The organism is Streptomyces sp. NPDC058619, from assembly GCF_042717785.1.
In the GTDB taxonomy this organism is placed as follows: Bacteria; Actinomycetota; Actinomycetes; order Streptomycetales; family Streptomycetaceae; genus Streptomyces.
This window is the reverse complement of the sequence record NZ_JBHXQN010000004.1, coordinates 1-57,442: the sequence shown is the minus strand read 5'-3', so window position 1 is coordinate 57,442 and position 57,442 is coordinate 1. Positions and strand designations below refer to the sequence as shown.

At 73.5% G+C, this 57,442-nt stretch carries 44 protein-coding genes, 1 rRNA gene and 1 other RNA gene; 21 read left to right on the top strand and 25 right to left on the bottom strand.

The window, feature by feature from the left end:
* Positions 1 to 12: 12 nt before the first annotated feature.
* From ACFWTC_RS06005 to ACFWTC_RS05985, 5 genes are all read right to left on the bottom strand, one after another.
* Positions 13 to 630, bottom strand: a complete 618-nt coding sequence (locus ACFWTC_RS06005) for a CGNR zinc finger domain-containing protein (RefSeq protein WP_383927647.1) — start codon at positions 628 to 630, stop codon at positions 13 to 15.
* A 115-nt stretch (positions 631 to 745) separates the two neighbouring features.
* Positions 746 to 1,279, bottom strand: a complete 534-nt coding sequence (locus ACFWTC_RS06000) for a GNAT family N-acetyltransferase (protein ID WP_384028317.1) — start codon at positions 1,277 to 1,279, stop codon at positions 746 to 748.
* A 151-nt stretch (positions 1,280 to 1,430) separates the two neighbouring features.
* Entirely contained in the window at positions 1,431 to 2,591 is a 1,161-nt protein-coding gene (locus ACFWTC_RS05995; RefSeq protein ID WP_383927644.1) for a uroporphyrinogen-III synthase, read from the bottom strand.
* Between the two features lie 135 nt (positions 2,592 to 2,726).
* Positions 2,727 to 4,097 carry a nitrate/nitrite transporter gene (locus ACFWTC_RS05990; RefSeq protein ID WP_383927641.1) on the bottom strand — a complete coding sequence of 457 codons (1,371 nt, stop codon included), beginning with the start codon at positions 4,095 to 4,097 and terminating at the stop codon, positions 2,727 to 2,729.
* Between the two features lie 54 nt (positions 4,098 to 4,151).
* A complete protein-coding gene (locus ACFWTC_RS05985) occupies positions 4,152 to 5,165 on the bottom strand; it encodes a LysR family transcriptional regulator (protein ID WP_384028294.1) in 1,014 nt (337 codons plus the stop codon).
* An 87-nt stretch (positions 5,166 to 5,252) separates the two neighbouring features.
* Between ACFWTC_RS05985 and ACFWTC_RS05980 the strand changes: the two genes are divergently transcribed.
* From ACFWTC_RS05980 to ACFWTC_RS05965, 4 genes are all read left to right on the top strand, one after another.
* On the top strand, positions 5,253 to 6,728 hold the full coding sequence (locus ACFWTC_RS05980) for an MFS transporter (RefSeq protein ID WP_384028296.1): 1,476 nt from the start codon (positions 5,253 to 5,255) through the stop codon (positions 6,726 to 6,728).
* 28 nt (positions 6,729 to 6,756) lie between these two features.
* Positions 6,757 to 7,356: a hypothetical protein gene (locus tag ACFWTC_RS05975; protein WP_383927632.1), complete on the top strand. Its 600-nt coding sequence runs from the start codon at positions 6,757 to 6,759 to the stop codon at positions 7,354 to 7,356.
* Between the two features lie 45 nt (positions 7,357 to 7,401).
* Positions 7,402 to 7,617, top strand: coding sequence for an SH3 domain-containing protein (locus tag ACFWTC_RS05970; protein WP_384074087.1), 216 nt, complete (start codon positions 7,402 to 7,404; stop codon positions 7,615 to 7,617).
* 145 nt (positions 7,618 to 7,762) lie between these two features.
* Entirely contained in the window at positions 7,763 to 8,011 is a 249-nt protein-coding gene (locus tag ACFWTC_RS05965; RefSeq protein ID WP_383927629.1) for a type II toxin-antitoxin system Phd/YefM family antitoxin, read from the top strand.
* Positions 8,012 to 8,108: 97 nt separating this feature from the next.
* Here ACFWTC_RS05965 and ssrA read toward each other — a convergent pair.
* The 5 genes from ssrA to ftsE all read right to left on the bottom strand — a co-directional run bounded on the left by ssrA (position 8,109) and on the right by ftsE (position 12,010).
* Positions 8,109 to 8,497: a transfer-messenger RNA gene (gene ssrA / locus ACFWTC_RS05960) on the bottom strand.
* Between the two features lie 83 nt (positions 8,498 to 8,580).
* Positions 8,581 to 9,066, bottom strand: coding sequence for an SsrA-binding protein SmpB (gene smpB, locus ACFWTC_RS05955; RefSeq protein ID WP_383927626.1), 486 nt, complete (start codon positions 9,064 to 9,066; stop codon positions 8,581 to 8,583).
* 18 nt (positions 9,067 to 9,084) lie between these two features.
* Positions 9,085 to 10,275 (bottom strand): S41 family peptidase, encoded by a 1,191-nt coding sequence (locus ACFWTC_RS05950; RefSeq protein WP_384028298.1) that lies wholly within the window; start codon positions 10,273 to 10,275, stop codon positions 9,085 to 9,087.
* A gap of 67 nt (positions 10,276 to 10,342) precedes the next feature.
* Positions 10,343 to 11,311 (bottom strand): permease-like cell division protein FtsX, encoded by a 969-nt coding sequence (gene ftsX, locus ACFWTC_RS05945; RefSeq protein WP_383927619.1) that lies wholly within the window; start codon positions 11,309 to 11,311, stop codon positions 10,343 to 10,345.
* Positions 11,312 to 11,320: 9 nt separating this feature from the next.
* Entirely contained in the window at positions 11,321 to 12,010 is a 690-nt protein-coding gene (ftsE, locus tag ACFWTC_RS05940) for a cell division ATP-binding protein FtsE (RefSeq protein ID WP_267726349.1), read from the bottom strand.
* 232 nt (positions 12,011 to 12,242) lie between these two features.
* Between ftsE and ACFWTC_RS05935 the strand changes: the two genes are divergently transcribed.
* Entirely contained in the window at positions 12,243 to 12,440 is a 198-nt protein-coding gene (locus tag ACFWTC_RS05935; protein ID WP_383927616.1) for a hypothetical protein, read from the top strand.
* Positions 12,441 to 12,573: 133 nt separating this feature from the next.
* On the opposite strand, the gene prfB is transcribed toward ACFWTC_RS05935, so the two are convergent.
* Positions 12,574 to 13,683 (bottom strand): peptide chain release factor 2, encoded by a 1,110-nt coding sequence (gene prfB / locus ACFWTC_RS05930; protein WP_383927613.1) that lies wholly within the window; start codon positions 13,681 to 13,683, stop codon positions 12,574 to 12,576.
* A 326-nt stretch (positions 13,684 to 14,009) separates the two neighbouring features.
* Here prfB and ACFWTC_RS05925 point away from each other — a divergent pair, with 326 nt between their 5' ends.
* The gene (locus ACFWTC_RS05925) at positions 14,010 to 15,011 is read left to right on the top strand and encodes an isopenicillin N synthase family dioxygenase (protein WP_383927610.1); all 1,002 of its coding nucleotides are present in this window, start codon (positions 14,010 to 14,012) and stop codon (positions 15,009 to 15,011) included.
* A gap of 44 nt (positions 15,012 to 15,055) precedes the next feature.
* On the opposite strand, the gene ACFWTC_RS05920 is transcribed toward ACFWTC_RS05925, so the two are convergent.
* Positions 15,056 to 16,306 (bottom strand): serine/threonine-protein kinase, encoded by a 1,251-nt coding sequence (locus ACFWTC_RS05920; RefSeq protein WP_383927607.1) that lies wholly within the window; start codon positions 16,304 to 16,306, stop codon positions 15,056 to 15,058.
* 160 nt (positions 16,307 to 16,466) lie between these two features.
* Positions 16,467 to 18,251 carry a protein kinase gene (locus ACFWTC_RS05915; protein ID WP_384028300.1) on the bottom strand — a complete coding sequence of 595 codons (1,785 nt, stop codon included), beginning with the start codon at positions 18,249 to 18,251 and terminating at the stop codon, positions 16,467 to 16,469.
* A 437-nt stretch (positions 18,252 to 18,688) separates the two neighbouring features.
* On the opposite strand from ACFWTC_RS05915, the gene ACFWTC_RS05910 reads away from it, so the two are divergent.
* The 5 genes from ACFWTC_RS05910 (at position 18,689) to ACFWTC_RS05890 (ending at position 28,195) form a co-directional block, all read left to right on the top strand.
* Positions 18,689 to 21,922 carry an FHA domain-containing protein gene (locus tag ACFWTC_RS05910; RefSeq protein WP_384028302.1) on the top strand — a complete coding sequence of 1,078 codons (3,234 nt, stop codon included), beginning with the start codon at positions 18,689 to 18,691 and terminating at the stop codon, positions 21,920 to 21,922.
* Between the two features lie 97 nt (positions 21,923 to 22,019).
* Complete coding sequence (locus ACFWTC_RS05905; RefSeq protein ID WP_383927598.1) at positions 22,020 to 23,381, top strand: ABC transporter substrate-binding protein; 1,362 nt, start codon at positions 22,020 to 22,022, stop codon at positions 23,379 to 23,381.
* A 4-nt stretch (positions 23,382 to 23,385) separates the two neighbouring features.
* The gene (locus ACFWTC_RS05900; protein WP_383927595.1) at positions 23,386 to 24,720 is read left to right on the top strand and encodes a carbohydrate ABC transporter permease; all 1,335 of its coding nucleotides are present in this window, start codon (positions 23,386 to 23,388) and stop codon (positions 24,718 to 24,720) included.
* Positions 24,717 to 25,748: a carbohydrate ABC transporter permease gene (locus tag ACFWTC_RS05895; RefSeq protein WP_384028304.1), complete on the top strand. Its 1,032-nt coding sequence runs from the start codon at positions 24,717 to 24,719 to the stop codon at positions 25,746 to 25,748. The genes ACFWTC_RS05900 and ACFWTC_RS05895 overlap by 4 nt, the downstream gene beginning before the upstream one ends.
* 173 nt (positions 25,749 to 25,921) lie before the next feature.
* Positions 25,922 to 28,195 (top strand): CDP-glycerol glycerophosphotransferase family protein, encoded by a 2,274-nt coding sequence (locus tag ACFWTC_RS05890; RefSeq protein WP_384028306.1) that lies wholly within the window; start codon positions 25,922 to 25,924, stop codon positions 28,193 to 28,195.
* A 73-nt stretch (positions 28,196 to 28,268) separates the two neighbouring features.
* Here ACFWTC_RS05890 and ACFWTC_RS05885 read toward each other — a convergent pair whose 3' ends face one another.
* Positions 28,269 to 28,883, bottom strand: coding sequence for a TetR/AcrR family transcriptional regulator (locus ACFWTC_RS05885; RefSeq protein ID WP_384028308.1), 615 nt, complete (start codon positions 28,881 to 28,883; stop codon positions 28,269 to 28,271).
* A 135-nt stretch (positions 28,884 to 29,018) separates the two neighbouring features.
* On the opposite strand from ACFWTC_RS05885, the gene ACFWTC_RS05880 reads away from it, so the two are divergent.
* Together ACFWTC_RS05880 and ACFWTC_RS05875 are read left to right on the top strand one after the other, a co-directional pair.
* The gene (locus tag ACFWTC_RS05880; RefSeq protein WP_384028310.1) at positions 29,019 to 29,942 is read left to right on the top strand and encodes an ABC transporter permease; all 924 of its coding nucleotides are present in this window, start codon (positions 29,019 to 29,021) and stop codon (positions 29,940 to 29,942) included.
* 61 nt (positions 29,943 to 30,003) lie between these two features.
* Positions 30,004 to 30,756 (top strand): ABC transporter ATP-binding protein, encoded by a 753-nt coding sequence (locus ACFWTC_RS05875; RefSeq protein ID WP_384028321.1) that lies wholly within the window; start codon positions 30,004 to 30,006, stop codon positions 30,754 to 30,756.
* A 336-nt stretch (positions 30,757 to 31,092) separates the two neighbouring features.
* On the opposite strand, the gene ACFWTC_RS05870 is transcribed toward ACFWTC_RS05875, so the two are convergent.
* The 3 genes from ACFWTC_RS05870 to ACFWTC_RS05860 form a co-directional block, all read right to left on the bottom strand.
* Complete coding sequence (locus ACFWTC_RS05870) at positions 31,093 to 36,075, bottom strand: NAD-glutamate dehydrogenase (protein WP_383927581.1); 4,983 nt, start codon at positions 36,073 to 36,075, stop codon at positions 31,093 to 31,095.
* A 364-nt stretch (positions 36,076 to 36,439) separates the two neighbouring features.
* Entirely contained in the window at positions 36,440 to 37,117 is a 678-nt protein-coding gene (locus ACFWTC_RS05865) for an HAD family hydrolase (protein WP_384028311.1), read from the bottom strand.
* On the bottom strand, positions 37,114 to 37,614 hold the full coding sequence (locus ACFWTC_RS05860) for a DUF6912 family protein (RefSeq protein ID WP_383927576.1): 501 nt from the start codon (positions 37,612 to 37,614) through the stop codon (positions 37,114 to 37,116). Before ACFWTC_RS05860 ends, ACFWTC_RS05865 begins: the two co-directional genes overlap by 4 nt.
* A 392-nt stretch (positions 37,615 to 38,006) precedes the next feature.
* On the opposite strand from ACFWTC_RS05860, the gene ACFWTC_RS05855 reads away from it, so the two are divergent.
* Entirely contained in the window at positions 38,007 to 38,450 is a 444-nt protein-coding gene (locus tag ACFWTC_RS05855; protein ID WP_384028323.1) for an Rv3235 family protein, read from the top strand.
* A gap of 253 nt (positions 38,451 to 38,703) precedes the next feature.
* Here ACFWTC_RS05855 and secA read toward each other — a convergent pair whose 3' ends face one another.
* Positions 38,704 to 41,499, bottom strand: a complete 2,796-nt coding sequence (secA, locus tag ACFWTC_RS05850; RefSeq protein WP_383931806.1) for a preprotein translocase subunit SecA — start codon at positions 41,497 to 41,499, stop codon at positions 38,704 to 38,706.
* A gap of 228 nt (positions 41,500 to 41,727) precedes the next feature.
* Here secA and ACFWTC_RS05845 point away from each other — a divergent pair, with 228 nt between their 5' ends.
* On the top strand, positions 41,728 to 42,312 hold the full coding sequence (locus ACFWTC_RS05845) for a GNAT family N-acetyltransferase (protein ID WP_384028313.1): 585 nt from the start codon (positions 41,728 to 41,730) through the stop codon (positions 42,310 to 42,312).
* 111 nt (positions 42,313 to 42,423) lie between these two features.
* Positions 42,424 to 43,602: a winged helix-turn-helix domain-containing protein gene (locus ACFWTC_RS05840; RefSeq protein ID WP_384030347.1), complete on the top strand. Its 1,179-nt coding sequence runs from the start codon at positions 42,424 to 42,426 to the stop codon at positions 43,600 to 43,602.
* Positions 43,603 to 43,644: 42 nt separating this feature from the next.
* On the opposite strand, the gene ACFWTC_RS05835 is transcribed toward ACFWTC_RS05840, so the two are convergent.
* From ACFWTC_RS05835 to mtrA, 6 genes are all read right to left on the bottom strand, one after another.
* Entirely contained in the window at positions 43,645 to 44,382 is a 738-nt protein-coding gene (locus ACFWTC_RS05835) for a response regulator (RefSeq protein ID WP_383931812.1), read from the bottom strand.
* A 190-nt stretch (positions 44,383 to 44,572) separates the two neighbouring features.
* On the bottom strand, positions 44,573 to 45,268 hold the full coding sequence (hpf, locus tag ACFWTC_RS05830; protein WP_384074085.1) for a ribosome hibernation-promoting factor, HPF/YfiA family: 696 nt from the start codon (positions 45,266 to 45,268) through the stop codon (positions 44,573 to 44,575).
* Positions 45,269 to 45,613: 345 nt separating this feature from the next.
* On the bottom strand, positions 45,614 to 46,411 hold the full coding sequence (locus ACFWTC_RS05825; RefSeq protein WP_383931814.1) for a ComF family protein: 798 nt from the start codon (positions 46,409 to 46,411) through the stop codon (positions 45,614 to 45,616).
* 99 nt (positions 46,412 to 46,510) lie between these two features.
* Complete coding sequence (locus tag ACFWTC_RS05820; protein WP_383931816.1) at positions 46,511 to 48,385, bottom strand: LpqB family beta-propeller domain-containing protein; 1,875 nt, start codon at positions 48,383 to 48,385, stop codon at positions 46,511 to 46,513.
* Positions 48,375 to 50,315: an MtrAB system histidine kinase MtrB gene (mtrB, locus tag ACFWTC_RS05815; protein ID WP_383931818.1), complete on the bottom strand. Its 1,941-nt coding sequence runs from the start codon at positions 50,313 to 50,315 to the stop codon at positions 48,375 to 48,377. The genes ACFWTC_RS05820 and mtrB overlap by 11 nt, the downstream gene beginning before the upstream one ends.
* 1 nt (position 50,316) lies before the next feature.
* Positions 50,317 to 51,006: a two-component system response regulator MtrA gene (gene mtrA, locus ACFWTC_RS05810; RefSeq protein WP_274552971.1), complete on the bottom strand. Its 690-nt coding sequence runs from the start codon at positions 51,004 to 51,006 to the stop codon at positions 50,317 to 50,319.
* Positions 51,007 to 51,240: 234 nt separating this feature from the next.
* Between mtrA and ACFWTC_RS05805 the strand changes: the two genes are divergently transcribed.
* The 5 genes from ACFWTC_RS05805 (at position 51,241) to ACFWTC_RS05785 (ending at position 57,070) form a co-directional block, all read left to right on the top strand.
* The gene (locus tag ACFWTC_RS05805) at positions 51,241 to 52,473 is read left to right on the top strand and encodes a glycerophosphoryl diester phosphodiesterase membrane domain-containing protein (RefSeq protein WP_383931821.1); all 1,233 of its coding nucleotides are present in this window, start codon (positions 51,241 to 51,243) and stop codon (positions 52,471 to 52,473) included.
* Positions 52,474 to 52,480: 7 nt separating this feature from the next.
* Positions 52,481 to 53,170 (top strand): DUF4129 domain-containing protein, encoded by a 690-nt coding sequence (locus tag ACFWTC_RS05800; RefSeq protein WP_383931823.1) that lies wholly within the window; start codon positions 52,481 to 52,483, stop codon positions 53,168 to 53,170.
* Between the two features lie 437 nt (positions 53,171 to 53,607).
* The gene (locus ACFWTC_RS05795) at positions 53,608 to 54,777 is read left to right on the top strand and encodes a DUF4350 domain-containing protein (RefSeq protein WP_383931831.1); all 1,170 of its coding nucleotides are present in this window, start codon (positions 53,608 to 53,610) and stop codon (positions 54,775 to 54,777) included.
* On the top strand, positions 54,774 to 55,760 hold the full coding sequence (locus ACFWTC_RS05790) for an AAA family ATPase (RefSeq protein ID WP_383931825.1): 987 nt from the start codon (positions 54,774 to 54,776) through the stop codon (positions 55,758 to 55,760). Before ACFWTC_RS05795 ends, ACFWTC_RS05790 begins: the two co-directional genes overlap by 4 nt.
* Positions 55,760 to 57,070 (top strand): DUF58 domain-containing protein, encoded by a 1,311-nt coding sequence (locus ACFWTC_RS05785; RefSeq protein WP_384030345.1) that lies wholly within the window; start codon positions 55,760 to 55,762, stop codon positions 57,068 to 57,070. The genes ACFWTC_RS05790 and ACFWTC_RS05785 overlap by 1 nt, the downstream gene beginning before the upstream one ends.
* Positions 57,071 to 57,184: 114 nt before the next feature.
* Here the strand turns inward: ACFWTC_RS05785 and rrf are convergent.
* Positions 57,185 to 57,301 (bottom strand): 5S ribosomal RNA (gene rrf, locus ACFWTC_RS05780).
* Positions 57,302 to 57,442 lie beyond the last annotated feature (141 nt).

Sequence of the window (57,442 nt, the reverse complement as noted above, 5' to 3'; positions counted from 1 at the left end):
CTGGTACGCCGCCTACCGGGGCCCGGCCGCCAGGACCCGCCGGCGGTGCCGGGCGACGCGCTCGCGGTTGCCGCACAGCTCGCTGGAGCACCAGCGGCGCCGGTGTCCCCGGGAGGTGTCCAGGTAGACCCGGGTGCAGCCCTCTCCCTCGCAGGTCCGCAGGAGCGCCAGGTCGCCGGGGTCGGTCAGCAGCTCGACGGCGTCCCGGGCGACGGCGGCGAGCAGCGCGCCGCATCCGACGCCCCCGCACAACTCCCGTACGAGGTGCCCCTCCTGGTCCCGTACCGCGCACAGGCCCGGGGGTGGTCCGGCGGCCAGCGCGTTGACCCGGGCGAGGGCCTGCGCCGTGCCGGCGGGCGGGGCGGGGGTGTGCGGGGCGGGCGGGTGCGGGGTGCCGGCGGGCGGGGCGGCCGCCGGACGCGGCTCCGCCCGTACGAGGACCTCCACGTCGCCGCGCAGGTCCCGGAAGGCGGCGACCCAGTCGGGCCCCGGCCGGGCCAGCGGCGTCCGGTCGGGAACCAGCCCAACCCCGACGAGCCACAGCCGCAGGTCGTCGCCCTCGGCGAGCCCCTCGTGGGGCGCGCACGTGGCCACCAGGTCGAGGCAGAGCCTCCCGGAGTCGAACCACATGCCCGTCACCGCCTCGCCCGCCGGAGCCCGGCCGCCGTCGCTCCTCCCAGAGTGCCCGCAGGCCGGGCACGGCGGAAGCCCCCGTGCGGACCGGGACGTGCCGCTTCGGCGCCCGTCAGCCGCCGGCGGGCGGCGGGTCCCCGTGCAGGAGCCGCTGGAACAGGCAGTGGTCGCGCCAGGCGCCGTTGATGTGGAGGTAGCGCGGGGCGAGCCCGTACTGCTCGAAGCCCGCCTTCGCCAGGACCCGCTGCGAGGCCAAGTTGTCGACGAGGGTCCCGGCCTCGACCCGGTGCAGGCCCACCTCGTCGCGGGCGGCCCGGCAGACCTCCTCGACTCCGGCGGTGGCCAGCCCGCGGCCGTTCCAGGCCCGGTCCACCCAGTAGCCGACGCCGCCGCTGCGCAGCGGCCCCAGCACGATGTTGCCGAGGTTGATCGAGCCGACGGGCGCGCCGGTCGCCGTCTCGACGAACACGTACGGGAGGATGCGGCCGGCGTCCCGTTCGGCGAGCACGCCCTCGATGCGGGCCCGCTGTCCGGCCTCCGTGTAGAAGGCCTCGGGCCGGGGGGGCTCGAAGGGGGCCATGTACGCCCGGTTGCGGGCCAGCACGTCGGCGAGCCCGGCCGCGTCCCCGGGCTCCAGCCCCCTCATCTCCACTCCGTCGACGATCACCCCGGCACGCTAGCCGACGACCGCGGACCCTGCCCAGACCCGGCGGCGGCCGAAGACCCGACCCTGCGCGGACCCGGCGGCGCCCGACCCGGCCCCGGTCCGAGCCCGGCCCCCGGAGCGCCGTCGGGCGTCATCCCCGGGGCGCCTCCGTGTACTTGAGGTCCCCGCCCGCGTCCAGCGACAGCCGGTACCCCCGCTTGACCACGGTCTGGATCAGCTTCGGCGACCCCAGGGCCACCCTGAGGCGGGCCATCGCCGTCTCCACGGCGTGCTCGTCGCGGCCGGCCCCCGGCAGCGCCCGCAACAGGTCCGCCCGCGACACCACCCAGCCGGGCCGCCGCGCCAGCGCCCGCAGCAGCGCCATCCCGGCCGGCTGTACGGGCCGCAGCTCCGCGTCCAGCAGCACCGCGTGCCCGCGCACCTCCAGCCGGTGCCCGGCCACCGGCAGGACCCGGGCCCGGCCCGGCAGTTCCTGGCAGAGCAGCTGCACCAGGGGGCCCAGCCGGAAGCGTTCCGGATGCACCGTGTCCACCCCGTGCGCCTGGAGCGGCAGCGCGGTGACCGGCCCCACGCACGCGGAGAGCACCGGCCCCCGCAGCGCCGCGAGCACGGGTTCCCGTACGCCGCGCTCCGCGGCCCGGGACAGCAGGGAGGCCGCCGCGGGCGCCGAGGTGAAGCTGACCGCGTCCACCGTGCCGCCGGCCACCGCGTCGAGCAGCCGGTCCAGTGGCGCGAGGTCCTCCGGCTCCATCCACCGGTACACGGGGACGACGACCACCTCGGCGCCGCCCGCCCGCAGCGCCTCCACGAAGCCGGGCAGCGGCTCGCCGTGCAGCTGGAGCGCGATCCGCCGCCCGGTCACGCCCGCCGCCAGCAGCCGCTCCAGCACCTCGGCCAGTGACTCCGACTCCGGCGACCAGGTCTCCACGAGCCCGGCGGCCCGGATGGCGCCCTTCACCTTCGGCCCGCGCGCGAGCAGTTCGGTCCGGCGCAGCCGCTCCAGCAGCTCCTCGCCGATCCCCCACCCGTCGGCGGCCTCGATCCAGCCGCGGAACCCGATGGCGGTGGTGGCGACCACCACGTCGGGGGCGGCGGCGATCAGCTCCTTGGTGGCGGCGAGCAGCTCGCTGTCGTCGGCCAGCGGCACGATCCGCAGCGCGGGCGCGTGCAGGACGGCGGCCCCGCGGCGGCGCAGCAGGGCGATCAACTCGTCGGCGCGCCGGGCGGCGGTCACCCCGACGGTGAAGCCGGAGAGGGGGCCGGGACCGGTGTGCTGCCTGTGCTCGTACATGTGACCTGCCTTGCCCAGTGGGTCGGTGTCGCGCCGCGGGAGGCGGGGGGTGAACGGACGCGGGCGCGGGAACCGAGCCTGCCCGCACGGCGTGTCAGGCTCGGTTCCACCGTATTTCGCGGCCGTTAACCGCCGTTACACCGAGGTGAGCTGCGGCTTCGCCGTCGCACCCGGCTCCGCGACGATCACCGGGGCCGGCCGGCGAAGGTATACCGCCCAGGTCACGGCGCAGCACACCGCGTAGAAGCCGAGGAAGGTCACGAAGGCGGCCGTCCCGGACCCGGAGGCGGTGAACGCCTGCCGGAACACCAGGTTGATGCCGAGCCCGCCGAGCGCCCCCACGGCGCCGATCAGTCCCATGGAGGCCCCCGACAGACGTCGCCCGTACGCCGCCGCGCCCTCACCGTCCATGCCCCTGGCCAGGGCCTTGGCCTGGAAGATCGCCGGGATCATCTTGTACGTCGAGCCGTTGCCGAGCCCGCTGAGGACGAACAGCGCGACGAACCCGACCAGGAACACCGCCAGCGACTCCCGCACCGAGGCGAGGACGACGACCCCGGTCGCCGCCGCCATGGCCACGAAGGTGCCCAGCGTGATCCGCGCCCCGCCGAAGCGGTCGGCGAGCGCCCCGCCCACCGGCCGGATCAGCGAACCGAGCAGCGGCCCGACGAAGGTCAGCGAGGCGGCCTGGAGCGGGGTCCGGCCGAACTGCGTCTGCAGGACCAGCCCGAAGGCGAAGCTGTAGCCGATGAAGGACCCGAAGGTGCCGACGTACAGGAACGCCATGATCCAGGTGTGGGGCTCGCGCACGGCCTCCCGCACCGCGCCGGTGTCGTTCCGCACGGGCGCCAGGTTGTCCATCCGGACCAGGGCCAGCACGGCCGCCGCCACGATCAGCGGGAGGTAGGCGGCGAGCAGCAGCCTCGGGTGCCCGGCCCCGGCGGTGGCGATCACCAGCAGCGCCGCGAGCTGCACCACGGGGACGCCGATGTTGCCGCCGCCCGCGTTCAGCCCGAGCGCCCAGCCCTTCTTGTGCAGCGGGAAGAAGGCGTTGATGTTGGTCATCGACGAGGCGAAGTTCCCGCCGCCCACCCCCGTCAGGGCGGCCACCAGCAGGAACGTGCCGTACGAGGTCCCCGGCTCCATGACGACCAGCGCGGCCGCGGTCGGCGCGAGCAGCAGCAGGGCGCTGACGACGGTCCAGTTCCGGCCGCCGAACCGGGCGACGGCGAAGGTGTACGGCACCCGCACCAGGGCCCCGACGAAGGTGGCGGTCGCGATGAGGAAGAACTTCCCGGCGGGGTCGATCCCGTATCCGGGGCCCATGAAGAGCACCATCACGGACCACAGGGACCAGATGGAGAAGCCGATGTGCTCGGACAACACCGAGTACAGGAGGTTGCGGCGGGCGGTCCGCTCCCCCGACTCCTGCCAGAAGACCTCGTCCTCGGGGTCCCACCGCTCGATCCAGCGGCCCCCCTTGCGCGGTGCGCTCGTACCGGTCATCACACGCCTCCACAGCTGTCGCGTCCGTGGTGACGACGGTAGGAACGGCGCGTTTCAGCCCCGGTCCCCGCCCGATGACCGCCGGGATACCTTGCTCTCACCCGCCCCGGGGGCCGGGTGTGAGCCGACCGGGGTCCAGCTGCCGGGAGGCGGTACGAGCCACCCCCGCTCGGCGGCCAGCCCGGCGGCCGCGGTGCGCAGGGCGTCGAGCCCGGGGTGGCGGAAGCCCTTGCGCCACACCATCGACAGCGGCGACAGCGGCACCGGCCCGGTCAGCGGCCGCTTCACGCAGCCGGGCATGTCGGGGAAGTCCACTGCGACCAGCACCGGATTGCCGGTCTTGGCCATGACCCGCCCGAACTCCTCCTTGCCCATGGCGACCGGCGCGGGCGGCGCCACCTCGATGCCCCGGCCGGCGAACAGCTCGCGTGCCAGCGCCGTCCACTCCAGGGTCCGCGGGTTCCCGGCGCCGGCGTACACGGACTCCCCGGCCAGCCCGTCCAGCGGTACGGCCTCCCGCCCGGCCAGGGCGTGGCGCTCGGGCAGCAGCACGGCGAGCGGTTCGAACCGTACGGGGCACCGTTCGAGGCGGGCCCGCAGCGCCGGGCCGAGCCCGTCGGCGTACCCGAACGAGACGTCGAGCCGCCCGGCCGCGATCTCGGCGGCGGCATGGGTCAGCCCGCTCTCGAAGCGGGCCATCAGCTCGCAGTCCGGGGCGAGTTCGCGGGCCCGCTCCAGGACGGTGCGGCCGGTGCCGGGCCCGTCGGTGTTCACGTCGACCAGGAGCGCGCGGGGCCCGCCGTCCCCGCCGAAGGCCGCGGCCAGCTCCTCGTGCGCGCGCAGCACGCGGCGGGCCAGGGGCAGCAGGCGCTCCCCGTCGGGCGTCAGCTCCACCTGCCGGGTGGTCCGTACGAACAGGGCGGCGCCCAGGTCCTGTTCGAGCCGCCGGACGTCCCGGCTCAGGGCCTGCTGGGCGACGTACAGGCGGGCGGCGGCGCGGGTGAAGTGCAGCTCCTCCGCGCAGGCGACGAAGCCGCGCAGCAGCCGGGGTTCCACATCGCGGGGCATCACCCCCCGAGACTAACAACGCAGGGGCGTGAATGGGTCCTGAACAGGTGTTGGACCCGGGCCGGGACCGGGCCCGAGGCTGTGACCATGCCCACCGCGCCCGCCCGCACCGCCTCCGTCCGCCCCGCGCCGGCCCCGGCCGCCTCCCCGGGCCGTTCCGAGCCCGCCCGTTCCGCTCCCGCCCGTTTCGCGGCCCCCGCCTTCTCCGCGTCCGCCCGGGCCGGGGTCGGCGCCGGGGGCGGCGCCCGTGCGCCCCGGATGACCGTCACCGGCTCCACACTCGTCATCGCCGCCCCAGCCGCTCCGGCCCGGGCCGCCTGCCGGGCCCCGGTCCGCGTCCGGCGAGCCCGCGCCCACGGCCCGTACCGCCGGCTGTTCGACCTCCCCGGGACCCGCGCCTTCACCGCCGGGAACCTGCTCGCCCGGCTCCCGATGGGCATGTTCGGGGTCAGCGCGGTCATGATGATCGCCGGCCAGCGCGGCTCGTACGCCCTCGCCGGGGCGGTCACCGCCACCGGCCTGGCCGCCACGGCCCTGGTCGCCCCCTGGACGGCCCGGCTGGTCGACCGGCACGGCCAGGCCCGGGTCGCGCTCCCCGCGGCCCTGATCGCCGTCCTGGGCTCCCTCTCCCTGGTCGCCTGCGTCCGCTTCGACGCCCCCGCCTGGACCCTCTTCGCCTCGTACGCCGCGACCGCCACCACCCCGAACATCGGCGGCATGTCCCGCGCCCGCTGGACCCACCTGCTGCGCGGCTCCCCGGCCGCGCACCACACGGCGATGTCCTTCGAACAGGCCGCCGACGAGCTGTGCTTCATGCTCGGCCCTGTCCTCGCGGCCGTGCTGTGCACCTCCGTCTTCCCCGAGGCGGGCACCCTCACGGCCGCGGCGCTGCTCCTGGCCGGGATGCTGGTCTTCACCTCCCGGCGGGCCACGGAACCCCCGGTGTCGACGGCGCCGCGGGGCGGCGCGTCCCCGCTGCGCGCCCTCGGCCCGCTCCTGCCGGTCTTCCTGGCCACGGGCGTGGTCTTCGGCTCGATGGAGGTCGCCTCGATCGCCCACCTCGCCGCGCACGGGCTGGGCGCCGCCTCCGGGCCGGTACTGGCCCTCCAGGCGGCGGGCTCCTGTGCGGCCGGCCTGGTCTACGGCACCCTGCGCCCCCGCGGCCTGCCGTTCTGCCTGGCCGCGATGGCCGCCTTGATGGCCCTCCCCTGGGCCGCGGCCGCCGCCGGCTCCCTGCCCGCCCTGGCGGCCGCGCTCCTGCTGGCCGGGATGGCCACGGCCCCGACGATGGTCACCGCGATGTCCGAGGTCCACGCCCGTACCCCCGGGGGCCGCCTCAACGAGGGCATGACCCTCGCGGTCACCGCCATCCTCACGGGCATCGCCGCGGGCTCCGCCTCGGCCGGCCTGCTCGTGGACCACTTCGGCACCACCACGGCCTACCTGCTGCCCGCGGCGGCGGCCGCGCTCACCCTCCCGGCGGCCGCGTCGGGCGGATTCATGCGGCGGGCGAGTGATCGTTCCCGCGTGGTACGCACCGCTTCCGGCCGGGATCGGACATGACTGGGGTGTCTCCCCAGCGCCCTTCCCTTTGCGGAGGAACTTCCCCGCCCCCTCTTCCCGTTCCGTACCCGCTGCCCTGATCGTCGCGGCCGTCACCGCGACCTGTCTGGTACCCGCCGTCCCGGCCCTGGCCGACTCGGCCGGCCTCCGCTTCTCCCAGCCGTACCTGCCCTCGATCGCCCCGGGCCGTACGGGCCGCGTCGTCATCGCCGCCGTCAGCGGTGCGGAGCCGGTCACCAGCGGCACGTTCCGCATCACCGCGCCGGACCGTACGACCTTCCCGGAGGCCCGCTTCCACTGGAACGGGCAGCGCGCGGCGGCCCCGTGCACCCGCTCGTCCGACGCCCGGCTGCTGACCTGCGAGGCCCGGACCCGCGCCGGCTTCGCCTTCCCCCGCGACGCACGGACGCAGCTGGGGGTCGCGCTGCGGGTGGACGTGGACGCCCCCGAGGGCACGACGCTGGACGGCGGCGAGTGGGCCACCGGCACCGGCGAGCCGGCCCTGTTCGGCGTCGCGACCCCCGTGACCGGCCCGAAGGGCGACGACGGCCCGGCCGGACCGCAGGGACCGCACGGGCCCCAGGGTCCGAAGGGCGACACAGGCCGGCCCGGCAAGCCCGGCACCTGAGCGAAGTGCGGCGACCACCACGAGACCCCGAAGCCGAAGGCCCGCATCGTCTCCCCCGGCAAGGGCCTCGGCATCCACTCCGGCCCGGGCACCGGGTACGCGAAGAAGGGCAAGGCCCTGACCGGTGACGTCGTCGCCGTCCAGTGCAAGGTCAACGGCCAGACCGTCGACGGGAACGCGATCTGGTACAAGCTCGCCGACGGCCGCGGCTGGATCGCCGCCCGCTACGCGAAGAACCTCAACAAGGTGCCGGTCTGCTGACAGGCATCCGCCGCGCACCCGGACGAAGGCCCCGCAGCCCCGAGACTGCGGGGCCTTCGTCCGTGCCGCGGGGGCAAGAATTTCAGGGATTCCCCCTACCGGTTCCGCAGGGTAGGCCCGTACGACTGGGATTAGGGTGGATGCCATGTCCGTAAGCGCCGGCGAAGCCCGCGCCACGCTCCTCTCGCTGATCGAGCGCGTCACCACCGACCACGACCCGGTGCGCATCACCTCCGAGAGGGGCGACGCCGTTCTCATGTCCGCCGCCGACTACGACGCGTGGCAGGAGACGGTCTACCTGCTTCGCTCCCCCGCCAACGCCCGGCGACTCATGGAAGCCGTCGCCCGCGACCGCGAGGGCGACGCACGTACCGAGCGGATGCCAAAGAAGTGAAGATCCTCAAGGCGCGTTACCACTACTGACCCGCAGCACGAGAAAACCCCCTGACCTGGCGAAGTTCTCGCAGGTCAGGGGGTCTTTTCACATGGGGTGGTGGAGATGGCGGGAATCGAACCCGCGTCCAACGGTGCAGAAGCAGGGCTTCTCCGAGCGCAGTCCGCTGCGCTTTTCTCAGCCCCGGAGATCACACGGACAAGTCTCCGACGGGCTCAGTCACTGTTTGATTTCCCTCCAACCCCCGTGACCGGGGCTAGAGGTTTAGATCCCTAATTGACGCCAGGATCCGGACCGGGACCACTTCCGGGCTGACGCTCCTCACAGAGGCTTCAGCTCACTGTTATTAGGCAGCGAGGGTGAAGCGGGAGTTATCGCTCTTGGTGTTGGCGATTATTGTTTGCGACATGTGGTTAGCGAGATCATTGCCGCTTCCTCGGCTCGCTTCCCCTGCATCGACATCCGCTGTCGAAACCGATCATCCCCATGTTTTTTTATCAACGTGCCCCACCGCGAGCGGGAGGCGCTGACGCCATCCTACGCGAAGTGGACCACCGCGTGCCAGGTGATTAAACCGTGCCCCGCTGCTTGCGCCGCACGGCCGAGATCGCCCGGTTCGTCTCGCGCGTGTCCTGCTTCTCGCGGAGCGTCTGCCGCTTGTCGTACTCCTTCTTGCCCTTCGCCAGCGCGATCTCGATCTTCGCCCGGCCGTCCTTGAAGTAGAGGGCGAGCGGCACGATCGTGTGCCCCGACTCCTGCGCCTTCCGCTCCAGCTTGTCGATCTCCTCGCGGTGCATGAGGAGCTTGCGCTTGCGCCGGGCGCTGTGGTTGGTCCAGGTGCCCTGGCTGTACTCCGGCACGTGGACGTTGTAGAGCCACGCCTCGTTGCTCTCCATCGTCACGAAGCCGTCGACCAGCGAGGCCCGGCCCTGGCGCAGGGACTTGACCTCGGTGCCCGTGAGCACGAGACCGCACTCGTAGGTGTCGATGATCGTGTAGTCGTGGTGCGCCTTCTTGTTCTGGGCGATCAGCTTGCGCCCTTTTTCCTTAGCCATAGTGCGGTCATTTTCGCACTACGGACCCACCCCGAGGCCACCCAATACCGTCGCGGCCCGTTCCTCGGCCCCGTCGCCCGCCGCCAGGTCCGGGGTGATGCCGCCGCCGTCGAGGCTGCGGCCCGCCGGAGTGCGGTACGTGCCCACCGTCAGCTCCGCCACCGAACCGTCCGGGAGCGCGGTCGGCATCTGCACCGACCCCTTGCCGAAGGTCCGGCTGCCGACGGCCACCGCCCGGCCGCGGTCCTGGAGGGCGCCCGTCAGCAGTTCGGCCGCGCTCATCGTGCCGCCGTCGACCAGGGCCACCAGCGGCCGGGCCGTGTCGCCGCCGGGGGCCGCGTACAGGGCGCGCTCCTCGCCCCGTACGTCGTACGTGGCCACCAGCCCGCCGTCGAGGAAGGCGGAGGCCGCCGTCACCGCCTCGGCGACCAGCCCGCCCGGGTTGCCGCGCAGGTCGAGCATGACCCCGGCGCCCGCCGGGACCTCGCGGACGGCGGCCCGCACCCGCTCGCCGGAACCGCGGGTGAAGGAGGCGACCTTGATGACGGTGATCCCGCCGGGCAGCCGGCGTACGGTCACCGGCTCGGTGCGCAGTTGTTCGCGGCGGACGGTCTCGGTGAGGTCGGAGCCGCCGCGGCTCAGGTTCAGGACGACGGGGGTGCCCTCCTCGCCGCGCAGCAGGGCGATCACGTCGGTCACGGCGAGGCCGGTGACGGCGTGCCCGTCGACGCTCAGCAGCCGGTCGCCGGCGCGCAGGCCGGCGCGGGCGGCGGGGCTGTCGGGCTGGACCTTGTCGACCTCGATCAGGCCGCCCGGGCCGCGTTCCGCCCAGAGCCCGACGCCGGTCCAGCGGCCGTCGAGGTCCTCGGCGAAGGCGGCGTACTCGCCCTGGTCGTAGACGGTGCCCCAGCGGTCGCCGCTGCGGCTGACGACCTCCTGGGCGGCCTTCTTGCCGGACTTGCCCTCGGCGACGGCCTCGGCCGCGGCCCGGGCGACGGCCTCCCGGTCGGCGGTGCCGTTCGCGCGGGGTGTCGCGGCGGGCTCCGGGGCGCGGGCGCCGGGTGCGAGGACGGCCTGGGCGGCGGGTTCCCCGCGGTCCCAGCAGCCGGTGCTCGCGGCGGTGGTGACGGCCGCGAGGAAGGCCAACGTCAGGACGGCCCCGCGACGCAGGCCGCGGGGCCGGAGACGGAGGGCGGGCAGAGCCGGCATGGCGCCGAGTCTAGGACAAGCCCCGCGCCGGTAAGGATGGTTGACCGGACAGCTCGCGGGGCGCTTGTCACACCTTCAGGTACTTGCGCAATGCGAGGAAGGCGGCCATCGAGGGCATCAGGAGGCCGATGAACAGCACGTACGGGAGCTTGCCGATCACCGAGCTCCAGCCCATGAAGTCGATGATCTGGATCTTGGTCCGCAGTGCGAAGCCGTGGTCGATGACGAAGTACTGCCCGGAGACGAGCATCAGGCAGGCGATGACCGCGCCGATGAGGCCGGCGACGGCCGCCTCCATGATGAAGGGGACCTGGATGTAGAAGCTGGAGGCGCCCACCAGCCGCATGATCCCGGTTTCCCGCCTACGGCTGAAGGCGGAGACGCGCACCGTGTTGACGATCAGCAGCAGCGCCACGATCAGCATGATCAGCATGATGCCGAGGGCCGCGATGTTGACGTAGTTGAGGATCTTGAACAGGACGTCGATGGCCTGCCGCTGGTCGTCGACGGTGTGGATGCCGTCCCGCCCGGCGAAGGCGGAGGTGACGACCTTGTACTTCTCCGGGTTCTTGAGCTTGACCCGGAAGGACTCCTGCATCTGGTCCGGGGTGATGGAGGAGGCGAGCGCGGTGTGCCCGTACTGCTCCTGGTAGTGCTTGTAGGCGTCGTCGGCCGACTCGTACGCGACGGACTTGACCAGGTCCATCTGCTTGAGCTCGGTCTCGATCTGCTTCTTCTGGTCGGCCGTCACCGCGCCCTTGCGGCAGGTGGCGACGCCCGCGGCCTGGGTGACCGCGCCGTCCGGCTTGGTCGTGGCCTCGCTCGCCTCCTCCGCGTCCTGCTTGTTGCAGAGGTAGATCGAGACGTTGGCCTTGTCGTACCAGTAGCCCTTCATCTTGCTCACCTGCTCGCGCATGAGCAGGGAGCCACCGAACAGGGCCAGCGACAGGGCCACGGAGATGATGACCGCGAAGGTCATGGTGAGATTGCGACGGAGGCCGACGCCGATCTCCGACATGACGAACTGGGCGCGCATGGCGTCCTTTCAGTGCTGGTAGCCGTAGACGCCGCGCGACTGGTCGCGTACGAGACGGCCCTGTTCGAGTTCGATGACGCGCTTGCGCATCTGGTCGACGATCTGCTGGTCGTGCGTCGCCATGATCACGGTGGTGCCGGTCCGGTTGATCCGGTCCAGCAGCTTCATGATGCCGACGGAGGTCTGCGGGTCGAGGTTGCCGGTGGGCTCGTCCGCGATCAGCAGGGCCGGGCGGTTGACGAAGGCGCGGGCGATGGCCACGCGCTGCTGCTCACCGCCGGAGAGCTCGCCGGGCATCCGCTGCTCCTTGCCGCCGAGGCCCACCAGCTCCAGCACCTGCGGGACCGCCTTGCGGATCTCGCCCCGGGGCTTGCCGATCACCTCCTGCGCGAAGGCGACGTTCTCGGCCACCGTCTTGTTGGGCAGCAGGCGGAAGTCCTGGAAGACGGTCCCCAGCTGGCGCCGCATCTGCGGGACCTTCCAGTTGGAGAGCTTGGCGAGGTCCTTGCCGAGGACGTGCACCTGGCCGTGGCTCGCCCGCTCCTCGCGCAGGATCAGCCGCAGGAAGGTGGACTTGCCAGAGCCGGAGGAGCCGACCAGGAAGACGAACTCGCCTTTCGCGATGTCCAGGGAGACATCTCTGAGTGCGGGGCGGTTCTGCTTCGGGTAGGACTTGGAAACGCTGTCGAATCGGATCACGGATGCACCACGGTCGCCGGGAGTAGGTGTGCGTGACCATACGCGAACGGGCGCGGGGTGTGGACCCGGCATCCGGAGTTGCCCGTTTTATCCCCGGGCCCCGAGGGGTCCCGACCGGGACTGCCCGGAGGGGCCGCGCCGAATGTCGGCGAAGCTGGCACAGTGGTAGGGGGAACGGACCGGTTCCCACCGCCGTTGTACCCAGCGGAACCGAGGGCGAGAGGAGGAGCGCATGACATATGACCGGCTCGTGTGCGCGAACTGCGCCGCACCCGTCAGCCAGGGCCGCTGCCCGGTGTGCCGGGCGAACCGGGAGCGCCTCCAGCGGGAGCAGGAGGGCCCCTTCTCCGGCCTGAACCCCGTGACGCTGATCGCGCTCATGGTGGTGCTCGTGGCGGCGCTGGCCCTCGTGGTCCAGCAGACCGCGTAGGAGGCGGACGCCGGCGCGGCCGCGCCGCGTACCGATCACCCCCGGCAGGACGAAGGGCCCGGACACCCGCAGCTTGGGTGTCCGGGCCCTTCTCCGGTCCCTGAGCCCGTACGGCTCACGGATCCGGACAGCTCTAGGCGGTCTGCTCCTGCTGCTTGCGCCAGCGGATCCCGGCCTCCAGGAAGCCGTCGATCTCGCCGTCGAGGACCGCCTGCGGGTTGCCGACCTCGAACTCCGTCCGCAGGTCCTTGACCATCTGGTACGGGTGAAGGACGTAGGAGCGCATCTGGTTGCCCCAGGAGCTGCCCCCGTCCTTCAGGGCGTCCATCTTGTCCTTCTCCTCCTGGCGGCGCCGCTCCAGCAGCTTGGCCTGGAGGACGTTCATGGCGCTGGCCTTGTTCTGGATCTGCGAGCGCTCGTTCTGGCAGGAGACGACGATGCCGGTCGGGAGGTGCGTGATGCGCACGGCCGAGTCGGTGGTGTTGACGCCCTGGCCGCCGGGGCCCGAGGCGCGGTACACGTCGACGCGCAGCTCGCCCTCGTCGATCTCCACGTGGTCGCTGGACTCGACGACCGGCAGCACCTCGACGCCAGCGAAGGAGGTCTGGCGGCGTCCCTGGTTGTCGAAGGGCGAGATCCGCACGAGGCGGTGGGTGCCCTGCTCGACGGAGAGGGTGCCGTAGGCGTACGGGGCCTTGACGACGAAGGTGGTCGACTTGATGCCGGCCTCCTCCGCGTAGGAGGTCTCGTAGATCTCGGTCGGGTAGCCGTGCCGCTCGGCCCAGCGCAGGTACATGCGCTGGAGGCGCTCGGCGAAGTCGGAGGCGTCGACGCCGCCGGCCTCGGCGCGGATGTTGACCAAAGCCTCGCGCTCGGCGTACTCGCCGGAGAGCAGGGTGCGGACCTCCATCTCGTCCAGCGCCTTGCGGACGGAGATCAGCTCGGCCTCGGCCTCGGCGAGGGTGTCCGCGTCGTCCATCTCCTGGGCGAGCTCGAAGAGGACCGCGAGGTCATCGATGCGCCCGCGCAGGGTCTCGGTCTTGCGGACCTCGGCCTGGAGGTGCGAAAGCTTGCTCGTGATCTTCTGAGCGGCCTCCGGGTCGTCCCACAGGGACGGCGCGGCGGCCTGCTCCTCGAGCACGGCGATATCTGCCCTCAGCTTGTCGAGGTCCAGGACGGCCTCGATCGACCCCATGGTCGAGGAGAGGGACTTCAGCTCTTCGGAAACATCGACGACTGCCACGGGTCCAGCGTAGCCGGTCCCCGGAGGGCGCCGTCCGGGCAGGCCGAATCACCCGTACTGATGGCGGGGCGCACGGGCGTACGCTCACGTTATGACCGTTCTCGTCGTCACGCGCCTCGTCAAGCGGCGTCATGTGGACCACATGCGCGTCACGACGACGGGCTGTCAGCCGCCGGACCCTCACCGAGCCTGATCCACCCCGATCCGACTTGGGTCCTGTACGCGGCCTTCGCGGTCCCGGCGCCACCCCTGCCGGCGACCCCCTCCCCTCCGCGGCCCCGCCACCTCTGGGAACAGGACCCCGTGACATCCGAAACGGAGCCGTCATGCCGTCCGCGCACACCCTCCCCGTCCTGGACCTCTCCCGTGCCGACGATCCGGTCCAGCGGGCCGCTTTCCTGGAGCAGCTGCACGCGGCTGCCCGGGACACCGGTTTCCTGCACCTCACCGGGCACGGCATCACTGATGCCGAGACCGCCCGGATCCTGGAACTGACCAGGGCCTTCTTCGCCCTCCCGGAAGCCGACCGGCTCGCCGTGAGCAACCTGCGCTCCCCGCACTTCCGCGGCTACACCCGCATCGGCGCCGAGCTGACCGGCGGGGCCTCGGACTGGCGGGACCAGCTGGACGTGGGCGCCGAGCGGCCCGCGCCGGTGCTGGGGCCGGACGACCCGGCGTACCTCTGGCTGGAGGGGCCGAACCAGTGGCCCGCGGCCCTGCCCGAGCTGCGCGCCGCGGTACTGGAGTGGCAGGCGCGGCTGGCGGCGGTGGCCCACCGGCTGCTCCGCGAGCTGCTGGCCTCGATCGGCGCTCCGGCCGACTTCTTCGACGCCGCGTTCGCGGACCGGCCGCACCTGCACACCAAGCTGATCCGCTACCCCGGCTCGGCCCCGTCCGGCACCGACCAGGGCGTGGGCGCCCACAAGGACTACGGGTTCCTCACCCTGCTGCTCCAGGACTCGGTCGGCGGTCTGCAGGTGGTCCGCGACGGCGGCTACCTCGACGTGCCGCCGCTGCCGGGGGCGTTCGTGGTCAACCTGGGCGAGCTGCTGGAGATCGCGACCGAGGGCTACCTGACGGCGACCGACCACCGGGTGGTCAGCCCGCCGGGCGCGGTGGAGCGGTACTCGGTGCCGTTCTTCTACAACCCGCGGCTGGACGCGGTGGTGGAGACGGTCCCGGGCGACTACCTGCGCGCGGCGCCCGGGGTGGCGCACGACGCGGGGAACCCGCTGCACGCGCAGTACGGCCGCAACGAGCTCAAGGGCTGGGTCCGCGCCCACCCGGAGGTGGCCCGCCGCTGGCACCCGGAGCTGGTGGCGGCGTAACCGGGGGCCGCCGGGGCGCGCGTGCCGGAGGCGGTCCCGGGCGGCTACGGCGAGCGGGTGCCGGAGTTCTTGGTGTCCTGCGGGGCCGGGGTCTCCTCGCCGCCGGAGAGCGCGAGCCACGTGCCGACCCCCACCACGGCGGTCAGCGCCAGCGCGGACGCGGACAGCACCAGCCGCCGCTTGCGCGCGGCCTCGGCGCGGTGCCGGGCCGCGCCGGGGCGGTGGCCGCCGGCCGGGCGCGGGACGCGGGCGGTGCCGAGCGCGCCGCCCGCCAGCTCGTCCGGGCCCGGTACCCGCATCGAGGTGTGCGTGTCCCGGTTGGAGTCGGTCGCCGAGCCCGGCACCAGCGGGACCACGCCGCGGCGCCGCACGGGGTCGGCGGGCGGCTGCTCGGCCTCCGGTTCGCCCGGACCGGCGTCGTCCGGCTCGTCCACGTCCAGCGGCGGCATCCCGGCGAGCAGCGGCAGCAGGTCGCGCAGCCGGGCCGAGAGCTCCGACGCGCGCAGCCGCGACGCCGGGGCCTTGGCCAGGCACTGCACGACGAGCTGCCACAGCTCGTCGGGGATCCCGGGCAGCGGGACGACCGTCTCGGTCACGTGCCGGCGCAGCACCGCGCCGGGGTGGCCGCCGCCGAACGGGGTGAACCCGGCGAGCAGTTCGTACAGGACGGTGGCCAGGGCGTATATGTCGACCGCCGCCCGCGGGGGCAGCCCTTCCACGATCTCGGGGGCCAGGTAGTCCGGGGTGCCGATGATGCGGGTGGCCGGGGCCGAGGCCCGGCCCGTGGCGGCCCGCCGCGGGGAGTCGATCAGCTTGGCGACGCCGAAGTCGGTCAGCAGCGCCGGGTGGGATCCGCCGGGGCCGAGCGGGCCCTGCATGTCGAGCAGCACGTTCTCGGGCTTGACGTCCCGGTGCACGACGCCGGCCGCGTGGGCCGCGGCCAGCGCGTCCGCGACGTCCGCGACGATCGCCACGGCCGCCTCGGGGGCGAGCCGCCGCTCGCGGTCGAGGCGCGTGCGCAGGTCCGTACCGCGGACGAGGTCCATGACGAGGGCGAGGTCGTTGCCGTCCACGACGAGGTCGCGGACGGAGACGACGTGGGGGTGCTCCAGGCCGAGCAGCGCGCTGCGCTCCTGGACGAACCGTCCGACCAGATCCTGGTCGGACGCGAGGTCCTCGCGCAGCAGTTTGACGGCGACGGGGCCTTCCGGCCCCTCGCCCAGCCACACCGTGCCCGCGCTGCCGCGCCCCAGGATCTGGTGCGCGGTGTACCGGCTGCCGATCTTCCGTGCCACGACTGCTCCCTCAGCGGCTGGCGTACGCACCAAAGCTACGCGGCCGGGTGGGGGTTGGAGGCCAGTAGGGGGCCCGATTCGCGGCGACCTTCGCTTCTGGGGGCGAAATCACGTCCCAGAAGTCGACAAATCCACGAACTCGGCACTACGGCGGCCCGGTTCAGGGCGCCCCGGAGCCCCCGGACCCCGTGGAGTCGCCGATGGAGCCGACGAAGTCGGCGGCATCGGTGCCCCAGGCCCACAGCTGGTCCCACCAGCCGAGGCCGGTGCCGACCCACTGCTGGAGCGGGGTCAGCTCCCAGATCAGCCAGCCCGCGACGAAGAACAGCAGGATCATGACCAGGCAGCCCTTGAGGCAGCCGAGGCCGGGGATCCGCACCGGGTTGGCGCTGCGGCGGCGGGGCTCCCGCGGTTCACGGGGTTCCCGCGGCGGCCGCTGCTGCGGCGGCGGGCCCTGCGGGGGCTGCTGCGGCGCCTGCGGCTGCCGGTACTGCGGCTGCTGCGGCTGCTGGTACTGCTGGGGCTGGTGCTGCTGCGGCTGGTAGTGCTGCGGCGGCGGGGGCGCGTACTGCTGCTGCGGCTGATACTGGGGCTGCTGCGGCTGCTGGTACTGCTGCGGCGGCGGGCCCTGACGGTACGGCTGCTGCGGCGCGCCCTGCGGGGGCCGCTGCTGGGGGCGCTGCTGCGGCGGGGGCGGCGAGGGCGCCTGCCGCTGCGGACGCCGGCGCAGCGGGTCCTCGCCCGGGTCGAGGTACTGCATCTGCGTCTGCTCGTTGCGGTCGCGGACGGCCCGCATCTGCGACTCCCACGGGTGCGGCTGGTCGGGCCGCGGCACGGGGGGCATCACCGAGGTCGGGTCGGCGCCGCCGGCGGGCCCGGTGCTCGGCAGCACGGAGGTGGCGTCGGCCGCGCCCACCGGGGGCAGGACGCCGGTCATGCCGTTCGGGTCGTAGCCGCCCATGGGCGAGCCCGCGGAGCCGGGCAGGACCTGGGTGGCGTCGCCTACGCCCGGGGTCGCGGGGACCGGCGCGGGCGAGGGGTCGGGGGCGAGCAGCGCGCCGACGCCGAGCGCGGCCTCCACCTCGGAGGGCGCGGAGTGCACGCCGATGCCGGCGGCGACCACGCGCAGGCCGCGGGCCAGGCTCTCGGCGCTGGGGCGCTCGTTCGGCTCCTTGCTCAGGCAGCGCCGGATGACGGTCCAGAGCGGTTCGGGCAGGGTCGAGGGGCGCTGCGGCTCCTCGCTGAGGTGGCGGTGGAGCACTTCGAGCGCGGTGCCGCCGGCGAACGGCGGGCGGCCGGTGACCAGCTCGTACAGCAGGATGCCGGCGCCGTAGATGTCGACGGCGGAGGTCTGCGGGCGGCCCTCGGCGGACTCGGGGGCCACGTACGCCGGGGTGCCGACGAACTCGTGCGTGCGGGTCAGGCCCGGGGAGTCCGCGAGGCGGGCGATGCCGAAGTCGGTCAGCATCGGCTTCATCTGCCCGCCGCGCTCGTCGAGCAGCACGTTGGCGGGCTTGAGGTCGCGGTGGACCACCCCGTCGGCGTGGCTGGCGGCGAGCGCGTCCGCGATCTGGGCGGTCAGCAGGCTCGCGGCGACGGGGGTGAAGGGCCCGTTCTGGCGGAGGTACTTGTGCAGGTCCGGACCGTCGATGAGGTCCATGACCAGCGCGAGCAGGTCGCCCTCGACGACGAGGTCGCGCGTGCGCACGATGTTGGGGTGCGTCAGGCGCAGCAGGACCGAGCGCTCGCGCAGGAAGCGCATGACGATGTCGGGATCGTGGGCCAGCTCCTCCTTGAGGACCTTGATGGCCACCGTCTCGCCCGGATGGCCGGCGACCGCCGCCTCCGCGCCCGCGGCCTCCCTCTGGCGGGCACGCCAGACGGTGCCCGTGGCGCCGCGCCCGAGCGGCTCTTCGAGCAGGTACTTGCTGCCGACTGGCCGCACGTCTCGCGCTCCCTGCTGTCGTCTGCCGGCGCGTTTTCGCGCCGCCGTCCATCGATGGGTTTTCCGGCCCACTCTAGGGGGTGTCCCCGGGGAAGACGCCGGGCGACGGAGGTTGGTTGCCGCACATATGTACGGAGGGTGATGTTCGCGGCGTATGCCGGGGGCGATTTTCCCCACTTTCCCGGGCCCACTGTCCGGATCCCGACGGGTCGGGACGCCCCCGGCGCCGATCAAGATCACTTGTTGCCGGGTGCCGGGCGTGTTGTCGGTGACAGGTGCGAGGATGCACCCGTACGGACGGCACGGGACGGGAGCCCCGCCTTCCGGCAGACCTGACCGGACGACGCGTCCGTGCCGGGTGGGGGGCGACCGGGCAGCCATGTCCCGCGGTTCCCCTGCCGGGCGCACGCACCGCGCAGAAGGGACCGCTGACTGCGATGCAGATCCGGCTGACCGTCCTTGGGTCGCGCAGCGGCCACCAGACCGGGCCCGCCCCCGCGAGCTGTGACGTGCTCGTCACCGCGCCCGCGGGCACGGCCCTGGCCGCCGTCGCCTCCGGGCTCGCGGCGACCGTCGGCGGGCCCGACACGGGGGGCACCATCGTGCTCTACGCCGGCGCCGAGCGGCTCGACCTCCAGCGCCGGGTGCTCGGCGAGCCCCCGCTGGTCGACGGGGCGGTGCTGGCGCTGCACGCGCCCGTGCCGGACGTGCTGCCGGAGGACGGCCTCGGCGCGCCCCAGCTGCACGTGGTGGCCGGGCCCGACGCGGGCGGGGTGCACCTCCTGCACAGCGGGCAGATCCGGGTCGGGCGCTCCGCCGAAGCCGACGTCCCGCTGGACGACCCGGACGTGTCCCGGATGCACTGCGCGGTCACGGTGACGGGGGACGGCCGGGTCTCGGTCGCCGACCTCAACTCGACGAACGGCACCACCCTCGACGGCTCTCCCGTGGGTCCCCGGCCCGTGGCCCTGCCCCCGGGCGCGCTGCTGCGGGTCGGCGAGTCCACCCTGCGCCTCGCGGCCGGGAGCGCGGCCCCGCTGGCGGTCGCCCCCGACCTGGAGGGCCACCTCGCGGTACGGGGCCGCACCACCCCGAAGCCGGCGCCCGCCGCGGCCCCGGCGCCGGCCGGGACCGGCCCGGATGACGGCGCGGGCCAGGGCGCGGGCAGCGGCTCGGACCACGCCGCGGACCACGGCCGGGGCGATGGCCGGGTCGACAGCGGGGGCGCTGGCCGGGTCGACGACACCCCCGCGTCCGGGACCGCCCGGCCGGACGGCGCCGGGTACGGCGGTCCCGGTCACGACGGTCCCGGCGGCCGGGGCTCCGGCGCGGCCGGCCCCGGCGCGCCCGCGGTCCCGCACGCCCGCACCGCACCCGGCGCGGCCACCGCGACCAGCCCCTCCGGCGGCCCGGCGGGCACACCGCACGCACCGCACGCACCGCACGCACCGGGCGCCCCCGGCGCCGCGGGCCGCGCGCACGCGCCCGAACCCGCTTACGGGCCGGCGCCCGAACCCGCTTACGGGTCGGCATCCGCGCCCGAACCCGAGGAGCCCCCCGCGGGCCGCCGCAGGGGCCTCGGTGCCTGGGCCCGCAAGTGGGTCCGCGGGGACGAGGCGTACGAGGTCCCGGCCGAGCCGGAGGCCGTGGCCGCCGTCTCCGTCGCCCCCGACCCGGACGACCCGGCCGCGCTGCTGCTGGCCGCCCTGGGCCCCACCGAGCGGCTCTGGTCGCGCGGACCGGGACACCCCGGGGTGCTGGACCTCGGGCTCGGCGCGGGCAGCCGGGTCGACCTGCGGGCCGTCGGCTCGCTCGGCCTCGCCGGACCGCGCGCACGCCTCGCCGGGGTGGCCCGCAGCGTGGTGGCGCAGCTGGCCGCCCTGCACGCGCCGGGGCAGTTGGAGATCGTGCTGGTCTGCACCGACCGGGCCCGCCCGCTCGCCGAGCGCCGCCGCGACTGGGGCTGGCTCGGCTGGCTGCCCCACGTACGCCCCGCGCACGGCCAGGACTGCCGGCTGCTCCTGGCCTACGACCGCGACCAGGCCGCCGCCCGGACCGGTGAGCTCACCCGGCGCCTGGACGACGGCCCCCTCGGCACGCACTGGGCCGCCGCCGACCCCGAGGGGGTCCGGCAGGCCACCCGCGTCTACCGGGGCCCGTACACCCTGCTCGTCCTCGACGGCGATCCCGGCGCGGGACCGCTGCGCGACGTCACCGGGCGGCTCGCCTCGCACGGCCCGGCCGGCGGCATCCACGTCCTCGCCCTCGCCGACGCCCCGGCCGCCACCCCCGCCTCGCCCGTCGCCGAGACGTACGAGACGGCCTGCGCGGGCACCCCGGCCTTCCGGGACTGCGGCGCGGTCGCCCTGCTCAGCGGGGACGTCGCCACGGCCATACGGACCTTCGCCGTCACCGGCGGCCGGCCGGTCCCCTCCGGCGACACCGTCACCGCCGACGCCGTCTCCGCCGCCTGGGCCGAGCGGTTCGCCCGCGCCCTGGCGCCGCTGCGCGCCGACGGCGGTCCGGCCGAGCCCTACCGCCCGGCTGCGGCCGCCCTGCCCGCCACCGCCCGACTGCTGGACGAGCTGGGGCTGGCACGGGCCACCCCGGCCTCCCTGATGGCCCGTTGGGCCGAGGCCACCGACCAGGGGCAGGGCACCGGCGGGCTCGCCCAGATCGTGCTGGGCAGCGGGCGGCGCGGTGCCGTCGGCGCCGAACTCGTCCACGACGGCCCGCACCTGCTGATCGAGGGGCCCGCCGGGAGCGGCCGGACCGAGCTGCTGCGCTCGGTGGCCGCCTCGCTGTCCGCCGCCGCCCGGCCCGACCGGCTGGGGCTGGTCCTGCTGGACGGGGCCGGCGGGGAGCGCGGCGACGGGCTGCTGCCCTGTACCGAGCTCCCGCACGCCTCCGCGCACCTGGTGGCCTCCGACCCGCTGCGCATGCGGGAGTTCGCGCAGGCCCTGGGCGCCGAGCTGAAGCGGCGCCACGAGCTGCTGGACGGGGTGCCGTTCGCGGAGTGGCACGCCCGCCGGGAGCTCGCCGACCGGATGGTCTCGCCCCGCCAGCCCACCCCCGGCGAGCAGCGCGGCGACATCGACCCCCAGCGCACCGGAACCCTGCGGCTGCGCGCCGCGGCCCTGCGGACCGATCCGGCCGGGCCGAGCCCGCTGCCCCGGCTGGTGGTGCTCGTCGACGACTTCGACGCGCTGGTCGCGCCGGGGCTGGGCAGTACGGGCCGGCCCGCCGCCGGCTCGGTGGTCCGGGCGCTGGAGGCGGTGGCCCGCGAGGGCGCCCGCCTCGGGGTGCACCTGGTGGCCACGACCGCCCGCCCCGACCGGACGGCCGAGACCGGGCTGGCCCGGCTGACCACCCTGCGCGTGGAGCTCGACGCCCCGGACCAGCCGGGTCCCGGCCGCGGCGTCCTGCGGTACGCGGACGGCCGCACGGTCCCGTTCCAGGCCGGCCGGGTCACCGGGCGGATCCCGCGCACCGCGACCCTGAGGCCGACTGTGGTCCCGGTGGAGTGGGAGCGGATGGGCGACCCGCCCGCCCGCCGCCCGGTCCGCGAGCTGGGCAACGGGCCGACCGACCTCGCGCTGCTGGCCAGCGCCCTGGAGCGGGCCTCCCACCTGGTCTCGGCGACGCCGGTGCTGTTCCCGCCGGCCCCCTGAACCCCTGCGGCGCCCCCGCGACGCGGTATTGCGGGGGCGCGCAGGTCGGCGTAGACCTTGTGGTCCGGGACACACCACGGGCATCGGGGGCACCGCCATGCGCAGGCACGGATCGCGTCGTACGACACTCAGCTGGGCGGCCGCGGCCGCCGCGGGCGCGCTCGCGCTGACCGCCTGCGGGGGCGGCGCGGACAAGGAGGAGCCGGCCCGGGGCGGTACGGCCGCGCCGGGGCCCGCGGTGGAACTCCCGAAGCTGACGGGCGAGAAGCTGGAGGTCGCGGCGGTCTGGACGGGCGCGGAGCAGGAGAACTTCACCAAGGTCCTGAAGGAGTTCGAGAAGCGGACCGGGGCCACCGTCACCTTCGTCCCCGCCCAGGACCCGATCGTCACGTTCCTCGGCTCGAAGATCGCGGGCGGCGCCCCGCCGGACGTGGCGCTGCTCCCGCAGGTCGGGGCGCTGGTCTCGGCGGTGCAGAACAAGTGGGCGCAGCCGGTGGGGCCGGAGGCGCAGGCGCAACTCGACGCCAACTACTCGGCGGGCTGGAAGACGCTCGGCGCGGTCGAGGGCACCCAGTACGGGGTGTACTACAAGGCCGCGAACAAGTCGCTGATCTGGTACAACGCGAAGGCCTTCGAGGCGGCGGGCGTCAAGCCCCCCACCACCTGGAAGGAGTTGCTGACGGCGGCGGACACGCTCTCCGCGTCGGGCACCCCGGCGGTCTCGGTGGCGGGCGCGGACGGCTGGACCCTCACCGACTGGTTCGAGAACGTCTACCTCTCCCAGGCGGGTCCGGAGAAGTACGACCAGCTGGCCAAGCACCGGATCAAGTGGACGGACGACAGCGTCAAGCAGGCGCTGACCACGCTGGGCGAGCTGTTCGGGCGCAAGGACTTCCTGGCGGGCGGGGCGAGCGGGGCGCTGGCCACCGAGTTCCCGAAGTCGGTGACGCAGACGTTCACCGGCGGCGACCGGCCGGCGGCCGCGATGGTCTTCGAGGGCGACTTCGTGGCGGTGAACATCGCGCAGACCGAGGCGAAGGTCGGCACGGACGCGCTCGTCTTCCCCTTCCCGGCGGTCGGCGCGAAGTCGCCGGTGGTCTCGGGCGGTGACGTGGCGGTCGCGCTGAAGCCGTCGAAGGGCGCACAGGCCCTGCTGACGTTCCTGGCGTCGCCGGACGCGGCGGAGATCCAGGCCCGGCTGGGCGGGTTCGTCTCCCCGAACAAGGCGGTGGATCCGGCCGCCTATCCGAACGACATCCAGCGGGGCATCGCCAAGGCGCTGATCGCGGCGGGCGACGACTTCCGCTTCGACATGTCGGACCAGGCTCCGGCGGCCTTCGGCGGCACCCCGGGCGCGGGCGAGTGGAAGGCGCTCCAGGACTTCCTGGCGAACCCGTCGGACGTGGCGGGGGCCCAGGCGAAACTGGAGGCGGACGCGGCCAAGGCGTACGGGAACTGATCCCGTGGCGTCCCAGGCCAAGCCGGCCGCGGCCACCGCGACCGGCAGGTCCGCCGAGGCGCGGCGCCGTCGGCTGATCGCGGCGGCGTTCCTCCTCCCCGCCCTCGTGCTCCTCGGCGCGCTCGTCGTGCACCCGATCGGCTACTCCCTCTACCGCAGCTTCTTCGACCGCTCCGGCTCCGGCTTCGTCGGCGGCGACAACTACCGGGAGATACTGCGCGATCCGACCATCCGCACCGCGCTGAAGAACACGGCGGTGTGGGTGGTGCTGGCGCCGGCCACGGCCACCGCGCTGGGCCTGATCTTCGCGGTGCTCACCGAACGGGTGCGCTGGGGAACGGCGTTCAAGCTCCTGGTCTTCATGCCGATGGCGATCTCGATGCTGGCGGCGGGCATCATCTTCCGGCTGGTCTACGACCACGACCCCGACCGGGGCGTCGCCAACGCGGTCTGGGTCGGGGTCCACGACACCTTCGCGGAGTCCTCGGCGTTCCCCAAGGCCCGCCCGGGCCGGGACTCCCCGCTGGTGGACGCGGGCGGCGGCGCCTTCGCGACCCGCGACCCCGTACGGGCGGGCGTCCCGGTGCTGCTCCCGCTGGTCGGCGTGGCCCCGGAGGCGCTGCCGGCGGGGACCGCGGTCGCCAAGGCGGCCGGCGCCGACCCGGAGAAGGTCACCGGCACCGTCTGGCAGGACTTCACCCGGGGCGGGGGCGGGGCGGTGAACACGGTCGACCCCACCGAGTCCGGTTTCGCCGGGATGCGCGTCGAGGCGGTGAAGGACGGGAAGGTCGTGGAGAGCACCACCGCGCGCGCAGACGGGGTCTTCGTCCTGTCCGCGAAGGCCGACGGGGCGCAGCTGCGGCTGCCGGCCTCGAACTTCCGGGAGGCCTACGCGGGCGTCCAGTGGCTGGGCCCGGCGCTGGTGACCACGGCGGTCATCGGGGCGTACGTGTGGATGTGGGCCGGCTTCGCGATGGTGCTGATCGGGGCGGGGCTGGCGTCGATGCCGAGGGAGCTGCTTGAGGCGGCCCGGGTGGACGGGGCGAACGAGTGGCAGGTGTTCCGCCGGGTCACCGTGCCGATGCTGGCGCCCGTGCTGGTGGTCGTGCTCGTCACGCTCGTCATCAACGTCATGAAGGTGTTCGACCTGGTCTTCGTGATCGCTCCCGGGGCGGTGCAGGACGACGCGAACGTGCTGGCGCTCCAGCTCTACCGCACCTCCTTCGGCACGGACGCGGATCCCGGGCTGGGCAGCGCCATCGCGGTGCTGCTGCTGGTCCTGGTGCTGCCGGTCATGCTGGTGAACATCCGCAGGCTGCGGAAGGAGAGGTCCCGATGAGCGGATTCGAGCGGACGCCGGACCGGGCGGCCGGGGCCGGGTCGCCACCCGCCGGACCGGTGACCGGAGCCGGAGCCGGTACGGGAACCGGGACCGGAGCCGGTACGGGGACCCTGACCGCGCCCGGGAGCGGGACGGCCGCGGCCTCCGGGGCCGCCTCCGCCGCGCCGGGGGCCGTCACACGGGCCGGGCGCGGTCTGGCGGCCCGGGCCGCGGGCGGGGTGCTGCGCCTGTTCCTGATCGCGGCCGCGCTGTTCTGGCTGCTGCCCACCCTCGGCCTGCTCGTCTCCTCCTTCCTCGCCCCCTCCGACCTCGACAAGGGCGGCTGGTGGGGGGTGCTGACCGCGCCGTCCCGGCTCACGGCCGACAACTACGCGCGGCTGCTGGCCAACGACACGATCACCGGGTCCCTGCTGAACACCCTCGCGATCGCGGTGCCCGCGACCCTGCTCGTGCTCGTCCTGGGCGCGTTCGCCGGGTACGCCTTCGCCTGGCTGGAGTTCCCCGGCCGGGACTGGCTGTTCCTCGTCGTCGTGGGGCTGCTCGTCGTCCCGGTCCAGGTGGCGCTGATCCCTGTCTCCGAACTCTTCGGCACGATCGGCCTGTTCGAGACCACTGCGGGGGTGGTCCTGTTCCACACCGCGTTCGGGCTGCCGTTCGCCGTGTTCCTGCTGCGGAACTACTTCGCGGAGATCCCGCGCGAACTGCTGGAGGCGGCCCGGCTGGACGGGGCGGGCGAACTGCGGCTGTTCGCGCGGGTGGTGCTGCCGCTGGGCGGTCCGGCGATCGCCTCGCTCGGCATCTTCCAGTTCCTGTGGGTGTGGAACGACATGCTGGTCGCGCTCGTCTTCGCCGACTCGGCGAACCCGCCGGTCACGGTCGCGCTCCAGCAGCAGGTGCGGCAGTTCGGGAACAACATCGACGTGCTGGCGCCGGGCGCGTTCCTGTCGATGGCGATCCCGCTCGTCGTCTTCTTCGCCTTCCAGCGGCAGTTCGTCTCGGGGGTGATGGCCGGCGCCGTCAAGTGACGCCCCCGAACGCCCCGACCGCACCTCCCCGCAGCGTCCGGCATCCGCCGGATCACGCTGCCGACGTGCGGAGTTGCCGCTCCGTAACCCGAATGCCGCACGCCGCGTAACCCGATCGCCACGCCGGGGGTTCCTGGGTCATATGACCGCCCCCGCCGACCCCTGGATGTGCCGTGCCCCGGTTCAGCGTCATCGTGCCCGCGTACAAGGTCCAGGCGTACCTCCAGGAGAGTCTGGACTCGGTCCTGACGCAGTCGTACCCGGATCTGGAACTGATCGCGGTCGACGACGTCTCCCCGGACGCCTGCGGCTCGATCATCGACGAGTACGCGGCCCGGGACCCCCGGGTCACCGCTGTGCACCTGGCGCACAACCTGGGGCCGGGCCCGGCCCGCAACGCGGGTCTGGCCCGGGCCACCGGCGACTACCTGGTCTTCCTCGACGGCGACGACACCCTCGCCTCGGGCGCCCTCCAGGCCATCACCGACCGGCTGAAGGCCACCGGCTCCCCCGACGTCCTCGTCTACGACTACGCGCGTACCTTCTGGACGGGCGAGCTGGTCCGCAACCGGCTCTCGAACCGGCTCTCAGAGGAGGGCCCGGCCAGTTTCCGGCTCGCCGACCGCCCGGCCCTGCTCGGCATGCCGATGGTGGTGTGGAACAAGGCGTACCGCCGGGAGTACGCGGAGCGCGAGGGCCTGTCCTTCCCGCCCGGCTTCTACGAGGACACCCCGTGGACCTACCCGGCGCTGCTGGCCGCCGAGTCCGTCGCCGTCCTGGACCGGGTCTGCGTGCACTACCGCCAGCGGCGGACGGGGTCGATCCTGACCACCTCCAGCCGCCGCCACCTCGACATCTTCGACCAGTACGACCGGGTCTTCGGCTACCTCGCCGGCCGCCCCGAGCTGGATCGCTGGCGCCCCACCGTGCACCGGCGGATGGCCGAGCACTTCTGCGCCCTGTACGCCGACCCGCGGCGCCTGCCGCGCACCAGCCGCGCCGAGTTCTTCGCGCGGGCCTCGGCCCTGCTGCGCCGCTACCGGGCCCCCGGCGGCGGCGGGGGCGCGCTGCCGCTGTCCCTGTCGCGGACCGACCGGGTCCGGCACTCCCTGATGCGGCTGGGCGCCCGGCGCGCGTACCGGCTGCTGTCGGTGCTCCGCTCGGCGGGACTGGCGGCCCGGCGGGGGGCGGCCGTCCTGGGACGGGGGCTGCGGGAGTGCGCGCTGCGGCTGCACTACCGGGTGCAGCGGCTGCTGCCGCTCCGGCCGGAGCTGGCGGTCTTCTCCGCGTACTGGCACGGCGGTTACGCCTGCAACCCGGCGGCCGTCGAGGCGAAGCTGCGGGAGCTGGCGCCCCGGATGCGCACGGCGTGGATCTGCGACCCGGCGCACGCCGCCACGCTCCCCCGCGAGACGGTGGCGCTGCGGCCCGGCTCGGCGGCGTACTGGAGCGCCCTGGCCCGGGCCACGTACCTGGTCACCAACGTCAACTTCGACCGCGCCCTGGTCAAGCGGCCCGGCCAGATCCTGGTGCAGACCCAGCACGGCACCCCCCTCAAGCGGGTCGGCCTCGACCTCCAGGACCGGCCGGCGGCCACCCCGACCACGGACTTCGCGGGCCTGCTGCGCGGCGCCGACCAGTGGGACTACCTGCTCTCGGCGAACCGGCACTCGACGCTGGTGTGGGAGAAGGCCGTGCCGTCCTCGTACACGACGCTGGAGTACGGCTACCCGCGCAACGACGTCTTCCACCGGGCGAGCCGGGCGGACGTGCTGGAGCTGCGCGAGCGGCTCGGCATCCCGCCGGGCTCCACGGCCGTCCTGTACGCGCCCACGCACCGCGACTACCGGCGCAGCCGGCCCGACCACCTGGACTTCGAGCGGGTCCTGCGGGACCTCGGCCCGCGCTTCACGCTGCTGGTCCGCACGCACCTGACGTACGCGGACTCGGGGTGGGAGCCGCAGGCGCACCCGCGGCTGGTCGACGTCTCCGCCTACCCGTCGGTGGAGGAACTCTGCCTGGCGTCCGACGCGCTGGTGACGGACTACTCGTCCCTGATGTTCGACTACGCGGTGCTGGACCGCCCGATCGTGATCCACGCGGACGACTGGGAGGCCTACGAGGCGGCCCGGGGCACCTACTTCGACCTGCGGGCCTGTCCGCCCGGGGCGATCGCCCGCACCGAGGACGAACTGGTGGACATCTTCGCCACCGGGCACTGGCAGGGCTCGCGCTCCGCGCAGCTGCGGGCGGCGTTCCGCTCGCGGTTCTGCTCGTACGACGACGGCCGCGCGGCGGAGCGCGTCGTGCGCCGGGTCTTCCTCGGGCAGGCCGTCCCGATCCCGGCGGTCGTCCCGCTGGAGGAGCGCCGCCCGGCACCGGCGGCGCCGTCGGCGGTCCGGGAGCCGACGCTGGCGCACCTGACGGCGGGCCGCCTGTCCTTCTGACGCGCGCGGGCGCGGGGGCCCGTTCGTCACGGGCCCCCGCTGACCCCGGGCCCCGGCGCCGGTCCGCCCGGGGTCAGGCGGCCCGCAGGCCGGCCACCACCGAGCGGGCCAGGTCGTCCAGGTAGTCCTTCGGGACGGTGTCCCGGACCACCACCTGCCGCCAGTACAGCGGTCCGATCGCCAGGTCCAGCGCCCGGTCCGGGCAGGTCCCGTCGGGCAGCTCGCCGCGTGCGACCGCCTCGGAGACGATCCCCTCGGCCATCCGCCGCTGTCCGTCCAGCAGCGCGCCCCGCACCGCGTCCGCGATCTCGGGGTTTCGCGCCGCCTCGACCAGCAGGTCCGGGATGACCGCGGAGGCCACCGGGTGCCGCAGCACGTGCGTCATGACCTCCAGCAGGGCCCGTACGTCCCCGTACAGGGATCCGGTCGACGGCACCGGCAGGCCGTCCACCGCGAAGGCCCCCACCAGGTCGAGCACGAGGTGCAGCTTCGACTTCCACCGTCGGTAGACGGCGGTCTTGCCGACGCCCGCCCGGCGGGCGATGCCCTCGATGGACATCCGCGCGAAGCCGACGGCGGCGAGTTCCCCGACCACCGCCTCCCGGATCGCCTCGGTCACGTCCTCGCGCAGGACGGCGGCGCCGGCGGGCTGGCGGCGGGCGGGGGTGGTGGCGGGGTCGGAGGTCATGCAGAGAGCATAGCCGCGCACCCCGTCACGACGATACGGTTGCGTCCCGACGCTGGACGTCCTACTGTCACCGTAGCGACGATACGGGACCGTCCCATCGCTCGCGACGCCCCGACCCCGGCGAAAGCGACCCCTGTGACCACCGCGACCGCACCCTCGACCGCCGCAGCAGCCGCCGCCCGCCCGATCCCGCCGGAACTCTCCCGGCTCGCGGCCGAGCACGGCCTGACCCTCAGCGGCGCCCGGCCCACGCTCCCCCGGTACCTCGCGCAGCTGTGGGGCCGGCGCCACTTCGTCACCACGCACGCGACCGCCCGCATGCAGGCGCAGTACAGCAGCGCGAAGCTCGGCCAGGTCTGGCACCTGGTGACCCCGCTGCTCAACGCGGCGGTCTACTACTTCATCTTCGGCGTCGTCATGCGCGCCAGCCACAACGTGCCCGACTACGTGCCGTTCCTGATCACGGGCGTCTTCGTGTGGGACTTCATCGGCAGCTCCGTCAACGCCGGCACCCGGGCCGTCCACAGCAACCGCGGCCTGGTACGCGCCCTGCACTTCCCGCGCGCCAGCCTGCCCCTCTCCACCGTCGTCCAGCTCTTCCAGCAGCTGCTGGTCTCCATGGGCGCCCTGGTCATCCTGCTGCTGGCCTTCGGCCAGACGCCCGCGCCCTCCTGGTTCCTGGTGGCCCCGACCCTCGTGCTGATGGCGGTCTTCGCGGCCGGCTGCGCCATGGCCATGGCCCGCATCGGCAGCAAGAACCCCGACGTCAGCCAGCTGATGCCGTTCGTCCTGCGCACCTGGATGTACTCCTCGGGCGTCATGTGGTCCATCGACCAGATGCTCAAGAGCGACCAGCTGCCGCACTGGGTGTCGACGGCACTCAAGTTCAACCCGGCGGCCGTCTACATCGACCTGATGCGCTTCGCGCTCATCGACAGCTTCTCCGCCCACTCGCTGCCGCACCACGTGTGGCCGGTGGCCATCGGCTGGGCGCTGCTCGCCGGCGTCGGCGGATTCATCTACTTCTGGAAGGCTGAGGAGGAGTACGGACGTGGCTGACACCTCGACGACCTCGACGCACACCCGCCCCACCGCCGCACCGGCGGCCCCCGGGACCCGCATGCCCACCGTCATCGCCCACGACGTGCACGTGGTCTACCGGGTCCAGGGCAGCGGCGGCCGCAAGGGCGGCGCCACCGCCGCCCTGAGCCGGGTCTTCTCCCGCGAACGGGCCCCCGCCGCGCGCGAGGTGCACGCGGTCCGGGGCGTCAGCTTCACCGCTTACAAGGGCGAGGCCATCGGCCTCATCGGCTCCAACGGCTCGGGCAAGTCCACCCTGCTGGCCGCCGTCGCCGGCCTCCAGCCGGTCGCCGCGGGCGCGATCTACTCGCACGGCCAGCCCTCCCTTCTCGGCGTGAACGCCGCGCTGATGAACGACCTGACGGGCGAGCGGAACGTGGTCCTCGGCGGGCTCGCCATGGGCATGAGCCGCGAGCAGATCCAGGAGCGCTACCAGGACATCGTGGACTTCTCCGGCATCAACGAGAAGGGCGACTTCATCTCGCTGCCCATGCGGACGTACTCCTCGGGCATGGGCGCCCGGCTGCGGTTCTCCATCGCCGCCGCCAAGGACCACGACGTCCTGATGATCGACGAGGCCCTGGCCACCGGCGACGCGGCCTTCCAGCGCCGCAGCCAGGCCCGCATCGAGGAACTGCGCGAGCACGCGGGCACGGTCTTCCTGGTCAGCCACGGCATCAACACGGTCCGCGAGACGTGCGACCGCGCGATCTGGCTGGAATCCGGCGTCCTGCGCATGGACGGCCCGTCCTCCGAAGTCTGCGCCGCCTACGAACGCTTCACCCGCTCCTGACCCCCACCACCCGCCCGCCCCCACTCCCGACACGTGGAGCCCACCACCCCAGCCCCACCGGCGCCGGCGCCGGAAGCCGATCCCACCCCCGCCGGCGCTGAGGCGCTCCCCCAACCCCGCCGGCGCTGGGACCCCACCCCTACCCAAGCCGGCGCCGAGGCGCACCACCCCAGCCCCGCCGGCGTTTGAGGCGCGGGGGTCCGGGGGCGGAGCCCCCGCGGCCGCCGCCCGGCCGGACGGGGCGTACGCGCAACGGGCCGGGCCCGGGACCACTCAGGTCCCGGGCCCGGCCCGTCCGCGCTACAGGTCGGCGGCGGCGCCGACCAGCCGCACCGATCAGCTGTGCACGCGCAGCAGCGACCGCATCGTCCGCATCGCCACCGACAGGTTCGCCAGGTCGAAGTCGTCCGAGCCCCGGATCTCGTCCAGGGTCGTCCGGGCCCGCGAGATGATCGCCGCGTTCTTCTCCTCCCACGCCTTGAAGCGCTCCTCGGGAGTCGAGGTGCCGTTGCCCACGGACAGCACGTCGGCCGTCAGGGCCGCGTGCGCCGCGAACAGGTCCTCGCGGATGGACGCGCGGGCCATCGACTGCCAGCGGTCGGACCGCGGCAGCTCGATGATGCGGTCCATCAGCTGGGTGATCTCCAGGCGGTCGGCGAGGTCGTAGTACACCTCGGCGACGTCCAGCGGGGCCACGCCCGTGCGGTCGGCGATCGCGACGACGTCGAGCGTCGGGAAGGCCGAGGAGAAGCCGGCGACCTTGGCCGCCAGTTCCTCCGGCACGCCCTCGCCGATCAGCTCGTCCATGATCGACTGGTACCACTCCAGGTCGGCGCCGCGCACCAGCTTCGGCACCTCGTCCCAGACGTTCCCGACCCGCTCGCCGAAGAACTCGATGGTCTCGGTGATCTCCAGCGGCTGCGGCCGGTTGTTGAGCAGCCAGCGGGTGCCGCGCTCCACCAGGCGCCGAGAGTGCAGCCGGATCCGGGTCTGGACACTGGCCGCGACCTTGTTGTCCAGCGCCTCGACCGCCTCCCAGACCGCGGCCAGACCGAAGATCTCGCGCGCCGCGAGCTGCGCCCGCACGATCTCCTCCGTGGAGGCCCCGGTCTCCTCGCGGAGGCGGTGCAGGAAGGTCGAACCACCGGCGTTGACGGTGTCGTTGACCAGGATCGTGGTGATGATCTCCCGGCGCAGCGCGTGCGCGTCGATCTGCTCGGGGAACTTCTCGCGCAGCGCGCTCGGGAAGTACGCGTAGAGCAGCCGGCGCAGGTACGCGTCGTCCGGCAGCCCGGTGGCGATCAGCTCGTCCGCCGTCGTGATCTTGGTGTAGGCGAAGAGGACGGCGAGCTCCGGCTGCGTCAGGCCCCTGCCGCTGCCCAGCAGCTCGCGGATCTGCCGGTCGGTGGGCAGGAACTCCAGCTCGCGGTTGAGCAGTCCGGCACCCTCCAGGCGGCGCATGAAGCGCTGCTGCGCGTGGAGCAGGCTGGGGGCCTGCGCCGCGCCGTTGGAGAGCGCCACGTTCTGCGCGTAGTTGTTGCGCAGGACGAGGTGGCCCACCTCGTCGGTCATCTCGGCGAGCAGCTTGTTGCGCTGCTTGACGGTCATGTCGCCGTCCGTGACCACCGCGTTCAGCAGGATCTTGATGTTCACCTCGTGGTCGGAGGTGTCCACGCCCGCGCTGTTGTCGATGGCGTCGGTGTTGATCTTGCCGCCTTCGCCGCCCGCGCCGGTCCGGGCGAACTCGATGCGGCCGAGCTGGGTCAGACCGAGGTTGCCGCCCTCGCCGATGACCCGCGCCCGCACGTCGGAGCCGTTGACGCGGATGGCGTCGTTGGCCTTGTCGCCGACGTCCGCGTGCGTCTCGGACGTCGCCTTGACGTACGTGCCGATGCCGCCGTTCCACAGCAGGTCCACGGGGGACTGGAGGATCGCCTTCATCAGGTCGGCCGGGGTCATCTTCATGACGCCCGCCTCGATCCCGAGGGCCGCGCGGACCTGCGCGTTGACCGGGATGGCCTTCGCCGTACGCGGGTGGACGCCGCCGCCCGCCGAGAGCAGCGCGGTGTCGTAGTCGGCCCACGAGGAGCGCGGCAGGTCGAAGAGCCGGCGCCGCTCGGCGTAGGAGGTGGCCGCGTCCGGGTTCGGGTCGATGAAGATGTGCCGGTGGTCGAAGGCGGCGACCAGGCGGATGTGCTCGGAGAGCAGCATGCCGTTGCCGAAGACGTCGCCGGACATGTCGCCGACGCCGACGACGGTGAAGTCCTCGGACTGGGTGTCGTGGCCCAGCTCGCGGAAGTGCCGCTTGACGGACTCCCAGGCGCCGCGGGCGGTGATGCCCATGCCCTTGTGGTCGTATCCGGCCGAGCCGCCCGAGGCGAAGGCGTCGCCGAGCCAGAACCCGTACGCCTCCGCGACCCCGTTGGCGATGTCGGAGAAGGTCGCGGTGCCCTTGTCCGCGGCGACGACGAGGTAGGTGTCGTCCTCGTCGTGGCGGACCACGCCGACAGGCGGCACGACCTCGCCCGCCACCATGTTGTCGGTGATGTCGAGCAGCGCCGAGATGAAGATCTTGTACGAGGCGATGCCCTCGGCGAGCCAGGCGTCGCGGTCCACCGACGGGTCGGGCAGGTTCTTCGCGACGAAGCCGCCCTTGGCGCCGACCGGCACGATGACGGTGTTCTTGACCATCTGCGCCTTGACCAGGCCGAGGATCTCCGTACGGAAGTCCTCGCGCCGGTCGGACCAGCGCAGGCCGCCGCGGGCGACCTTGCCGAAGCGCAGGTGGACGCCCTCGACGCGCGGGGAGTACACCCAGATCTCGAAGGCGGGGCGGGGCGCCGGCAGGTCCGGGATGGCCTGCGGGTCGAACTTCATCGACACGTAGCTGTGCTGCTCGCCCGCGTCGGTGAGCTGGAAGAAGTTCGTCCGCAGCGTCGCCTTGATCAGCGTGAGGAACGCGCGCAGGATGCGGTCCTCGTCGAGCGAGGCGACCTGGTCCAGGGCCCCGTCCAGCTCCTCCAGCATGGCGTCGACGAGCTCGCTGCCGGCGGTCTGCCGGGCGGGCGACATCCGGGCCTCGAAGAGGGAGACCAGCAGCCGGGTGGTGTGGACGTTGTTGCGGAGGGTGTCCTCCATGTAGTCCTGGCTGAAGGTGGATCCGGCCTGGCGCAGGTACTTGGCGTACGCGCGCAGGACGACGGCCTGCCGCCAGGTCAGGCCGGCGCCGAGCACCAGGGTGTTGAAGTTGTCGTTCTCCGCGTCGCCCTGCCAGACCGCGGCGAAGGCGTCCTGGAACCGCTCGCGGGCGTCGTCGGCGAGGTAGCCGGAGCCGCCGGCGTGCTCGCCGTTGCCGCCGGAGACGGGCATCCGCAGGCCGAAGTCGTAGATCCAGGCGCTGACCCGGTCGGAGCGGCGCAGCTCGTACGGGCGCTCGTCGGTGACCTCGACGCCGAGGCGCTGCAGGACGGGCAGGACCGCGGACAGCGAGACCTGCTCACCGGTGCGGTAGATCTTGAACCGGCGCTCGCCGGGGCCCGCGCCGACCGGCTCGTACAGCGAGAGCGCGAACTCGCGGTCGCTGGCGGAGAGCCGCTCCAGGTGGCAGAGGTCGGCGACGGCCGCGCGCGGCGAGTGGTCGGCCTTGTAGCCCTCGGGGAACGTGGTGCCGTAGCGGCGCAGCAGTTCGGCGGCCCGCTCCTCGCCCAGCTCGGCGACGAGGGCCTCGGCGAAGCCGTCGGCCCAGGAGCGGGCGGCGTCGACGAGGCGGCCCTCGATGCGCTCGACGTCGGTGTCGGTCAGGACGGGCAGTTCCTTGCCCTGGGGGACGCGGACGACGAAGTGGATGCGGGAGAGGATCGACTCGGTGTTCCAGGCGGTGAAGTCGACGCTGGTGCCGTCGAGCTCCTCCTTCAGGATGTCCATCAGCCGCAGCCGGACGCCGGTGGTGAACCGGTCGCGCGGCAGGTAGACCAGCGCGGAGTAGTAGCGCCCGTACTCGTCCTGGCGCAGGTAGAGCCGCAGCCGGCGGCGCTCCTGGAGGTACAGGACGGAGGTGACGATCCCCCGGAGCTGGTCGACCGGGGTCTGGAACAGCTCGTCGCGCGGGTAGGTCTCCAGGATCTGGAGCAGGTCGCGGCCGTCGTGGCTGCTCGGCGCGAAGCCGGCGCCCTCCAGCACCTCGGCGACCTTGCGGCGCACGACCGGCACCCGGCGCACCGACTCGGTGTAGGCGGCGGAGGAGAACAGGCCGAGGAACCGGCGCTCGCCCACGACGTTGCCGTCGGCGTCGAACTTCTTGACGCCCACGTAGTCGAGGTACGAGGGGCGGTGCACGGTGGAGCGGCTGTTGGCCTTGGTCAGCACCAGCAGGCGGTGCTCGCGGGCCTTGGCGCGGGCGTCGGCCGGCAGCCGGTTGAAGGACGGCGAGACGGGATGGCCGTCCTCCTTGCCGCTGTGCAGCGGGTCGGAGCGCAGGATGCCGAGGCCGGTGCCGGGCACGGCGGTCAGGGCGTCCCCGTCGACGAGGTTGTACTCGCGGTAGCCGAGGAAGGTGAAGTGGTCGTCGGCGAGCCAGCGCAGCAGCTCGCGGGCCTCTTCGAGCTCGTACTCGCGCAGGTCGGGCGCGGTGGGCTCGTTCGGCAGCTCTTCGGCGATGCGCATCGCCGCGTCGCGCATCTTCTCCCAGTCCTCGACGGACTCGCGTACGTCGGACAGGACGCGCAGCAGGTCGCCGGTCATCTGCTTGAGGTCGGCGCGGTCGGTCTCGCGGTCGATCTCGACGTGGATCCAGGACTCGATGAGGGAGTCGTGGGGGCGCTCGGTGCGGGGGCCGTGGGCGTCGCATTCGGGGCCGAGGATCTCGATCAGCTTGCCGGTGACGTCACGGCGGACGACGACCTGCGGGTGGATCACGACGTGGATGCCGCTGCCCTTGCGGGACAGCTCGTTGGTGACGGAGTCCACGAGGAAGGGCATGTCGTCGGTGACCACTTCGACGACCGAGTGGCTGGAGGTCCAGCCGTTCTCCTCGACCGTGGGGGTGTGCACGCGCACGTTCGCGGTGCCCTGTGGCCGGTTTTCGGCGAGCCGGTAGTGCGAGAGCGCCGCCCCGAACACGTCGACCGGGTCCCGGTCCAACAGGTCCTCTGGGGCGGTGTGCAGGTAGTAGCGCTGGAGGTAGGAGAGAACGGTGTCCCGGTCCGGACGCCCTCCCTTGTCCGACCCAGTCGGAAGTAGCCCCCCGGCCGGGCTGTTCTCAGCTACCCGGGCCGCCCGTGTGAGCAGTTCGGCCTTTGCTTCGTCCAGCTTGGTCTGCATGTCCTCTGGCTCCTGTCGCGCGCCATTGCGTGACGTAGGTGGTGAAGGAAGGAACGACACAGCGCCGCGGTGAGGCGGGATGTCCGTCCGTAATAGGAATCGACGCTATGTCGTCGAGAAAGCCGACCGGGAGGGTTTCGGCCATGATCGCCGAGGCCCGGCGGCGGGGACCAGCGATGGCCCGGGCACCGTAGTGCGCCGGGCTGGGTCCGGGGGCTTCGGCGCCCCCGAGGACTATCGCGCTGATCACGGGTCAAGGCTATCCCCACCCACCCCCGGCCCGTCATGAGCTGTATGTGTACAAATCCGGGGGTGGAACTTTGACACTCTGGACAGCGACGGGACCGGCCGACCGTGCACGTCGCTATTCGGCCAGCTCGCGGGCCGTCCGTACGGCCTCTGCCAGCGTGTCCACGACGGGTACGCCGGCTGATTCCAGACTGCTGCGGCTGTGCGAGCCGCCCGTGTAGAGAACGGCCCGCGCGCCGACATGGGCGGCGGCCACGGCGTCGTCCACCGCGTCTCCGATGAGGACCGTACGTTCCGCCGTCACGCCCGTCCCCTCCAGGGCGGCCAGGTGGCGTACGAGATGTCCTGCCTTGCTGGTGTGGGAGGGGCCGGTGCGGCCGTCGACGCGCAGGAAGTGCCGCTCGATCCCGTGGAATCGGACCAGGGGCACGAGCTTCTCGTGGGGCGCCAGGGACAGCAGGGACTGCGTGAGCCCATCGCGCTGCCAGCCCCGGAGCAGTTCCAGCGCCCCGTCGGTCAGCCCGGCGTCGTGGGCATCGGCCCAGTAGTGCCGGTGGAAGGTGTCGTCCATGACGAGCCATTCCGCCTCGGTGGGCAGCCGCCCCATGAGGCGCTCGTAGAACTTCGGCACGGGGACGACGTACAGGTCGCGGTAGGTGGCCAGGGTGATCGCCGGGAAGCCGAGTTCGGCGAAGGAGGCGTTCGTCGCGGCTATGACGGCGTCGATGTCGTGGAGCAGCGTGCCGTTCCAGTCCCAGACGATGTGGGTCGGGTGCGGGGTGGCGGCGGTCACTTCAGCAGCCCCGGGATCTCCTGGACGCCGAACCACAGCAGCTCGTGCTCCTCGGCGCCGTCGACGACGGACTGCGCGCCGCGGTCCCCTCCGTCGGCGGCCGCGAGGGCCGCCGCGGCCGCGGCGACGTCCTCGTGGGCGTCGTCGGCGTCGACGTGCACGGCGGCGGCCACGGTGAGCCGTACGGCGTCGGCGAGGGCGACCCGGCCGAGCGCGGCCTCGTCCTCGCCGGGGGCCGCCGTGGCGGCCCGGTCGGCGACGTCGAGGGCGATCACGACGCGCCTGCGCGGCGCGGCGGCGTCCTCGGCGACCATCCGGAGGGAGGCGGCGGCGGCCCGGTTGAGGGCCGCGTACTCCAGCTCCTCCTCGTCGTCCGACACGTACCACTCGCGCAGGCCGGGGGTGACGGCGTACGCACGCAGCGGGGCGGGGCCCAGCTCACCCGCCTGGTGCGCCGCGGCGAGCCCGGGGAGGGTCAGGGGGACGTACACGCGCATGGCCGGCTGCTTTCGGTAGTCGGAAACGCCCCCAGGATACGACCGGCCCCCCTCCCCCCGCCCGCCCCCTCGCGCGAACCCCCAGCGCGGCAGCCCGCCCCGCCCCGGCCCGCCCGGGGGTCCGGCTGAGTGACGGCGGCCGTCCCCCATCGGGGTGCCGGACCGGGCCCCGGCGGCGTCCACCCCGGTACGCGCGCGGGCGCCGCGCGGGCCGCTGCCGGGCCACCGTCGGGGCCCGGCGCACTCGGATAGGTGAACCCGGAGGCGCGCCGCGGCCGGCGGCGGGGCGGTTGCGGAGCGTGTTCGGCGGCCGTAGAAGGTTCCCATCAAGTTACCGCCCGGTACCGCTCCGGGCCCGGCCTGTTCGGGGGCAGATCGCGATGGACACCACGATGCGCGGCACGACGATCGGCGGCGAGGGCAGCCGGCGGCGGCCGTCCGCCGGCCCGGGCCGGACCCGCCCGGCCGGACGGCGGGACACGCGCCGCCCGGCGGGCGGACCTCCGCACGCCCTGCGGCTGGGCCCCCACCACTGGTTCGCGGAACGCCTGCTGGCGGTGGTCAGCGGCCGCCGCCCGGTCCACTCCCTCCTCGGCCACACCGTCGGCCCGGCGTACCAGCAGCTCGTCGGCCTCGCCCCCGACGGACCGCTGCGGGACCGGCTCCGCCCCGTCATCCGCCAGTGCGGCCGCTTCACCCCCGGCCCGGGCGTCATCGAGGCCTTCGCCCGCATCGCCACGGGCGACCGGGTGACGGCCATGGCCTTCCGCCTCGAACAGGGCCCGGACCTCCGCTGGCGCTGCGCGGCCGTCGAAATGCACGCCCCCCGCTCGTGACTCCGAGGCCCCGCTCCAACGCCGCCGGGCTCCAAGGCCCCCTCGGCCCCGCCGGCGTTTGAGGCGCGGGGGTCCGGGGGCAGCGCCCCCGGGGACGGCGCCGCACCCACCCCACCACGCGGCCCCGGCCCCGGCACGGGCACGGGCACGGGCACGGGCACCCGCACCGGCGCCCCTCCCCGCCCCACAACGCGGCCGGGGCCGGACACCACCCACGGTGTCCGGCCCCGGCCGACGGTCGACCCCAGCGGGGTTACTTCTTGCGGCGACGCCCGCCGGAAGCCTTCTGCGCCTTGCGCCGCTCCGCCCGCGTCATCCCGTCACCGGAACCGTCGGCGTCGCTCTCGAAGTCGCCCTCGATCACACCGCCCTCGCCGTCCACGGTCGGCGCCGAGAAGTGCAGCCGGTCCGGCCGCTGCGGGGCCTCCAGCCCCTTCGCCCGGATCTCCGGGCGGGCCGGCGCCGCGTCCTTGGTCAGCGACGGCGCCGCGTCCTGCACCGGGACCTCCTCGACCTGCTGCTCGACCTGGACCTCCAGGTTGAACAGGTAGCCGACGGACTCCTCCTTGATGCCGTCCTGCATGGCGTTGAACATGTCGAAGCCCTCACGCTGGTACTCGACCAGCGGGTCCTTCTGGGCCATCGCCCGCAGGCCGATGCCCTCCTGCAGGTAGTCCATCTCGTACAGGTGCTCGCGCCACTTGCGGTCCAGCACCGACAGCACCACGCGCCGCTCCAGCTCGCGCATGATGTCGGAGCCGAGCGTCTTCTCGCGCGTCTCGTACTGCTCGTGGATGTCGTCCTTGACGGACTCCGCGATGAACTCGGCGGTGATGCCCGCGCGGTCGCCCGCGGCCTCCTCCAGCTCGTCCACCGTGACCTTGATCGGGTAGAGCTGCTTGAAGGCGCCCCACAGCCGGTCGAGGTCCCACTCCTCGGCGAAGCCCTCGACCGTCTCGGCCGCGATGTACGCGTCGATGGTGTCGTCCATCATGAAGCGCACCTGGTCCTGCAGGTCCTCGCCCTCCAGGACGCGACGGCGCTCCCGGTAGATGACCTCGCGCTGGCTGTTGAGGACCTCGTCGTACTTCAGGACGTTCTTGCGCGTCTCGAAGTTCTGGGTCTCGACCTGCGACTGGGCCGACGCGATCGCGCGCGTCACCATCTTGTTCTCGATCGGGACGTCGTCCGGCACGTTGGCCATCGCCATGACCCGCTCGACCATCTGTGCCTTGAACAGGCGCATCAGGTCGTCGCCGAGCGACAGGTAGAACCGGGACTCGCCCGGGTCGCCCTGACGGCCGGAGCGGCCGCGCAGCTGGTTGTCGATGCGGCGCGACTCGTGGCGCTCGGTGCCCAGCACGTACAGGCCGCCGAGGTCCTTGACCTCTTCGAACTCGGCCTTCACGGCCGCCTCGGCCCTGGTGAGCGCCTCGGGAAGGGCGTGCGCCCACTCCTCGATGTGCTCCTCCGGGTCCAGGCCGCGCTGGCGCAGCTCGGCCTCGGCCAGGTCGTCCGGGTTGCCGCCGAGCTTGATGTCGGTACCACGGCCGGCCATGTTGGTCGCGACGGTGACGGCGCCCCTGCGGCCGGCCTGGGCGACGATCGTCGCCTCCCGGTCGTGCTGCTTGGCGTTGAGCACCTCGTGCGGCACCCCGCGCTTGGAGAGCTGCTGGGAGAGGTACTCGGACTTCTCGACCGACGTGGTGCCGACGAGGATCGGCTGGCCCTTCTCGTGCTTCTCCGCGATGTCGTCGACGACCGCGGCGAACTTCGCGACCTCGGTCCGGTAGATCAGGTCCGGCTGGTCCTTGCGGACCATGTCGCGGTTGGTCGGGATCGGGACGACGCCGAGCTTGTAGATCTGCTGGAACTCGGCGGCCTCGGTCATGGCCGTACCGGTCATGCCCGACAGCTTCGAGTACAGGCGGAAGAAGTTCTGCAGGGTGATCGTGGCGAGGGTCTGGTTCTCGTCCTTGATGTCCACCCCTTCCTTCGCCTCGATCGCCTGGTGCATGCCCTCGTTGTAGCGGCGGCCGGCCAGGATGCGGCCGGTGTGCTCGTCGACGATCATGACTTCGCCGTCGATGACGACGTAGTCCTTGTCGGCCTTGAAAAGCTCCTTGGCCTTGATCGCGTTGTTCAGGTAGCCGACGAGCGGGGTGTTCACCGACTCGTAGAGGTTCTCGATGCCGAGCCAGTCCTCGACCTTCGCGACACCGGTCTCGTGGATGGCGACGGTGCGCTTCTTCTCGTCGACCTCGTAGTCGCCGGTCTCCTCGATGCCCTTCAGCGGCTGGCCGGCCTCGCCCTTCTTCAGGCGGGTCACCAGCTTCGCGAAGTCGCCGTACCACTTGGTGGCCTGGTCGGCCGGGCCGGAGATGATCAGCGGGGTACGGGCCTCGTCGACGAGGATCGAGTCGACCTCGTCGACCACGGCGAAGTTGTGGCCGCGCTGGACGAGCTCGTCCTGGGACCACGCCATGTTGTCGCGCAGGTAGTCGAAGCCGAACTCGTTGTTCGTGCCGTAGGTGATGTCGCAGTTGTACTGCTCGCGGCGCTGCGCCGGCGACATGTTCGCCAGGATGCAGCCGACCTCCAGGCCGAGGAACTTGTGGACCCGGCCCATCATCTCGGAGTCGCGCTCGGCGAGGTAGTCGTTCACCGTGATCAGGTGGACGCCCTCGCCGGACAGGGCGTTCAGGTACGCGGGCAGCGTGCCGACCAGGGTCTTGCCCTCGCCGGTCTTCATCTCGGCCACGTAGCCGAGGTGCAGCGCCGCGCCGCCCATCATCTGGACGTCGTAGTGCCGCTGGCCGAGGACGCGCTTGGCCGCCTCGCGGACGGTCGCGAACGACTCCGGGAGGAGGTCGTCCAGGCTCTCGCCGTCCTGGAAGCGCTGCTTGTACTCGTCCGTGAGCGCCCGCAACTCGGCGTCGGAGAGGTTGACGAAGTCCTCTTCGATGGAGTTGACCTGGTCCGCGATGCGGTGCAGTTTGCGCAGGATCTTGCCTTCGCCTGCACGCATGAGCTTGTTGAAGACGGACACCGAGGTTTGTCTCCTTGCCGGTCGGGCCTGGGCACTGTACGTACACGGGCACGGCAGGTGGGCCCCACCGCAACGGCCATCGTAAGCGAGGACGTGGTCGCGTCGGGAGGTCCGCCGCATCCGCAGGGCACGGGTGCCCGGAATGAGAACGTACGGGGGACGCCCAAGGTGCCGCCCTTCCGGGAAATCGGTTCGCCCCGGGCGGCGCCGCGGCACCAGAATCGACCCATGGAGCCCACCACACTCAGCACCGACCGCCTCGACCTGCGGCCCTTCGCCCCGGCGGACGAGGACGAGCTGTACGCCGTCGCCCAGGACCCGGACATCCAGCGCTGGACCATGGTCCCCTCCCCCTACGAGCGGACGCACGCGCACCGCTTCGTGAACGAGACGGTCCCCGACGGCTGGCGCGAGGACACCGGCTACAGCTTCGCCGTCCGCCTCGGCCCCGGCGGCCCGCTCGTCGCGGCGATCGGCGTGCACGTCCGCCCGCCGGACGGGTACGAGATCGGCTACTGGGCGGTCAAGGAGCACCGCGGCCGCGGCTACATGACCGAGGCCGTGGACGCTGTCGCCCGCTGGGCCTTCACCGTGCTGGACGTGCCGCGCCTGGAGTGGCGCGCCGAGGTGGGCAACGCGGGCTCCCTCGCCGTCGCCCGGAAGGCCGGCTTCCGGAAAGAGGGCACGCTCCGGGCGGGCCACCTCCACAACGGCACCGCGCGCGACTGCTGGATCGGCGCCCTCCTCCCCGGGGACCTGGGCCTCCCCTCCGCACTGCCCTACCTCCCCGCGCCCGCGGACCCGGCCGCCTAGGCTCCGGCCCGGGCTCCGGGGAGCCGATCGCCCCGGCCGCCGGAACGCAGGGCCGCCCCCGCGGCCTCCGTACGGACCCGCTGTCAGTGGCGCCGCCTAGGCTGACCGACCATGACAAGCCTGCCGCCGCCGACCGTGTCCCTGTCCGCCGACGAGGCCCGCCGCATCGCCCTGCGCGCGCAGGGCTTCCTCGGGGCGCCCGACCGGCGCGGGGGTGTCCGCGGGGTGCTGCGCCACCTGGGCGCCGTGCAGCTGGACACCATCTCGGTGCTGGCCCGCTCGCACGAGCTGATCCCGTACGCGCGCCTAGGCGCGGTGGGCCGCGGCGCGGTGGAGTCTGCGTACTGGACGGACCGGCACGCCTTCGAGTACTGGTCGCACGCGGCCTGCATCCTGCCCATCGAGGAATGGCCGCATTTCGCCTTCCGGCGCCGGGCCAACCGGGCGCGCGGCCACCGCTGGCACGTCCTGGCCGACAAGGAGCGCTCGACGAAGGCGGTCCTGGACCGGCTCGCGTCCGACGGGCCGCTGACCTCCACCGAGCTGGGCGGCGCCAGGAAGGGCGGCGAGTGGTTCGAGTGGTCCGAGACCAAGATCGCGGTGGAGTGGCTGCTCGACACCGGCGATGTGGTGTGCGGCGAGCGGCGCGGCTGGAAGCGCGTGTACGACCTGCCCGAGCGGGCCGTCCCCGACGCGCTGCTCCACGACGACCTGGACGACACGGCCTGCGTGCGCCGGCTCGTCGCCCTGGCCGGGCAGTCGCTGGGCGTCGGCACCCGCGCCGACATCGCGGACTACCACCGCCTCAAGGGCGAGCAGGTGGACGCGGTCATCGCCGGCTCCGGGCTCGTCCCGGTGGAGGTCGAGGGCTGGGCCAAGGCCGCCTGGGCCGACCCGGCGGCGCTCGCGACGGCCCCCCGGGGCCGCCACCGCACGACGCTGCTGTCGCCCTTCGACTCCCTGGTGTGGGACCGGCCGCGCACGGAGCGGATCTTCGGTTTCACCCACCGCCTGGAGGCGTACGTCCCCAAGCCGAAGCGGATCCACGGGTACTTCGCGATGCCGCTGCTGGCGGGCGGGCACCTGCGGGGCCGCGTCGACCCGGCCCGCGAGGGCCGCACCCTGGTCGCCCGCCAGCTCTCGCTGGAGAGCCCGGCGGCGGCCGGCGCTATAGCCGAGGCCCTGTGGGAGGCGGCCCGCTGGGTGGGGTGCGAGGAGGTGCGCGTCGAGCGCGCACAGAGCCCCGGTGAGGCGGCGGCCGTCACGGCGGAACTCGCCCTGCGCGCCTAGGAGTCGACGGCGGAGGCCCGGTCTCGCCCGGGCCCCGCCGGTCTAGCGGATTTCGAGGATCTTCTCGCGCATCGCGTAGACCACGGCCTCCATCCTGGAGTGCAGCTGCAGCTTCTCCAGGATGTTGCGGACGTGGTTCTTCACGGTGTTCTCGGAGATGAACAGCTCCTTGGCGATGTCCCGGTTGTTCATGCCGGTGGCCACCAGTTTCAGGACCTCCAGCTCCCGGTCCGTCAGCCGCGGCGCCGGCACCAGCCGCCGCTCGTCGGTGCGCTGGATCATCGACTTGAACTCGGTCAGCAGCTTCGACGCCATCGACGGACTGATCTGCGACTGCCCGTCCGCGACCGCGCGGATCGCGGTGGCCACCTCGTCCGTCGAGATCTCCTTCAGGAGGTACCCGGTCGCACCCGCCTTGATCGCGTCGTAGAGGTCCGCCTCCTCGTCGCTGATCGTCAGCATGATGATCTTCGCGGAGGGCGCCACCTCCTTGATCGACGTGCACGCCTCGATGCCGCCGCGCCGCGGCATCCGCACGTCCATCAGCACGATGTCCGGCAGCAGGTCCGCCGCCTTGTCCACGGCCTCCGCACCGTCCCCGGCCTCGCCGACGACCTGGATGTCCTCCTCCTGCGCGAGGACGATCTCCAGCCCGCGCCGGAAGAGGGCGTGGTCGTCGACCACGAGCACCCGGATGGGCTCCCGGGCCGGCTCCGCCGCGTCCGCCACCCGGCGGACCGCACCGTCGTCGCCGCGCACCGGCCCGAAGCTGTCCGCCATCGTTCCTCCCCCTGCATGTGCTGAGCTGCTGGTCCAACCGGACGGAGACTGCCTCCGGTTGACTGCCCGCCATGATTCCATGCCCGCACCACGGCGCGGGGGGACTGTCGGCCACTGCCTGGCGCATACCCGTCGTACGAGTGCCCCCGCCGGCCGCTCTCGCGGGCCGGCGGGGGCACCGGGGTGACACTTAGCCGCCGAGCGCTCCGCCGGCGCCCGCGCCGGACTCGTCCGAGCTGGAGGCACCGTCGGGGTTCAGGTGGATGATGCCGTAGTCGTACGCATGACGTCGGTAGACGACGCTGGGCATCTTGGTTTCGGAGTCGACGAACAGATAGAAGTCGTGGCCGACCAACTCCATCTCGTACAGAGCCTGGTCGAGCGACATCGGTGAGGCCGAGTGGGTCTTCTCGCGGACGATGAGCGGGCCTTCGCCCTGCACCTCCAGCGATCCGATCCGGGTGGTCGGAATCGCGTCCGCCTTCTCGTCTGCGACCAGTTCGCCGTTCCCGTTCAGGGTCGCGGCGTTCGGCACCACATCGGCGACCTCCGCTGCCGGGATGCGGCCGCTGCCGCGGCGCGTGTTGCGCTTGTCGTGCTGCTTGCGCAGCCGGGCCTCCAGCTTGTCCTGAGCGAGGTCCAGCGCCGCGTACGGGTCGGCGGCGGCTGCTTCCGCCCGGATCACCGGGCCCCGCGAACGCAGGGTGATCTCCACGCGGTCGGAACGGTCGGCCTGCCGCGGGTTGTGCTCCTTGGACACCTCGACGTCCAAGCTGATCACCTTGGCGTCGAGCTTCTGGATCCGCTCAGGATTCAGCTTCTCGGCCACGTGCTTGCGGAACCGGTCGGGCACCTCGGTCTTGCGGCCCTTGACGACGATGTCCACGCAGAACTCCGTTCCCGGATAGCTCCGCCTCGTGGGGCGAAGCGTCTCCCTTTCGCACCAGACTCCGGTGAACACCGGAGCCTCGGACTTGGCGACTTCCACCTCCTCCTCCCCCATCGGCAAGATCTACACCCCACCGACTTCGGAGTCGAGAGACAGCCTCCTGACACGAAGAATTCCAAAACGTGCGATCCGATGCGTGGGGCCTAAGGCTCGCCAGTTCCTCACAACCGAACATATCTCTCTATGACGGTGGTCGGCACCCGCTACCGGAACGTACCTCCGTTCAGGTGACTGTTCCCTCTTACTACCTGCAACGATGCGCCTTCCCCCCCAGTTCCAAATCTATTCGCGAGATTTTTGCTCTGTACGGGTTCCCGACCGGTTCGGACCGAAGGCCCCGGCGGGTGCCGCCACCACCGCCGCCACCGGATCCGCGTCCCGCGCCAGCCCCGCCGCGCGGACCGCCCGGGCCGCCTCGGCCAGCGTCGCCCCGGTGGTGATCAGGTCGTCCACGAGCACGAGCCGCGCCGCCCCGGCCGTCAGCCGCGCCCCGCCGCGGCACACTGCCAGGGCCCCGGCGAGGTTCTCCCGGCGCTGCCGGGCGCCCAGCCCGGCCTGGTCGGCCACCGCCCGCCGCAGCCGAAGTACGGGGGCCACGCGCGCCGGGACCCCGGCCCGCCGCAGCCGCCCGGCCGCCGCCAGCGCGATCCTGCGCGCCGGATCGTGCCCGCGCGCCCGGACCTGCCGCCGGGTCGACGGGACCGGCACCAGGACCAGCTCCCCCGCCGCCCAGCCCCCGGCCGTGCCCCCGGCCCGCCCGCCGCGGCCGGTCAGGCCGCCGACCGACCCGCCACCGCCGGACAGGACCGCGGCGGCGAGGGCCCCGCCGAGCACGCCGGCCAGCGGCAGCGCCCCGCGCTCCTTGTGTGCCAGCAGGACCTCTCGTACGCCCCCGGCGTACGCGGCGGCGGCATGCACCACCGGCAGCCCCTCCGGGCGCGGAGACGGCCGTACGGACCCCGCCCCGGCCCCGCTGAGCGCGTCCCCGCAGTCCGCGCACAGCAGTACCCGCGCGGCCCCGCAGCCGGCGCAGTCGACCGGCAGGACCAGCCCGGCGAGCTCCCGCCACCACTCCCGCATGCGCTCCACTGTGCCGGGCCGGGGCAGCCCACCGCCACCCCTGTGGACGACCGGCGAAAACGCAGGTCAGCGGGGTGCGTCAGCAGCGCTCCGGCCGTCTCAGCCCGGGTACACCGGGGACCGGCCGCCCGCCGCCGCCGTGCGCCACTGCGCACCCGGCGGCAGCCACACGATCCCGTCCTCCTTCGAGTACGCCAGCACCGGCTTCGGCTTCGCCTCGTCCTCCTCCGACACGGCCACCGCGACCGCCATCAGCTCGGTGGCCCCGGGCAGGCTCGCCGCGACCATCGAGCCGTCCGCCAGCATGTAGCGGGCCTGGTCGACCCCGCCGCTCTCCCGGCCCACCACCAGCAGCCGGCCCCGCGGGGCCCAGCTCATCGCCGTCACGTCCGCCATCTGCGGGGCGGCCGGGCGCAGCTCGCGCACCGACACCGCCGAGGCGGTCGAGGCGTCGGACCGCTCGACCCGCCCCACCCAGAGGTTCTTGCGGCCGTTCTTCTGCACGAGCAGCGCGATCCGCACCCCGTCGGGCGAGGCCTTCAGCGAGGTCACCGTCCCGCCGTCGAGCCCGGACACCTCCACCTTCTGGGGAGCGCCGACCCCGCCGGGCACCCGCCACAGCCCCGGGCCCTGCGGGTCCTGGTCGGCGACCCACAGGTCCCCGGCCGCGTCCCAGCTCGGCGCCGTCAGCTGCGACTTGGCACCCCGGCCGACCGGCAGCGGCTGCGGCATCGCCCCGGACCCGACCAGCGGCACCACGTACAGCCCGTGCCCGTCCTCGGACACCACGGCCGCGCGCCGCTCGTCGTACGTCACCGCAGCCGAGCCGACCTTGAACGCGGGGGTCCCGGCCAGCGGGCCCGGCACCGCCTCCGGCCGGTACTGCTGGTCCTCGTTGGTGACGTCGAGGTTCATCCGGACGAGGTGGCTCTCCGCGTCCACGTAGTACTGGTAGACGGGCGTCCGCGGCCGGTTGGCGATCGCGGCGGCGGCCACCTCGGTGACCGCGCACTGCGGGGTCTTGCCGTCCGAGCGCAGCAGCTCCACCCGTTCGGGCCGCGAGGCCGTCAGGTCCTTGACGGTGTAGAGGAGTTGGGTTGCCATCTTCTGGCACTGCGGCTGCGCGACGTTGTCGGCCTTCGCGTTGAGCGGCACGCGCAGCGTGTTCTGCCCGTCGTACGAGAGGGACTTGGTGCCCTCGCGCAGCTCCGTCCCCGTCGGGAAGCTGGACTCGACGACCGGCCCGAGCCACTTGGACGGCCCCGCGAGCAGCGACTGCACCGTCTGCGTGGTCGGGTCCATCCGCGATTCGGGGTCGCTGCGCTGGCGCACGTACACCGGGTCGGCGACGAGCGTGCCGCCCGCGAAGTAGTACTTGTTCACCGGCATGTAGATGCGCTGGAAGTCGGACTCGCTGAGGACCAGGCTGCTGGGCGGCGTCGCTATCCGCCACTGCTTGTCGACCTGGACGAGCTGGAGGAACTCCTCGTACGATCCGCCGCCCGTCTCCGGCTGGTACGCGCTGCGCTCGTCGACCGTGGCGAGCTTCTTGCCGGTGACCTTCCACCGGGCCCCGTCGGGCTCCTTCTCCCCCTTGACCGCGAACCGGTCGAGGCCAGAGGAGAGCACGGTGACGGCCGAGCCGGGCTTCCAGCTCTCCGCGGCGGCCTCCGTGAGGTACTTGCGGGCCGTCTCCAGCTGCGGGTCGTCGCCGGTCAGGGCCTCCAGGAACCCGTCGACGATGTCGGCCGGGCTGGCCCGGTCCGCGGGCGGTACGCCGAACACCCGCACCTGCGAGTCGACGCCCTGCGAGGCCCGCACCGGGCGGATCTCGCCGCGGTCCGGCATCGAGGCGCAGCCCGCCAGCAGCAGTACGGCCGTACCCAGGGCGTACGCCCGCACGGTGCGCCGCCGCCGTCCGCGCCCCGGCGCGCCGCCCGCACGCGTGCTGGTCGGCTCGGGCTCAGGGTCCATCGGTTCGGTCCTCCTGTGGTGCCTGCTCGGCGGGCCGGGCCACGACCCGGGCCCCGCTGCCCGGCAGGGCCGTCGGGTCGGCGGGTACGGGCAGCGCTCCGGCGACCGCCGACCGCGGCGGTATCGGCGACCGGTCGGGCCCCTCCGGCGGCTGCCGGCGGTCCGCGGCGCTGCCCGCGGCCTCGGCGGCCGCCCTGGCCCGGTTGCCCCGCGAGTCCTCCGGCTCCAGCGGGATCGGCGAACCCCGCAGCGGCTCGTCGGCGGTGCGCGGCAGGGTCAGGCGGAACTGCGAGCCGCCGCCCGGCTCGCCCCAGGCCTGGAGCCAGCCGCCGTGCAGCCGGGCGTCCTCGACGGCGATGGACAGGCCAAGGCCCGTACCGCCGGTCGTGCGGGCCCGCGCCGGGTCGGCCCGCCAGAAGCGGTTGAAGACCCGGGTGGCCTCGCCGGGCTTGAGGCCGACGCCGTAGTCCCGTACCGCGACGGCGACGGCGCCGCCCGCCGAGGCGAGCCGGACCACCACGTCACGGCCCTCGCCGTGCTCCACGGCGTTGACGACGAGGTTGCGCAGCACCCGCTCCACGCGCCGGGCGTCGGCCTCGGCGATGACGGGCTGGGTGTCGCCGAGGACCCGGATCCGGGTCTTCTTGTGTTCGGCGAGCGGCTCGGCCCCGTCGATGACGCGGCGCACCACGTCCCGCAGGTCGATCGGCTCCGCCTCCAGCGCGGCGGCGCCCGCGTCGAACCGGCTGATCTCCAGCAGGTCGGCGAGGAGCGACTCGAAGCGGTCGAGCTGGCCGGCGAGGAGTTCCGCGGAGCGCGCGGTGACCGGGTCGAAGTCGACCCGGGCGTCGTGGATGACGTCGGCGGCCATCCGCACCGTCGTCAGCGGGGTCCGCAGCTCGTGCGAGACGTCCGAGACGAACCGGCGCTGCATCCGGGACAGCTCCTCCAGCTGCTGGATCTTGTTCTGGAGGTTCTGCGCCATTTTGTTGAAGGCTTCGCCCAGACGGGCGATGTCGTCCTCGCCGGTGACCTTCATCCGCTCCTGGAGCCGCCCCGCGGACAGCCGCTCGGCGATCCCGGCGGCCATCCGCACCGGGGTCACGATCTGCCGCACGACGAGCCAGGCGATGGCGCTCAGCAGGACGACGACGAACAGGCCGGCGGTGGCGATGGTGCTCTTGACCAGGTTGAGGGACTCCTCCTCCTGGGTGAGCGGGAAGAGGTAGTACAGGTCGTACGGGTCGCCCTTGACGTCGGTGAGGCGCTTGCCCACGACCAGCGCGGGCCCGGGCGCCTTGCCCCCGGCCCCGGCGGTGTACCGGATCTCGGAGAAGGTCTTGAAGGTGCCGGTGCCGTCGTTGACCTCGCGGCGCAGCGCCAGCGGGACGCTCGCGGTCGGGTCCACGTTGCCGGAGGCGCGGGCGCCGCGGACGCCCTGGGCGCCCGGCTGGGCCTCGTCCCCGGTGCCCGCGCCGAGCGCGACGACCTCGAACGCGGTCTGGCCGCCACTGGCCAGCTGTTTGACCAGCGAGTTCATCCAGGTGCTGGCGTCCATCCCGCCCCGGCCGTCGGCGGCGTCGGGCCCGTCCACCGTCGCGGGGGCGTTGGCCTTCTCCTGTGCGACCGCGAACCCGCCCGCGGCCTGGCTCTGCGCGGCCTCCTCCTTGGCGTCGAGGAGGCCCTTGCTGACCGACGCGATGACGACGAAGCCGAGCGCCAGGACCACGGAAAGCGACATCAGCAGGGTGGCGGCGACCACCCGGAGCTGGATGTTGCGCCGCCACAGCCGGACAGCCGGAAGCACCGGCCGGCGTACGAGGCGTACGCACAGCCGCAGCAGGGAGCCGCCCGGCGCTCCGTCCCGGAACAGCCGGCCTCCCCGCAGGGGCCCCCTGCGGGAGCCGCCGCGGGTCTTGCCGGGCTGCACGTCAGCTCGGTCCGGCCTTGTAGCCGACACCGCGGACCGTCACGACGATCTCGGGGCGCTCCGGGTCCTTCTCGACCTTGGAGCGCAGCCGCTGCACGTGCACGTTCACCAGACGGGTGTCCGCGGCGTGCCGGTAGCCCCAGACCTGCTCCAGCAACACCTCGCGGGTGAACACCTGCCAGGGCTTGCGGGCGAGCGCGACCAGCAGGTCGAACTCCAGCGGGGTCAGGGCGATCGAGGCGCCCTCCCGCTTGACCGAGTGCCCGGCCACGTCGATGACCAGGTCACCGATGGTCAGCTGCTCCGGCGCGGGCTCTTCCGACCTGCGCAGACGGGCCCGGATGCGTGCCACCAGCTCCTTCGGTTTGAACGGCTTCACGATGTAGTCGTCGGCCCCGGACTCCAGGCCAACGACCACGTCCACCGTGTCGCTCTTGGCGGTGAGCATGACGATCGGCACGCCGGACTCGGCCCGGATCAGCCTGCACACCTCTATGCCGTCCCGTCCGGGCAGCATGAGGTCCAGCAGCACGAGGTCCGGCTTCGCCTCCCGGAAGGCAGCAAGTGCCTTGTCACCGTCCGCTACGAACGACGGCTCAAAACCTTCTCCACGCAGCACAATGCCGAGCATCTCGGCCAGCGCGGTGTCGTCGTCGACGACAAGGACGCGTCCCTTCATGGTTGACATCATCCCATTAGCTAATCGTTACCAGGCGGTGAGCTGTCCCACAGCCAAAAGGGCTGGAAATCGCCCCTCGGAGCTGCGTGGGGATCAGCTCGACCAGTCTGCCCCGGATCCGGGTGACAATTGAAGGTACGGGCTGCGGGAGATCCGGGGGGACGGCCGGTCCGTTCCGTGGTCCCACGTGGCACGATGGCAGCGACCAGCGCCCCCGCCCCAGCAGGTGCACGTGAAGGAGCGACGATGAACGACTCTCCGGGCTGGGCTACGCCCGGATCCTCCCCGTCCGACGGTGAGCGGCAGGGCGCACCCGCCGACCAGCCGGCCACGGGCGACCCCAAGTGGTCCGCCCAGCAGCCGCCGCCCGGCCAGTGGTCGAGCCCGGCCGCCGGCCAGGGCGCCCCGCAGGCGCCGCCCCAGCAGCCCCAGCCGGGCCAGGGCTGGGGCTCGTACGGCCAGCAGCAGGGCGGTCGGTACGGCGGCCAGTACGGCTACCCCGGCGGCCCCGGCCAGTGGGGCAAGCCCCCGGCCGCGAAGCCCGGCGTGATCCCGCTGCGCCCGCTCGGCCTCGGCGAGATCCTCGACGGCGCGGTCACCACCATGCGGTCCCACTGGCGCTCGGTCCTGCCGATCACACTGGTCGTGGCCACCGTCGTCCAGGTGATCAGCCTGCTCGTTCAAAAGCTCCTGCTGTCCGACCTCGTGGTCACGCCGGACGGGAACCCGACCCCCGAAGAGCTGGTCAACAGCCTCGGCAGCGGCCTGTCGATCACGGTGGCGACCAAGCTCATCGAGTTCCTGGGCACCGTCGTCGTCACCGCCATGCTCACGATGATCTTCAGCCGCGCGATCCTCGGCCACGGCTCGACCGTCTCCGAAGCCTGGCGCGACGCCCGTCCCCAGCTGCTCCGCCTCATCGGGCTGACCCTGCTGCTGGGCCTCGGCCTGTCCCTGCTCGGCGCCGTCCTGCTGCTGCCACCCGTCCTGGGCGGCAGCATCGGCCTGGCCTTCGTCGGCGGACTCGCCTGGATGGTGCTGGCCGTCTGGCTGTGGATCGCCTTCAGCCTGGCCTCGCCCGTCCTGATGCTGGAGAAGAGCGGGATCTTCACGGCGTTCGGCCGCTCCTGGAAGCTCGTCAAGGGCTCCTGGTGGCGCATCTTCGGCATCACGGCGCTCACCGTGCTGATCGTCTTCGTCGTCTCGATGATCATCGTGATGCCGCTGACGCTCATCGGCGTCCTCGTCTCCGGCACCGGCATGACGGGCCTGACGGACGGCACCGCCGGCACCACCTGGGGCGCGCTGATCTTCTCGGCCATCGGCCTGATCATCGCCCAGACGATCACCATGCCGATGCAGTCCGGCGTCACGGTCCTCCTGTACGTGGACCAGCGCATCCGGCGCGAGGCCCTCGACCTGGAGCTCGCCCGGGCCGCCGGCGTGGAGAACTACGGCAGCGGCGCGACCGGAGGCTGATCCACCGATGATGAGTACGGGGGGCCTCATCACCCGCATCACCCACGCCGCACCGCTCCTGACGGGCGCGGAGACACCGCCGGTGACGACACCGCGCGACGCCGGCCGGGAGGCGGCCGAGCGCGAGCTGTCCAAGCCGCAGTACCACGAGAACGACCCGAGCCTGCTGGACCGTGCCCTGGCCAAGGCCCTGCGGTGGATCGCCGACCTGTTCGACGCCGCCGCCGGGGCCGCCCCGGGCGGCAGCCTCGGCCTCGTCGTGATCGTCGTGGCCATCGCCTTGGCCGTCGCCGCCCTGTGGTGGCGCCTCGGTTCCCCCCGCCGGGCGGTCGCGGGCCCGGGCACCCTCTTCCACGACGGCATCCGCAGCGCCGCCGACCACCGCACGGCCGCCGAGGCCCACGCCGCCGCCGGCCGCTGGAACGCAGCCGTCCAGGAGCGGATGCGCGCCGTCGTCCGCTCCCTGGAGGAACGCACCCTCCTCGACCCGCGCCCCGGCCGCACGGCCGACGAGGCCGCCGACGAGGCCGCGGTCTCCCTCCCCGGCCACACCGCGGAACTGCGCGCCGCGGCCCGCGCCTTCGACGACGTCACCTACGGCGGCCGCACCGCCGACGCCGACGGTTACACCCGCCTGCGCGCCCTCGACGACACCCTGGACCGCGCCAAGCCGCTCCTGACGGGACCCACCGCATGACCGGCCCCCACCCCACCGACCCCACGGACCCCACCGACCCCACCGACACTCCGGCCCCTGGCACTCCGGCGCCGACCACCCCGGCCCAGCCCGCCGGACCCGGGCCCGCCCCGGACACCACACCGGCCACCGACCCGCCGCGCCCCGCCCCGGGCACCCCGGCCCAGCCCGACGAGCCCGGGCCCGCGCCCGCCCCCGGAACTCCCGCCCCGTCAGCCCCCGTTACGCCGGGCACCCCGGCCGGGACCACCCCCGGAGCGGCGGGCTCCACCGGCGGACCCACCCGCCCCGCGCCCACCCGCCCGGCATCCGGCCCCGCCGGCCCCGTCAGCCCCGCCGCCCCGGCCCCCTGGGTCACGACCACCCCGGCAGCGGCGACGGCAGTCGCCCCCGCGCCCGGCGAGGACGGCACGCCGCCCCCCGGCGGGACCACGGCAGTGCCCCTCCGGCTGCCGCGGCGCAAGCGCGTACGCAACGGCCTCGCCGTCCTCGCCGTGCTCCTCACCGGTGCCGTCGTGATGGCCGTCCTGAGCTCCGGCAGCCAGCACGGCCACCTCGACCCCCGCTCCGCCGACCCCTCCGGCAGCCGCGCCGTCGCCGAGCTCCTCAAAGAGCGCGGCGTGACCACCCGCGTCGTCACCACGGCCCGCGAGGCCGCCGCCGCGGCCGGCCCCGGCACGACCCTCCTGGTCACCTCCCCGGACGTACTCGGCGCCACCCAACGCAGCGCCGTCCGCTCGGCCATGGACCTCTCCGGCGGCCGCACCGTCCTCCTCGCCCCGTCGGAGCCGAGCCTCCCCCTCCTCGCCCCCGGCGTGCACTCCCGGGGCAGCGCCCACCCCGACGTCCTGGCCCCGGACTGCACGCTGCCGGCCGCCACCTCCGCGGGCCGCGCCACGACCGGTACCGGCCTGCGCTACACCACCCTCCCCGGGGCCACCGCCTGCTACCCCAGCGGCGGCCACCCCACCCTCCTCCTCATCCCCTCCGGCCGGACCGGCGGCGACACCGTCCTCCTCGGCGCCGAAACGCCCCTGCTGAACCGGAGCCTCGCGCAGGAGGGCAACGCCTCCCTCGCCCTCCAACTCCTCGGCTCCCGCCCGGAACTCGTCTGGTACCTGCCGTCCCTCGCGGACAGCGACCCGGACACCGCCCCCGACGGCGAGGAGAAGAGCCTCTTCGACCTCATCCCCGCCGGCTGGTCCTGGGCCCTGCTCCAACTCCTCGTCGCCGGCGTCCTCGCCGCCCTCTGGCGCGCCCGACGCCTCGGCCCGCTCGTCACCGAGCGGCTGCCCGTCGTGATCCGCGCCTCCGAGGCCACCGAGGGCCGCGCCCGCCTCTACCGCAAGGCCGGCGCCCGCGACCGCGCCGCGACCGTACTGCGCGCGGCCACCCGCGAGCGCCTGGCCGCCCTGGTCGGCGTACCGCCCACCCGGGCCCACGACCCCGCGTCCCTCGTCTCCGCCGTCTCCGCCCGCCTCACCGGCACTTCGGCGTCCGGCGACGTGACCGCCCTCCTCTTCGGCACCACCCCCTCCGACGACGCGGCCCTCGTCGCGCTCGCCGACCACCTCGACGCCCTCGAAAGAGAGGTCCGTACGTCATGACGTACCCGGCCACCGAGTCCCCGGCCCCGACCGCGGACAGCGCCCGCGCTTCCCTCGAAGCGCTCCGCACCGAGATCGGCAAGGCCGTGGTCGGGCAGGACTCCGCCGTCACCGGTCTGGTCGTCGCGCTCCTGTGCCGCGGCCACGTCCTCCTCGAAGGCGTCCCCGGCGTCGCGAAGACCCTCCTCGTGCGGGCCCTCGCCGCGTCCCTCGAACTCGGCACCAAGCGCGTCCAGTTCACCCCGGACCTGATGCCGAGCGATGTCACCGGCTCCCTCGTCTACGACGCCCGGACCGCCGAGTTCTCCTTCCAGAACGGCCCGGTCTTCACCAACCTCTTCCTCGCGGACGAGATCAACCGCACGCCCCCCAAGACGCAGTCCTCGCTCCTCGAAGCGATGGAGGAGCGCCAGGTCACCGTCGACGGCACCCCGCGCGCCCTCCCGGAACCCTTCCTCGTCGCCGCCACCATGAACCCGGTGGAGTACGAGGGCACCTACCCCCTCCCGGAAGCCCAGCTGGACCGCTTCCTCCTCAAGCTCACCGTGCCCCTCCCCTCCCGCGAAGACGAGATCGGCGTACTGACCCGCCACGCCGCCGGCTTCGACCCGCGCGACCTGGCCGGCGCGGGACTGCGTCGGGTCGCCGGTACGAAGGAACTCGACGCCGCCCGCGAGGCCGTCGCCCGCGTCACGATCTCCCCGGAGATCACCGCGTACGTCGTCGACGTGTGCCGTGCCACCCGCGAGTCCCCCTCGCTGACCCTCGGCGTCTCCCCCCGCGGCGCGACCGCCCTGCTGGCCACCGCCCGCGCGTGGGCCTGGCTCACCGGCCGCGACTACGTCACCCCCGACGACGTGAAGGCCCTCGCCCTCCCGACCCTGCGCCACCGCGTCCAGCTGCGCCCGGAAGCGGAGATGGAGGGGGTCACGGCCGACGCCGTCATCACGGCGATCCTCTCCCACGTCCCTGTCCCGCGCTGATGGCCCTCACCGGACGCGCCGCCCTGCTGGCGGCCCTCGGCAGCATCCCCGTCGGCATCCTCGAACCGAGCTGGACGGGGATGCTCGCGGTGAACGGGCCCCTCGCCCTGGCCTGCGCGGTGGACTGCGCCCTGGCCGCGCCGGTCAGCACCCTCACCCTGACCCGCTCCGGGGACACCTCGGTACGCCTGGGCGAGGCGGCGGACGTCCACCTCACGATCACCAACCCCAGCGGCCGCACGCTCCGGGCCCGCGTCCGCGACGCCTGGCCCCCGAGCAGCTGGCTCCCCGGCACCGAGCAGGCCGCCTCCCGCCACACGGTGGTGGTCCCGGCCGGCGAACGCCGCCGCCTGACCACCCGCCTGCTGCCCACCCGCCGCGGCGACCGCCGGTCCGACCGCGTCACGATCCGTTCCTACGGCCCGCTGGGCCTGCTCTCCCGCCAGGGCACCCACGTGCTCCCGTGGACGGTCCGGGTCCTCCCCCCGTTCACCAGCCGCAAACACCTCCCGTCCCGCCTCGCGCGCCTGCGCGAACTGGACGGCCGTACGAGCGTGCTGACCCGCGGCGAGGGCACCGAGTTCGACAGCCTGCGCGACTACGTCCCCGGCGACGACACCCGCTCGATCGACTGGCGGGCCACGGCCCGCCAGAACAAGGTGGCCGTCCGCACCTGGCGCCCCGAACGCGACCGCCACATCCTCATCTGCCTGGACACCGGCCGCACCTCCGCGGGCCGCGTCGGCGACGCCCCCCGCCTGGACTCGGCGATGGACGCCGCCCTGCTGCTCGCCGCCCTCGCCACCCGCGCCGGCGACCGCGTGGACCTCCTGGCCCACGACCGCCGGATCCGCGCCCAGGTCCAGGGCCGCGCCGCGGCGGACACCCTGCCCGCCTTCGTGAACGCGATGGCCCCGCTGGAACCGGAACTCGTCGAGACGGACTCCCGCAGCCTGGTCTCCACCATCCTGCGCACCGCCCCGCGCCGCTCCCTGGTGGTCCTCCTGACGAGCCTGGACGCGGCCCCGGTCGAAGAGGGCCTGCTCCCGCTCCTCCCCCGCCTCACCCAGCGCCACACGGTGCTGCTGGCTTCGGTCGCCGATCCGCACGTCGCCGCCATGACGACGGCCCGCGGCGACGTGGACGCGGTCTACGAGGCCGCGGCCGGGACCCAGTCCCAGGCCCAGCGCCGCCGCACGGCGGACCAGCTGACCCGCCACGGCGTCCACGTCGTCGACGCCACCCCGGACACCCTGGCCCCGTCCCTGGCCGACGCCTACCTCTCCCTCAAAGCCGCCGGCCGCCTCTAGCAGCCACACAGAACCGGGCCCCGAACCAAACGGGACCCGGTTCTGAAGCCACTACCTGGTCCGGAACGCAGAAAAGCCCCGCACCATAAGGTGCGGGGCTTTCCCACAATAATTGTTCGGCGGCGTCCTACTCTCCCACAGGGTCCCCCCTGCAGTACCATCGGCGCTGAAAGGCTTAGCTTCCGGGTTCGAAATGTAACCGGGCGTTTCCCTAACGCTATGACCACCGAAACACTATGAAATTTGAACACTGGCTGACAACACAGCTGTTCGTTATTTCAGAACTAACACAGTGGACGCGAGCAACTGAGGACAAGCCCTCGGCCTATTAGTACCAGTCAGCTTCACCCGTTACCGGGCTTCCACATCTGG

Coding starts and splice junctions, on each gene's coding strand:
- ACFWTC_RS06005 (WP_383927647.1), bottom strand. CDS start 630: ATGTGGTTCGACTCCGGGAGGCTCTGCCTCGACCTGGTGGCCACGTGC.
- ACFWTC_RS06000 (WP_384028317.1), bottom strand. CDS start 1,279: ATGAGGGGGCTGGAGCCCGGGGACGCGGCCGGGCTCGCCGACGTGCTG.
- ACFWTC_RS05995 (WP_383927644.1), bottom strand. CDS start 2,591: ATGTACGAGCACAGGCAGCACACCGGTCCCGGCCCCCTCTCCGGCTTC.
- ACFWTC_RS05990 (WP_383927641.1), bottom strand. CDS start 4,097: ATGACCGGTACGAGCGCACCGCGCAAGGGGGGCCGCTGGATCGAGCGG.
- ACFWTC_RS05985 (WP_384028294.1), bottom strand. CDS start 5,165: ATGCCCCGCGATGTGGAACCCCGGCTGCTGCGCGGCTTCGTCGCCTGC.
- ACFWTC_RS05980 (WP_384028296.1), top strand. CDS start 5,253: ATGCCCACCGCGCCCGCCCGCACCGCCTCCGTCCGCCCCGCGCCGGCC.
- ACFWTC_RS05965 (WP_383927629.1), top strand. CDS start 7,763: ATGTCCGTAAGCGCCGGCGAAGCCCGCGCCACGCTCCTCTCGCTGATC.
- smpB (WP_383927626.1), bottom strand. CDS start 9,066: ATGGCTAAGGAAAAAGGGCGCAAGCTGATCGCCCAGAACAAGAAGGCG.
- ACFWTC_RS05950 (WP_384028298.1), bottom strand. CDS start 10,275: ATGCCGGCTCTGCCCGCCCTCCGTCTCCGGCCCCGCGGCCTGCGTCGC.
- ftsX (WP_383927619.1), bottom strand. CDS start 11,311: ATGCGCGCCCAGTTCGTCATGTCGGAGATCGGCGTCGGCCTCCGTCGC.
- ACFWTC_RS05935 (WP_383927616.1), top strand. CDS start 12,243: ATGACATATGACCGGCTCGTGTGCGCGAACTGCGCCGCACCCGTCAGC.
- ACFWTC_RS05925 (WP_383927610.1), top strand. CDS start 14,010: ATGCCGTCCGCGCACACCCTCCCCGTCCTGGACCTCTCCCGTGCCGAC.
- ACFWTC_RS05910 (WP_384028302.1), top strand. CDS start 18,689: ATGCAGATCCGGCTGACCGTCCTTGGGTCGCGCAGCGGCCACCAGACC.
- ACFWTC_RS05905 (WP_383927598.1), top strand. CDS start 22,020: ATGCGCAGGCACGGATCGCGTCGTACGACACTCAGCTGGGCGGCCGCG.
- ACFWTC_RS05895 (WP_384028304.1), top strand. CDS start 24,717: ATGAGCGGATTCGAGCGGACGCCGGACCGGGCGGCCGGGGCCGGGTCG.
- ACFWTC_RS05885 (WP_384028308.1), bottom strand. CDS start 28,883: ATGACCTCCGACCCCGCCACCACCCCCGCCCGCCGCCAGCCCGCCGGC.
- ACFWTC_RS05875 (WP_384028321.1), top strand. CDS start 30,004: ATGCCCACCGTCATCGCCCACGACGTGCACGTGGTCTACCGGGTCCAG.
- ACFWTC_RS05870 (WP_383927581.1), bottom strand. CDS start 36,075: ATGCAGACCAAGCTGGACGAAGCAAAGGCCGAACTGCTCACACGGGCG.
- ACFWTC_RS05860 (WP_383927576.1), bottom strand. CDS start 37,614: ATGCGCGTGTACGTCCCCCTGACCCTCCCCGGGCTCGCCGCGGCGCAC.
- ACFWTC_RS05855 (WP_384028323.1), top strand. CDS start 38,007: ATGCGCGGCACGACGATCGGCGGCGAGGGCAGCCGGCGGCGGCCGTCC.
- ACFWTC_RS05845 (WP_384028313.1), top strand. CDS start 41,728: ATGGAGCCCACCACACTCAGCACCGACCGCCTCGACCTGCGGCCCTTC.
- ACFWTC_RS05840 (WP_384030347.1), top strand. CDS start 42,424: ATGACAAGCCTGCCGCCGCCGACCGTGTCCCTGTCCGCCGACGAGGCC.
- ACFWTC_RS05835 (WP_383931812.1), bottom strand. CDS start 44,382: ATGGCGGACAGCTTCGGGCCGGTGCGCGGCGACGACGGTGCGGTCCGC.
- ACFWTC_RS05825 (WP_383931814.1), bottom strand. CDS start 46,411: ATGCGGGAGTGGTGGCGGGAGCTCGCCGGGCTGGTCCTGCCGGTCGAC.
- ACFWTC_RS05820 (WP_383931816.1), bottom strand. CDS start 48,385: ATGGACCCTGAGCCCGAGCCGACCAGCACGCGTGCGGGCGGCGCGCCG.
- mtrA (WP_274552971.1), bottom strand. CDS start 51,006: ATGATGTCAACCATGAAGGGACGCGTCCTTGTCGTCGACGACGACACC.
- ACFWTC_RS05805 (WP_383931821.1), top strand. CDS start 51,241: ATGAACGACTCTCCGGGCTGGGCTACGCCCGGATCCTCCCCGTCCGAC.
- ACFWTC_RS05800 (WP_383931823.1), top strand. CDS start 52,481: ATGATGAGTACGGGGGGCCTCATCACCCGCATCACCCACGCCGCACCG.
- ACFWTC_RS05790 (WP_383931825.1), top strand. CDS start 54,774: ATGACGTACCCGGCCACCGAGTCCCCGGCCCCGACCGCGGACAGCGCC.
- ACFWTC_RS05785 (WP_384030345.1), top strand. CDS start 55,760: ATGGCCCTCACCGGACGCGCCGCCCTGCTGGCGGCCCTCGGCAGCATC.